The following is a 53,840-nucleotide window of genomic DNA, read 5'->3' as shown; positions in this document are numbered from 1 at the left end:
ACCACTCAACTCAATCATGTACCTGGCAGCAGCCGCCGTGAAACTACTGACTCCAGGAATTATCTCGCAGGGTATTCCGTTGCGTAGGGCCTCCCTACAAATCTCAACACCCCTACCAAATACCACCGGGTCACCATTCTTGAGGAAGACCACGTTAAGACCTTTCCGCGCTAGCCTTATTGCCTCGGCCACGTACTCCCTATGCGCATCGCCCCTTACATGGCCCATGAAGACCCTCCTGGCGTTGGGTGCGTATCTGTTTATGACCCCCTCATTGACTAATGATCCGTAAAATACAACGTCAGCTTTACTTAATACCTTAATTGCCTTTATAGTTATTAAGTCAGGGTCCCAGGGACCTACACCAACCACGTAAATTGGGATAATGATCACCCATTACCTGGACTAATGAGATATGGTGATTAAATAATGGTTATTACACATGGCATGTAAAACCTTCACCCCGAAATATCATCAATCCCTAACTCCTTAATTACATTTAATAAGACACACTTAGTATTATGAACGGATATCCTCATTCCTGCGCATAATTTCCCACAAAGCCTGCACGTGTAGATATATGCAGTGCCGCCAAGGCTTAGATTAACCACAAATTTTTCATTACCAATTAGGATTGAGGATTTCGTGATTATGCCGCCATCAATGATCAACCTACTAATTAAGTAATGCATGGCTGTATTAATCACATCATTAAACAATTCATGGTCATTAATTAGGAGCTTTAGTTGATCCTTATGTTCAAGTATTGATGCCATAATGGCCTTAGGATCGTCTATCATCCTCATGATCTCATTATCAATGCTTATCAATATGGGTAATACACGTACTATGCTTACAATCCTTTGGCAGCAGTAATTCCTCAATCGCCATTTCTGGCATAATTTATTAATGATGATATTCCTATCGTCAATACAATTAAGGGTCAGACACGTTAGTAATCCCTTAACTGTTGATACATATGCGCATCTCTCATTACTAGTTCCATAAATACTCAGTGGTTTTATTAACCCATATTGAACCATTCTCTTGGCCTTCTTATACACTGTTGAGATTGCGAATTTCGTATTCTTGGAAATTTTATATAATGTTATTGGTTCATTATAAATAATATAAACCAGTAATTCCTTAATTGCATCGTCAATAGCCATCTCAGCCAGGAGACCTTGCCGTAATAATTGAATGCCTTTATCATAGCCATGGTCGATCAGGGACTTATTCATTGACATGGTATTTCATCAACTATGTATATATTCAGCTGAATAAATACGATTCTATTAGTGCATAAGATGCATTAAAATAATAGCCTTATAAGTAAGGGAGATTTATTAACGCCTTAAGGACCTTTCCTAACGCTTAATACGCACGTCATCACGTCTACAGTTACATTAACGTTATCGCCATATGAGTTATTAACCTCGATTAGGTAAATCCCTGGGTCGAACCTTTGGGACCACACGACATTACTTACATCGAAGTAGCCAAGGAGTATTACATCCTCTGCGTAATACGCATTATCGCTTATAGGTTCACCAACCCTCCTTATTATCAGGGTTACATTACCCAACTGTGTCGATATCGTAATTAGTGAAATACCTATGAAGTCTCTGGGTACCATTATTGGGCAGTAAATCGATTCGTGCCTACGTAATTGAAACCCAGTCAATCTGCATGAACTGAATGTTGATAGAAAATGCCTAACATCCTCCATACCCAGTGCTGTTAGTGAGACCTCAGAAAGAATTTGAGCCATTAACCTGGCAACCTCCCTAACCTGACTTAGCGTATATGCCTTCTCCTCAACTCGTTTATGCACATCCTCACCTTATCGATTTGTTCATCAGTAATGCTAATGCCCTGTCTCTTAAGCTCCTCCCTTAATGCCCTAATAACCTCCTCCTCGTAGTTACGGAACATAATCAAGACCTAAATGAAAAAGGGAAACCATATCAATAATTTTTACGGAAAATAAACACCCTCACTTCTCCTCAGGCAATGCAGGCGGCGGCAAATACTCCTCCTCCTTAGCGGCTAACTCCTTAATCCTGCTTAGCCTATTAGGCTTCAGCAATTCCTCAAAGACCTCCCTACCAACACTCCTCAACTGGGCAATAACCTCGAATAACTCCCTCTTAAAGACCACTGGAGTCTCCTCAATGAAACCCCTGGCATCAATCCTAGCCTCGGGAACTCCTTAAGGATCCTCTGGGCAATGTCATCGGGAACGTCAAGCTCGATTACCTTCAGGTAACCACCATATAGATCCTTAATCAACTTCTCTAGTGGTGTTCCTTTATTCTCTCAAGCCTTGATTTGTCCAGTATTACGGATATCTTGTAGGGCATACCCATCACCTCCTCAACGGCACCTCCATCGGTGGTACATCAACCTCAAGCTCCCTCTCTTTTAACTCTAGGTACTTCCTATTAACGAATGGATAACCATAGACCCTCCACCACTTAACAATCACCCTATAAACCTCGGGCCTAAAGATTATTGGCGGCGGTTCAATACCCTCCGCAATCAAGCCCCTAATGAAACTACCACTAAACCTCTGGGCTATGTCAGTGTGGGCGCACGTGTCGCTGTAGGCAATTTCACCGCACTTCGGGCAGTACCAGAACTCCTTGATATTCACAGGCCTTATCTTAAGCCCTTATCCAGGTCGTAGGGCGGTGCATTGAGGCCGAAGCTCGGTATTCCCTTTTCCCAGAGTATTTGTGTTGCGTATGGGTCGTAGTAGTCGCCGACGGCTGCATGATCCCTACCGAACATGTGGTGCGTACAGCCCATGTTCTGCCTAATGATGCCGTGGAGCAACGACTCAAGTGGATTACCATACCTCATGTCCCAAAGCGTGAAGGTTACCATGTGCCTCTTCGGGCTTATGTAACCATACTTATTGAGCGCCTCATGACCCTCGAGTATTGCCTCATCGACGAAGTCGCCAAGTCTCTTAGCACCAATTATAGCATTAACTAGTATTCCATGGCATGGCTCAATATCCCCGAGGTAAGCCGCGTTCTTCATTAGGTGTTCATGCCCGGTGTGCGGTACATTCCTGGTCTGGTGAGCAATCACGGTCCTCCAGCCCCTCCTCTGTATCTCCTCACGGGACTTAGCCGGTGGGTACCAGAATCTATTGTACGGCTCCTTGAATACTGGCTCATTGATCACATACACTTTACCAGCCAGCGCGATACCGGTCATACTCCTGTATATTAACCAGCCTGGGTGCTTCTCATCAAACTTCTTCCTAACAACCTCAGGATTCCTATCAGGAGTCCCAAATGTCCTATCAGCCAAGTCCTTCGTCGAACCTCCAAACCTCCTCAACATCGAGCACCGCAAATGGCTGACCCTTAAGCCTGAGCAATAACCTATCACCCTCCTTAATACCAAGCTTCTTAAGGTCGTCCTCGGCAATATCGAATATTATTGGAAATGGGAATAACCAACCATCGAGTAATCTCCTCTCCCTAAGTACGTTCTCAACCTCATTCCTAGTCATGAACCTGTCCAGCGGGCTGAAGAAGCCGTAAGCGATGGACATGATCTCCCTATAAACATTCCTAATGGGCAGACCACTCACTGGATCCCTAGTCGCCCTTATATCGTACGGTATCGCTCCAGCGGCCATGTTAACTGCCTTATCCCTATCCTTAATCACCGCATCCACGAGTTTACCGCCATGGGGTGGTGGCGTGTAGACCTTGAGACTCATGCCCATCACCTCACGGGAACTCTATTATGTGGATCACGGGTACCTTCCATAACTCCCACTGCCCAGTCCTTGCATCATACCTCGAGTTAACGAACGCATGCCAATTATCATCATCCAGCGCCGGGTAGTCCGCCCTGACGTAGTAGCCAGGCCACCTGGTCTCCTTCCTAAACAGCATGTGCCTTACCACGGCCTCCGCAGTCAATATCCTATGCCAAAGCTCCCAAATCCTCATTAACTCATGCCAGTCTTGAGCAGCAGCATACCTTATGAAGTCCTCCTTAAGAAATTGCAGTAGTTCTAAGCCCCTATTGAGCATGACTTCGTTGGTCATGTAATAATTGGACCAACCACCTGCGCATTCATCCATTATCTTCTGAAGCCTAAACAGGCCTTGTTTCCAATACATCTTGGTCGGGTCTACCGGGTGCATGTAGCTCGGGCCCGTAACCACGTTGTACTTACCCTTCTCCCAACGCTCCAGTGGCTCCATTATCTTAGCTATTAACGAGTCAACCTGTGTCTTATCAACCTCCACCTTCTCATCACTATGATCCATTATGTATAGTACGGCTGATTTACCTGCTAACCTACCTTCGGTAAATGAACCACTGCTAAACTTATGTGGGTTAGCGCCGCATGCATCACCAGCGCAGAACAAACCGTCGAGTGTTGTCATCCTATTGTAGCCCCAGTAGTACTGGTATCTTCTATCATCAGGTAAGCCCTCGATCTTCTTAGGTGCTAAATCATCAGGGCCGCTGGCCCACGCACCGCACTCAGTGGCATGGCTGCCCATTACGTAGGGCTCCGTAGTAATTACTTCGTAAGGTCTCTCTGACGGCTCATGATTCTGCCCAGCCCATATGACCACCTGGCTTATTGTCATGTCCAGGAAGTCCTCATAGGCTATTGCCTCACTCTCCGTGCCTTCTTAACTGTCTCGTCAGTCCTCATTAGGCTTGGGCCACGGCCAGCTATCCACTCAAGGCGTTGGGCAAAGACCCTAAGTGTTGTTGGTGTTATTGGTAAATCGACATAGTTACCCTTACCGCCGTATAACTTCCTAATCTCATCAATGTGTGGCTTCCAGAAGTCCTGCCCGTAGGCATTGCTAATCCTCGTCTTTAATAATAGCTGATAAGCACCCACTGGTCCATAGCCATCCTTGAACCTGGGGACTACGAACCTTGCCTCCATCATTGTCATGACCGCCCCAGCCTCAATCAGCATACCGTATGAGGAGGCCGAGGACCATGGTGGGTACCAACTCCTGCCAAGCCCCTCACCCTGCGACCTCGGCCTATAGATTTGTGAACCACCTCCAGCAGCAAGTATTGTCGCCTTTGCCCTAAATACATAGAAGGTGCCATCATTCACGTTGAAACCTATGGCACCAACAACCCTGTTAGGATTGCTCGGGCTCTTCAGTAAGTGGGTCACCATTACCCTATTGAATATATTCTCGTCACCAAGGGCCTTTCTAGCCGCCTCAGCCACTATCGGCTTGTAAGACTCCCCATGAATCATTATCTGCCACTTACCCTCCCTCACGTAGCATCCAGTCTTAGGCTCGGGCCATATCGGTAAGCCCCATTCATCGAATAGGTGGACTGTTGAGTCAACGTGTCTCGCGTAATCGTAGACGAGGTCCTCCCTAACAATGCCCATTAAGTCGCCCCTAACGTACTTCACGTAGTCCTCCACGGTATTCTCCTTGCACTTGAGCCCCAGGTACGTGTTTATTGCCGAAAGCCCCATCGCCACCGCGCCGCTCCTATTAATGTTGGCCTTCTCGGCGAGCACAATCCTGCAGTTCCTGCACCAATACCTCGTCTCCCACGCAGCTCCACTACCAGCCATTCCACCGCCGATAATTAGGATGTCCGCGTCTACGTACCTAACCCTCACCATGCTCTCACCCCCTCACCTCGGCCTTAACCACCTCAGGAACTTTCATCCTGGGCAGCTCAACACCTAGCTTATTACCGCCAAGCTGCTCATGCTCGCAGGATAGGTACGGCGTCCTCAGGAACTCCTTTGGTGGCTCTGGGTACTCTGTTGGTGGCTTTATTGAGCCCCAGGGCGTCGTCCTTATTGGGAATACGAAGTACTTAACCGTGCCATTCCTATACCTAATCGTCCAGTAAACCCTGTTCGTCTTCTCATCCCTATAAACCTCAACCGCACCACCCATTGGTGTGAAGTCCATGTAACCCCTGATCTGAACGGCGCCCTGTGGGCAGTGCTTAACGCAATTGTAGCACTCCCAGCAGGATTCTGGCTCTGCATTATACGCCTTCCTGCCGAATATTCCTGATTTCGTGAACCTCATTATGTGGCTTGGGCATATGTTGACGCAGTCCCCACAACCCGTGCACTTAGCTGGGATTACGTAGGAGGGCATGCCCACCACCTCAGGCGCTCACCTTACTTGAATGACTCGGGTGATGAGAATGCAGTGCTTTCTCCGCCAACTCACCGCTCCACGGTCCAAGCAGCCTAGGCTCCACGCCCTTCCACGTCCTATACCTATCATAGAGCTGCCATATGTACATGTATATTGCATGGCCAAACTTAGTCCAGGGCATTGTGGCGAACATCATCGCCACGAGGAATATGTGCATGCTAAATGCCGTGGCTAATGCATAGTAATTAGTGGGTATCGTCAACTCAACACCCATTACGGCAAACCCACTTAGTGACACGAAGAATGCCGTCCAGAGGAAGAAGTCAGTGACGGCAGGTTCACCTATAGGCCTAGTCCCCTGCCACCTGGCAATCATCATTAGTACAAATCCAATTATTATCAATACTCCACCAACGGCGCCAGTACCAATGACGGCATACGGACCCATGGTCCAAGCTTACCACCCGGTATAAAAGCCACGAGACCAGGTACGTCACTCGTAACCCACTCATCATAGATAAAGCCTAATACCGTCGATATGGCCGCAAACACGAAACCCCACCAAACCAGTGCATGGGCCACAGCCTTAATCCTAGGCTTACTGAGGTATGATGACTGCGTGTGACATGAAGTCATTGGAGCACCATAGAATGGGTATAAAAACGCCGTGATCAAGCCAGCGATAAAGGCGCCAGCCGAGCTCCAACTCCTCGTTGGCCCCTTTATCGGCAGTACCGTACTTAGATTTGAAAGGGCAAGCACGCCTCTACTTATCTCAACCGCGAAGCCTATCACCATCTCTATGACCAGGGCTATGGCGCCATATATTATCCACACATGCGGTATTGGTAGGTACAGCTCAATCATCAACCAACATATTACCTTAGTTAAAAAAATCATTTATTCCACATGGATTGTGAAAGCTTGCATGATAGCATATAAATTATAATATATAATAATGAATACAGTTAAATATAATATTAATTCTTAAATCATACTCACAATTAATTATATAATACTTAAATTTCCCCCAACAAATATTAATATTTTTCGAAATATAACAATTAATTTCAATCATTTTACTAGATTTGAAATATCTCTACTCAATTCATTAATTAACCGACAGCGATTGTCGCATGATGAATACGTTAATGCGCAGTTCTTTTCGCATAGTCTACATAGGTAAATGTACAGCATCTTACTATCTTTATAATACCCCACCAGGAATGAGCTATTACCGAGTATTATGTCTGGTCTTTTAATATTTGATGTGTTACTTATTATGCTGTTTACCAGGTAGTATATTGATACGTTCTTTACGTTGGTTATCGTTATCTCATCAATAAGCTTATTACCTATTGTTGAGTCATTAACTAATGCGCTTAGTGTTGTTATCATTAGTGTATCTATGTTTTCAATTAACCTTAAGCTCTCACCCTTAACCACGTATGGTAATATCATTAGTATTGATACTAACTTATGGTTATCATAGTTCCTAAGATTCCACTTAATCCTAAGTTTGCTTAGTACGATATTATCATCAAGACACCTATAGGCTAGGCACGCCAGCAATCCCTTTACCGTAACATCATACACATGCTTCCCGTTCAACCTGTCATTAGACTCCTTAGCCAGTATCAGGTTGTTTTTAACCATGTACTTGGCCTTCTTATAAATCGATGAGATACTGTATGGAGTCTCCCTGGAAACCCTGTACAGCGTGACTGGCCCCCTCATGATTATGTAGGCGAGCATGCTATTCATTACATCATCATAATCAACACTCACAAGCCTTCGAAGCTCCTGTCTCAGGCTTTCTGGAATTAAGTCCTCATCGCTGGAGATTGGTTCGCCATATTTCATTGAATGCCTATGTATATTCACTTGCTATAAAACCGATTGCTTAGTGCAAAAAAATGCACCGATGTTGGTAAAATGTAAATGATAATTTTCCCATGGAAAAATGTTAATTAATATTTAAATGAATTCAGACAACTAGTGCCCTATAGACGAGATCCATAAGCCCTGAATACTTAATCTCCTTACCATACATCTTATTGAGATATGGAACAACGTGGCTAAGCTGCGCCTTGCATATTGAGCAGGGCCTAACGATCCATTGCGCGTTCTTCTTAAGTGCTTCCTCATACCAAAGTCTCGAATATTGCGTAACTAATGGCACTACCTCATCGGTTAAGTTTCCTCCCTGACCTCCACAACACCAGGTCCATGATCTATTATGATCAGGGTCAACCCACTTCTTGACAACGTGACTTAGTATAAACCTTGGTTCCTCAGTTAAGTCTCCTCCCCTTGCATATTGGCATGGATCCTGGTACATATAGACTATATCGCCATTAGCCTCGGGGTTCAGCTTAATCTTTCCCTCCCTAATTGCCTGAGCAACAAGGTGGTGTATATGCACAAGTTCTATTCCATATTCTTTAAGTCTTGGTAGCGTATAATTCTTATGGGCTCTCCATGCATGCCCACACTCACCAGCAATTACTAGCTTTACGCCTAACTCTCTGGCAACATTAACATACTTTTCCGCTAACCCCTGTAAATGCTTAGGATGCAGGAACAACCCAAAGTTAGCTACCTCCGCGGCCTTTGTGCTCAGTGTATAGTCTATACCAGCGGCGTACAGGAATAGTAAATAGCCCTTAAGGGTTTCCATATTCATGAAGTAATCGGCTGATGATGGTAACAGTAAGGCGTAGGCTGGTTCGTCAATCTTAACCTTAAGTTCGACTCCCTTTTCCTGCTTTATCTCCTTAACTACGAAGTCGATTATGGACTTAACAGCACCTGGAGTTAAATTCATGTTATTACCACTCTTCCAATGAGCATCCACCGTTAACGCCGTGAACCTAGATGCCATACCTATCTCATAAAGTATTGCCCTAACGACCCTAGTCACGTCGGTCTGCTCAACACCAAATGGGCAGGCATAGCCGCACCTCCTACATATTAAGCAAAGCCAATAATACGTATACACCTTCTTTATATAATTCATGTCAATCTTCTTAACGGCACCAACGGCCTTACCAAACAACTTACCGCTGACCTTATCTGCCTTAATTATGGCCCTTATTAACTCAGCACGTCCAACCGGTGAGTTATAAGGATCACCTGTCGTTATATATGTTGGGCAAGCATTCATGCATTGACCACAATGAACACATACTTCCACCGCCATCCTAACATTCTTGTTATTATTATATTCCTCAAGCAGTCTTTTCCTAAAATATTCAATTTTCTCTTCATCGGTAATTGCCGTTTGCTTAAACTTAATGGCCTCATGAAGCCTCGAAATCAGCTTTTCGTCAGCCATGTAGTGCATGAAGTTTGATGCATCACCCCATTTGAATGGTCTTTCCTTAAATACCTTATCGTATGCCATGACCAATCACCTCACTTTGGGTACCCTTACCTTTATTGCCGGTCTTGCTATTGTTGGCATGAAGAGGAATGAGAATGGATGCATCATCTTACTCCATGGGAAGTATGCAATGAATATCATGGCAAGTAACGCATGCACCTGAAGTATTGGATAGCTCATTATTGGCTCAACATTTGGGTGAAGCGTGACCAAGGACCACATCCATTTACTGATTACGTCGACATAGGCTGGATTATACGGTGTTATACCAAGTGTTTGGTAGAGACCAAAAATCATTATTGCCAATAATATCGCTAATGCGAAGTAATCATCGAGGAAACTGAACATGCGTAACGGTATATACACCCTGTACTCATTCATAACTTTCACCGTTACTGTTCTTCCAGTTATTCTCCTTATGGTTAGGATAAGCAAGCCTAATAGTGCTACCGTACCTGCTGTACCACCTACGTATAACGCAATTACGTGATGAAGGCTTGGCGTTAATCCAAACCACTCTTCTAAGTACGTACCTGGAATTATTATGCCGAGATGCCCTATTAATGCAATCCAAATCCCCCAGTGAAATAGGAAGGAGCCTATGAACAATGACTGATCCTTATCTCTACCGGGCAATGTGTAAAAGATGAATATTCGCTTAAGAACCTCTATTGTGGTTGAGCCCCAGCCATCTCTATAGAGACAGACGTTGGCGTTGTAGAGTCCTACTAATCCTTTAGCTGATACCCATGTAGCCATCCTATAAATTATACCCACTAAGAATATTATCACCACGGCGTATGGAATATATCCGTAAAGAATAAGGTAGAGCTCGTTCATTGATCATATCGTTCTAGGAATAATAAAAAAACATTATTTCACGTGGTATGGATAAAATGAAATAAAAAGCATGATGTCGTTTAATATAATAATGAGTAATGATGAAAATGAAGGTGAGGAAGTACTCGAAATAATAGGCAGAGCTAAAGAAGCGGGTTTTATTGAGGAAATCAGTATCTCCGACGCAATTGAGGATATTGCAAAATCAACGGGTGAGGAAGTCAATATAATATTGTATATACAGGGCAGTGCACCCATATTAATAAATGCAGCTAAAGAGGAAGGTTACGTATCCCTTGCTCTACTCGACTTAGGTCTCGTAATAAATATTAATCTTGAGGAATACTCTGCCGTTGCACAATCTTTTACGGATCTTGAGGAAATAACTACGAGAATAGGTTATGAGCTTTATGGAGATAGGTCAATTGCGCCATTTTTATTTCCACTTAAGCTAAATGTAAAGGATAAGAGGGCAACCGTTATTTGTGGAATAAAGGCGGTAATTACTGAGAACTTATTTAATGAGAATTTCATAGAGGGTTTGATAGATGATTTAGAACTTAAATATCCTGAATATCTTGCAAACATTTTAAATAATATTGAGGTTACCAGGAAAGAAGGATAGAGCCCTTAGCAATTTCAAAGAGATCCTTTGGTTCAGCGATAATTACGCCATCTATAAGGTCTTCCTTTTTAACATTGAAGCCCTCCATGGCAACCTTACATGCCATAATCTTAACATTACTTTTTACGGCTTCTCTGATCATATTTCTCGTGACCTCGCTCAACTTTTCAAACACGCTCTTTTTAGCTACCAATACTGAGTGGAGGGCTAAATATATGAAAACATCATAACCTAAGGATGACGCAATTAATGAGAGCCTTAATACTGCCTGAATACGATCCTCCTCTGAAGGAGACATTGTTGTGAAGAAAATAATTCTATCCTTCTTCTCACTCATTAATAAATACAATACCCATTCCATTTTTACTCTTATTTCACATATATCGTGAAATAACCTACTCCTTTTTAATTAGGAAGTCAAGGTAAGGCTCCTTTAAATCAACCATCGCATTAACCACGAGTTCCGCTAAGCCGCCATAATGAATATTATAAAACTTTGTTGCGTTATAATGCATTAATAAATCCCTCAACTCCCCCTTACAGTTAGAGCAAGGTGCGCACACGTATTTAGGTATCTTCGGATCTATGACGTCCCTAAACGCCTCAAGTATTTGCTTGAACTTCATCCTTGATGCCACCTTCACCCTCCACTCGGTGAAGTTCATTGAAGTCATGATGGCGAACCCACTACCACCGCCGCAGCAGTAATTATATACGCCATGCGGCTCCATCTCCCTAAATAGTGGGGCAATTCTTCTAAGGATCTCCCTCTGCGGCTGAACTATTCCTGCTAATCTAACTATGTTGCATGGGTCATGTAGTGTAACTGGGAAATTATTCTTACTAGGGTCAAGGTTTAGCTTATTACTTAATACAATATCCCTTAGCAACGGAAGAACGCTCTCCCTTGGTATCCTGTACTCGCCCTGAAGAATTCTATCCGCGACAACAATAAGTGCCTTGGTAGCATGGCCACACTCCCCAATGACTATTTTCTTAACATCTAATTTTCGAGCAACCTCAACATGTCTAAGAGCTATTCTGGCAAGTTGAACGTCATCATACCAAACACCGTAATTAACCGCGTCATAACCAACTAACTCACTACTTAATGTCCAGCTTATACCTGCCTCCTCAAATATTATGGCATATGCTGCTGGGTTTTCAGGCCATGATAAGTATTCACCAGCGTTATGAATAAGGAGTATATCAGCACCTTTCTCATCAACTGGGATCTTAATTCTCTTACCCGTTTTCTCGTATATCAGGTCTTCCATGTACTTAACCATGTTAAGAAATGCCTTAGGATTCATGCCTGTTGAGGAGCCGGCCTTTAATTGAAGCATTGTACCTCTTTCATGAAGTGGTTTCGGTGCTATTCCTAATTCCTGGGCAAAGAGTTTCCTTATTTCATGGGCTATTAAACCATTATCTATGCCAAGTGGGCAGACTTGAACACACCTTCTACATAGTGTGCATCTATATGCCAGTTCTCCTAACCTCAGTATTGTGTAAATGTTTAACTCAATATCGGCTCCAGGCTTTTTAGCTATATACTTATTATAGAGCCTTCTAAGTATCTCGGACCTGTACGTTGGTCTGTATATTTCCTTCCTACCACTAGCTATGTATATTGGGCATGCCTCAGCACAGTTTTGACACTTGGCGCAATATTCAAGGGCTAGTAAAAGTGGTTGTAAGAAGGTCCAGTTATCGCTTTTAGATGTTAATTTCCTTAATCCCTCGAGGAATTTTTCAATTAACTTACCTTCCTCATCCTTATTCTTTGGCTTCCACGGTATGTCTATCGCAATATAACCATCAAGTTCAGTAACGTAACTCTTACTCCACTCCGGTTTCGGCTCTGTCATTGGAGGTTCCATGCCTGGTTTATCGTATGGAGGAGGCAAAGGCATTAGGTCTGTAAGGCTTAGCTTAACCAATTGACCACCGAGTTTACTAATGTCCTTGATCCTAATTATAGTATGTTTATCACCCATTCATCATCACCCTGATGCATTGTTAATCCAGGTATCGCCAGACTTAATATGGGGATCACTCCAGAACAGCTTTAGTTTAAGAAGCTCCTGTATTTTTCCATCTAATTGTCCCATGTTTGGTTCATCATCCCAAAGCACCTTATGGTAAGTGAAGTACTTACCGATGAAGTGCGTAATTTTTGAGAAGGGTATGTAGGCAATAATAATCTGAACTATAGCAAGGTGTACTATGGTTATTACGTTTAGGTATGGTGGTGGTAATAATGGATTAATTAAGCTACTCATGAATTCCCTAGCTAAGTTAAAACTTGGATCAAAAAACCATGCTAATAGACCACTCATTAACGCAAGTAGTACGAGAATTAAATTGAAATAATCAGGTATTGTTGTATAATCCCTCAGCACAGGACTAACTAATCTCCTAACCAATAACCCTAAGCCTCCTACTATGGCGAGAACGTCGCCCACTATACCAATTATTATAGTAACGTAATATACGAATATGGCCCAGGGGTTCATAGATGGTATGGGTATGCCTATGTACGTGGTCGTAATTGCGCCCAGGAATATTAAAATAAACCAAATTAATATTAAGTATATACCCAAGTGGAATGAGTATGAGAGCAACCATAGTCTCTTATTGCTTCTATATATCCTCACTATAAAGAGCATTTCCTTGAACATCTCTTTAAGCTCCCCAAATACTGAGACCAAACGTCCCTTAAGCCACCAATTAACCTCCTCAAGATAACTACCACCATACTCAGCCTTAAGTACCTCATGAGGAACTGGATAGAGCTCCCACCTTAGGTGTAGAGGCATTGAGGACCACTTCCACCATTTATATGCGATACCAATTACGAAAATTATAAACGAAATATACGATGTATATTTAAATACTAATGCATAGATCATACGGTCCTGTTACTTCATTAAATTTATTTATCCTTTATTTCACATGTTTCAAGTAATATACGTGCCACGTGTAATAAGCCTTTTCAAAACAATAACTGAATTGCCTATGATAAGGCATGAGCGTAGAAACCTCCCCAAAATCGAGTGACCTAGAACGTGGCATGAAAATGCTTGAGTACCTCGAGAGAGGGCCCTGGCCCAGCTACGTAACTGAACTTAAGAAGACGAAGTACCCAATCGAGGCTTATGCCGAGGGCTTGGCTAGAAAGTACACGCCCTGGCTTAGTGGGTCCTTTAGGGTTAGGTACGTGTTTAGTGGCATATTGGCTAGGAGGAGTAGGGATGGTAAGTTCGTGGAGATTCACTTCAGGACATACGCACCTGCCGGCAGGTTTTACTCAACAAGCTACTTAAGGAAGGTCGTCGAGGTCGCCAAGAGGTATGGAATTGGCTTAGTAGAACTTGGTGGTAATACAGGTGCATTAGTCATGAACATGATTGCTGAGAAGGCTGATGAAGCCGTTGACGCTATTAGAACAATAATGGGTAGTGACGTTGGTGGTTCCGGTGATACATTTAGGGAGTTCTACGCATGCCCTGGGCCAGCCCTTTGTGAGTTTGCATTATATGATACATTACATGCTATGGACTATGTTAGGTCACATCCAGCGGTTTATAGGTACCTCAATACGCAGATGTTCCCATATAAGATAAAGTTTAAGTTTAGTGGATGCCCGATGGACTGCGCCACGGCTAACTCAAGGTCTGACTTCGCATTAATTGGTACCTGGGTTGGGCCGCCCGAGGTTGATCAGGGATTGTTTAGGAAGATGGTTGAGGAGGGCAAGATAAACCCGAAGGAGATTGTTGATTCATGTCCATCAAAGGCAATTACCTGGGATGAGGAGAGGAAGGAGTTGAGAATAGATGGCTCCAAGTGCCTTAAGGCCATGAATTGCATTAGGAAGGCATTCCCAGCAATAAAACCTGGTAGGAATAGGAAAATCGCGCTCCTTGTGGGTGCTCATGCTCAGGGTCACTTTGGTCCTAAGCTTGCCAGGGCTGTGGCTCTCCTGGACTCGATTGAGGAGGTCATACCATTTGCGGTAGAGCTAATTAATAAGTATATGGAGCTAGCACCACGTAGGCATAGAATTGGCGATATGATAATTAGGAGGGGGTTCAAGGTCATTAGCGAAGTTGCTGATAAGACCCTGCCCAATAAGCCGAAGGGTATGCCGTCTACGCACCTAAGGGTTTCCATTGGTGCTGTTTTGACAGATGATGAGAGGAAACTGTATGAGGATTGGTCAAAGCAGTTGGTGAATGAGTATTTTGGGAGTAGTTCAGGTACGAGGTGATGGGCATGAGCCTAACCGTAACCCCCGAACCTAGGGACAGGATGAACAAGAGATTGCCAATACCATTCTCCACCCAACTACCTGAGATAATTAGGAATAACTATGGTAAGTGGATTGATAGGAGGCTCCATGGTAATGGAATTATTGAACACATATCAGAGACTGGTGATAAGGTGTTCACCGTGAAGGTTGGTTTACCGCCAAACAGCAGGGTGAGCATCGATACGCTTGAGAAGTTTATAGAAATTGCTGATAAGTATGGTCTCGGTGTTGTTAGGGCTACTAGGGGTATGAACCTAGAATTCATAACGGACAGCCTTGATAAGGCGCTGAAGATTAAGGAGGAAGTTGAGAAGTTGGGCTTCCCAGTGGGTGGTTGGGGCGCATCGCTATGGCACATAACATCATGTACCGCTTATTTAACCTGCACAACGGCTGTTGTTGATGCACCCTCAATAACGCAGGTACTTTACAATCACTTAAAGCCATTCTTTACAGGTGAGGAGAAGCTACCGGCCAAGCTAATGATCTTCGTGGCCGGCTGTCCCAACGTATGTGGTGGTACATTAGCAGGTGACATAGTTATTGTTGGTCATTACGGCCAAGCACCAAGGCCCGACCCAGAGAGAATAAAGTTCTGCCTACCAACCAGCGCTGAGGCCCTTAAGAAGGCAGTGCCTGACGTGGCCGCGGTATGCCCAGTCGGTGCCATTAAGGTATTTGGTAAGCCAGATGGTTCAGTGGGTATTGAGGTTGATGAGAGGAAGTGTATAGCATGTAGTAGGTGTAAGAACGTGTGCGACTACTTTGATTGGGACCCATCAAAGATTGGCGTGGCCATATTCGTGGGTGGTAAGACGAGTAATACAGGCACAGGTCCGAGACTGCCCTATAAGGTCATTCCATGGTTACCCGTTAACCCGCCTGAGTATAGGGAGATAGTTGCCGCTGTTAGGAAGATTATTGACATATGGAGGAGGGAGGCTAACCCTGGTGAGAGACTTGGTGACTTCATTGATAGGATCAGCATTGATGAGTTCATGAATAAGTTGGGTGCGCCGAGGACTAGGCATAATAGGTGTGAGGAGATTTCCTGGAACTTTGGCGTTAGGCAGTTTGTAACGTATATGTAAGTTTAATGATGCTGTTCTTTAAAATAATTAAAAATTATCTTATATTTTACGAAAATAATTTAATGAAACGACCAATATGATAAGCATAATTTTAGCACCGCCAGAGGTTGAGTATATTAAATATTTAAGGGAGATAGCGTATCATTATGATGTTTTCATCGCTGAAGTCCCTAATATTGAGGGTGTTAGGCGATATTTAAGGGGTGAGATTGATTTTAATCAATTGCTTTTTGAAATTGAGTACTTTGATGCCGATTATTCTAGGGAGTTTTATAAGATGTTAAGGGATTTGGTTAGCAATGGTATTAATGTAATACCTATTGACCCTTATAGCTTAATTGGTATGAATATTAGAGTTAAAGCGCTACTTAATGAATTGAATTATGAATCACTGAGTAATGAGGAGAGGTATGTAGCCTTTATGGAGTTAAAAATAGCCGAGGCATACAGGGGTTATAACTCGGCATTACTAAGGGGTGACTTCGAGAATGCCGTGAAGTACATATTGAGGTATGCGAGACTTGATGCGGAGAGAATTAAGTTTAGGTCTGAATTAAGGGCTAGGGAGATAGTTAGGTTATTACATGATTTGGGTATGTCCTGCGACGTGTTGGTACATGCGGATCATTATAATGAGGTCCTCGTGAAGTACCTAAGTGCAAAGTTGACATGTACGCCTAGCGTCATAAGGCTTAATGACGTGGTGAGTAGGAGATTAGGGTTGAGACCATGGGCATCCAGGGGTTAGGCTGACTAATAATTACGTGTATGGAACAACCATGAGTGGAGATGAGGAGTACTTACTCGCATCCCGGGCACTGGTTTATACGATGGTTAAGGCAAGGATTTTTAGGAGGATTAATAGGACGTTGCTTGGTGATAAGGCTGTATTGATAGATAATTCAATAAGGAGGTTTGTTTATAAAATGAATGTTAATGAGACTAGGGATATTTTTAGGAGGTTAACGATGCCGAGGGGTATGTTTAGGATTAAGGTGTGAGGACATGGGCTTATCACGATAATTTACACATGCCACGTGAAATAACCCTTTTTATAATACGCCACGTTGATTATGCCGGTGGTAATATGCCGGTCACGTGTCCAGGGGAGTATGAGGTGAATGGGAAGAAGGTAATACTTGATGAGGATTGCTTCCTACAAAACCCGGAGGTTTGGGATGAGAAGGTTGCCGAGTGGATGGCCAAGAACCTAGAGGGTATTCAGCAAATGACGGAGAGACATTGGAAGGTAGTTAGGTACCTAAGGCAGTACTGGGAGACCTACGGCGTATGCCCACCAATAAAGATGCTCCTAAAGGAGACCGGGGAAACACTCGAGGGTATATACGAATTATTCCCAGACGGGCCAGCCCACGGAGCATGCAAGGTAGCAGGGGCGCCAAAGCCAACCGGATGTGTATAATCAAATTATAATTAAACAAAATTAAATTAAAAATAATTATGACCTCACAAACTCACTGAATAACTTATTAACCAACGATAGGACCTTCTCGGCATCACTAAGCGCCCTCTCGGCATCTATCCTAGTATACAACTCCTCAGGCGGCACACCACTCTCCTCATCACCATACATCGAGAACTCCCTCTCCTTCCTCAAGCTCCTCGATATTGACGCCAACTCGTCAATATACTCCTGAAACCACGCAGGGAATTTACTCCGCTCCCTCCTAAGGACTGGACCAACATCATGCCACCGAGGCGGCTCAACGCCGACTATCCTTAATGCCGCCTTAAGCAGCAATTCAACAGCCTCCTGACACTGCCGAACCACATACGGGTAATTACCACTATTCAACGCCTCCCTAGCATGCTTCAATCTCTCCACAGCTTAATTCATATGCGACCTGCCATATCGAGATTATCCAATCTCAATCACCTCCCCAAACCTATAATCCCTCTTCAAGACCCAATACCAAGCCCTGTCACTAACCCAAACCCTCGTTGCGCCAAGCTCCCTCAACCTATTAATCAACCTCGTGAGCACTCCCTCGAAGAACGAATCCTTATCGTAAACGATTACGGCATCCTCAGTCATGTCCAGGTAAATTGGTGAGAACATCCTCGCCTCATCCCTCGTCTTTATTAACGGCGATAACGCAATGGCGTAACCCCTCTCCATCAACTCGTCAAGCAGTGGCTGGATCTCATCCTCAGCTCTCTCAAACAACCTAATCCTCTCGGAGATGGGCCTCGGCAATTCCTCAAAGACCACGAGCATGTCTATGTCACTATCCATTCGCGGATTACCCCTTGCAACACTACCATAGATGACCAGCGAGACCAGGTTATCGCCATACAACCTAATCAGTGCATCCAGTAACTTCTGGATCACGGTCCTGTAAGGCTCCTTGATTAGGCCCAAATCCTTCCTAAACATGTCGAGTTAAACCCTAGTTAAAAATAGGGATTGAGGATTTAACCTTAACGCGTCGATGACGGGCATCACAAGGATTTGTAGACCTCCCTGCCCCTATCAGTCATGTGTATTATCGTTGAGTAACCAACTATCTCAAGCCTAACCAGGCCAAGATCCTCAAGCCTATACAGTAAGTCCATGACGTCATTAATGCTGAAACCAGCAATCCTAAACCGCTCAGAGACCTCCTCAAGCTTAACACTATCCTGACCCTTCTTATCACAGGCATCACCAATAATCCTCAAGACCGTCCTCTCCCTATCACCCAACTCCACAGACATTACCTTACTTACTACATAACTTATTAATAAGGATTTTTATATTTAGACCAATTTAATCAAATACATATATTTAATATTAAATATTGCTGAATTAATACGATAAATCAGAACAAGAACCAACTTATTAGGACTTCGGCATAACCCTTTTAAGTCCCGTAGAGTCATACCCGTGACCACCAATGCCATTGAGTAGGGATACTAGGTACATCAAGTCGATAGGTGGTAGTGTCTCCGTAATTGGGATGGGTACCTGGGGCATGGGAGGCGGCTTTTGGACACCGGACTACTCAAATGACGAGGGATGGATCAAGGCATTGAGGAGGGGCATTGAATTGGGCATGACATTAATAGATACTGCCGAGATGTATGGCGGGGGTCATGCTGAGGAACTTGTGAGCAGGGCAATAAAGGGCTTCCCGAGAGAAGAGCTCTTTATTGTTACCAAGGTTTGGCCCAACCATGCACGTTATGACGACGTGATTAAGTCCGCCAGGGCCAGTAGGGAGAGACTTGGTACGTACATAGACCTCTACCTACTCCATTGGCCGGCTCCCGACGTGCCCATCTGCGAGACTATGAAGGCTTTTGAGAAGTTGATTGATGATGGTGTGGTTAGGTTCGTGGGCTTGAGCAACTTTGATGTTGATGGAATTGAGAGGGCTCGCCAGTGCTTCAGTAAGTATGACATTGCCGCGGTCGAGAATAGGTACAGCCTACTTCACAGTTGATGAGGTGTCGGTGATACCCTACGCGCAGAGGAATGGTATGCTCTACCTGGCATACACACCCCTCGAGAAGGGTGAATTCGCAAATAATGAGTTCCTGAGGGGCATTGGTAATAAGTATGGTAAGACCGCTATACAAGTCGTGCTTAATTGGTACATCGGCATTGATAACCTGGTTCCAATACCCAAGGCTGGCAGGATTGAGCATGTTGAGGAGAATGCGGGTGCCATGGGCTGGAGGTTGAGTAAGGAGGATTGGAATGCGATTAGTAATCACTTCCGCAGGGTTTAGCAATGCCGAGGGCTTCAGTAATTAGTAGGTACATGGGGGTAGCATCGCTGGCGCTGTTGACCATAGGCTTAATACTGCTGGTATTGCCATCAAATCAGGGCACGCTCATCACCTACACATGCATAAATGGTGAGTTAAGGGGCAATACAACCTGCGTATTTCCCCAGGCAGTTAAAATCAATAATTACGTAATTGGTAATGCACTGATATCAATAAATAACGGACAACCCGAGAGGTTGATTAATGGCTCAATAACGGCGAGTAAAATCACGTTAATATCAGTAATGAGGTACATTAAGGTTATTAACGAGACGCAGGTCACTTTTAACATTTACAATCCAGTGAGTAAGTGGGTTAACATCACATTGCCAGGTTCATGCACCCTCACGATAAACGCCACGATAATTGGTAGTGGGTATGTGTCGATTACAGTATTGAGTAATGGGAGAGTAATCGACTATACGCCATACACATATTCACTATTCATAACAACGCAGGCTAGTGATGGATTGGACATATTTATTAGGCCGGCGGTTACGTTGTCCTGTCCCTGTATACATACGATAGTTAACGTAGTGATTAACGGCACATGCATTAAACATGGTAATGCATTCGTTAAATCAATCGCCTATATTAAGGGTGGCAATACGGTTGGTAATCCTTACAAGTCGTATGCGCTAATATTTCTATTACTTTCCTTAATTTTACTTGCGGTTTCGTTGGTTCCGAGGATTAATTAATAACCTATGGGGCATAAAGCATTTATAATTTTACCTAACCAGCAAAAGTTGATGCCCAATATCAATGAGATAATTCAGGAGGAGAGCAAGAAAATAGTGAATAAGTATCTTGAGCAAATAAATGAGAGGATAAACAGGGCTAAGGAGGAGCTTCTGAGGAAGGTTGATGAGATAAGGAACATTAAATAACAGGTCCGTAGAGCTTGACCACGAAGTCCCTAGGCACGCCCTCAAGAAATGCATTCAGCAATGCAATGACTAGGTCGCTCTCGACAAACTTAAAGTGAACGGCAGCCAGGGCGGCGCCTGGTGAGAATTCCGTGAATAACGATATCATGGAGTTCTCAAGATCCCTAGCAAACCTGTAACTAAACGGGCCAAGGTACTGAACTAACAGCCTTAGGTCTGAAGAACCTGCAACCTTGATTAACTGATCTACCGATGTAAAGACCGAGGCTACTTCCTCAAGCATCCTCGTGGGTGACTCGCCGTATATCTTTACGGCAGTATTAAATACGGCGCCTGAACGTATTGCTAACTCATTAACCAATTCCTGCGATATGCCCCATAGCTTACCCCTCAATATTACATTAAGGTTGTAGAACTCTACGAGATCCTTAATGAACCTATTAACTGAATAATCAACCTTCGCAAAATGTGTTAAATATTCTATAAAGGCTTTATCGATGAGAGTGTCGAGGAGCATGATGCCGTACTGAGGATACTGCTTACTAACCTTTAGGAAACTATCAAGTGCTGGGCCCGCCGGGTGTTGAATTTCTATTAGCTTATTACGTAGATCCTCAATGTCCCTAACGCTCATGATTGCCGCCAGCACATGCCTTCTACCTAGTTCTTCCTCCACGGTAACATTAACCAGGTTCTCCATGGATCCACCACCCTCTAATCCCCTCGTTAATGACTTTGCAATTACCTTAACATTCTCAAGCTCAAACCTCATCAGGTATGACTTAAGCACTGTTGATGCTGGGGACGGTACTGATGATGCCAATGAACTTATCGACTTAATAATGTGAGACTTAATCTCATTAGTTACCTGGGCCTCATCAACGATCTTACCCAACCTCTCAAGAATTTCGCCATACTCAGTACCTTTTAATACATTTACGGCATCCTCAAGTGTCTGGGCTAGTATTAACGCATTCAATTTATCCCTGCTTAAGTACCTAGCCCTTAACCCCCTAACCCTAGGACCAAGCGCCGTGAGCTTAACTACGTAATTACTAGACATCCCGCCTACTCACCAATCAACGCCTTAACAACCTCATCAACAGTTTTATCAATTGCACCATTCACCCTCTTCTTAAATTCCTCAAGTTCCTTACGCAGTTGCTCTGAGTACTTGCTCACCTCAATCTCAATCTCCCTAGACCTACCCTCCCTATACTCATTGATAATCCTCTTTATGTATTCCTCAACCTCACCCTGAACCTTAACCTTAACCTCATTTATCAACTTGGCAATCTCAGCATCACTACCATCCCTTAACTTGTATATCTCATCAACCTTACTATCAACCTTCCTGAGAATATCATAAAGTCGTTCTAGGGACACGATAGGGTAGTATGATTGAGACTTAAAAATATTATTGCACCATTAATGATGGTGTTGCGATTTAAGCAATCACTGTAATGATAAAATATGGCAAATACCTTAAAAGCATCCATGAGGATCATGCCATGTGGATACTAGGGATATCGTGAGGGCTTTCAGGCTTGTGAGCATTGTGTTATACGTAATTATCATAGTCATAACGATAATCCTGGGTGGTGTGGCGTTATACCTCGCCATTAGGGATATCGCGTCTTTGGCTCCATTCACCTCGGTATCTGACGTGAAAATACTCGGCGCGTTATCTGCTGTGTTTCTCGTGGTCATAGCGCTGGAGTTCGTGGACATGTTCCTTGAATACATTAGGACGGGCACTGTCGTGGTTGATTTAGTGCTTGCCGTGGTGCTTACGGCGATTTCGAGGGAGTTACTCCTTTACATAGCTTCGCCAGGCGCCTCCTTTAGTTATGGCGTGTTGTTGGTCGCCAGTATATTGGTCCTTGCGTTGGCGTATTGGTTGGTTAGTAGGGCGAAGATTACGTCACATGTTGGTTAGCTCGAGCCTCCTCGGCATTTCGGGTAGTAAATTCCTAATGCTGTAGAGCGTCTCATACTCATTTATGCCAAGTCTCTTCATTATATTGATTATAGCGCCCTCAAGCACGTCCCTATTAACGCCGTGTATCATGAAGTAGCAGTTATAGGGCCATGAGCCCAGGGTTATTTCCCTGAGCACCACGTGGGTCGTCTCCTCCATTAATGCGGCTCTCTCGCATATTTCGGGCGTTGCCTTAAATACGACCATGGCATTCTCCCTAAACCCAATCTTATCTGAGTCCAGGGTTGCGTAGAAGTCCCTTATCACGCCCGTCCTCATTAAATTGCTAATTAAGTCCCTCAACCATCAACATCAACGCCGGCTAGGTTGGCGATTTCATTGAAGGGCTCCTTCTCAATGCCTATGGACCTCAACCTCCTGAAGAACTCCATTGGGAGCCCCGTGGATTCTATGGACGGCACATTAAGTGGCAGTATTGCCGCCTTCGTGCGCGACACGCCACTCACTAGGTCGAACTTAACATCTATTTTATAGGTCCTAAGTGCGGTTAGGGCCACGAAATCACCAATGCCAAACCTGGATAGGGTATTGGAGACCTTCGCCACGAGCTCCTCCTTACTCCTGGCCTTGGTTACGAACCACACGTTGTACCTTGGGTGATCCCTAACGAAGTTATGCGAGACCTGTGGGTCGGAATTCACGGCCCTAGCAACCTCATCGATTAATTCATTTGGCACGTTAGCCCCAATCAATGCGGAGACTAGGCCCCTGGACCTGTAATTCACGAGGGCGCCAATTCTCTTGATAACGCCGTTATTCACCAGATTCCTCGTCTCACTTATCACCCAATCCTCATCCTCATCAAGTCTCTTGGCTATGTCTAGGAAGGGCCTTTTAGTTATTGGGAAGTTGTACTGAAGCTCCATTAACAATGCCCTTACTTTACCATTAAGCTCCACAGGGCATGCCTCAGTACCAAATTTAAAAAAGTGATTTGCGTTTGCGCTCCGGTGAATAACTGTTATATAGGGTTTAATTAAAATGCGCATTGTATGGAGGAGTATGATTCACGCATCATAAAGGCCCTCGTTGATTTAGTAAGTAAGAGTAAGGGTAAGAGGGTTACGATTAAGGCTAGGTCATTACTGAAGTTCGCAGGTCTCAACGATAAGCACTCAGACATACTAAAGACGGCTAAGGTCCTCGGTAAGCTTGCCAGTGATGGTTATGTCAGGGTTGAGAGCACGAAACCAATTAAGACCAGGTCTAGGGTCCTTAGGTACATAATTACCGAGAGTATGGAGCTGTGGAGGTTGGCTAAGGAGAACCCAGACAATGCGGTTAACATATTGCTGAAGAGGTTAAGGGATTTAAGTAATTACGGTGAAGTGCAGGCCTAGGCGTGAATGGCGGGCGAAGCCCATACGAGGAAAGAAGTAGAGATCGTTAAGGGGCATAGGCTTGACCATCAATTATACAATTACCTCCTACAATACTTCTCAGAAAGCGAGTTAGAAAGCATTTTCGAGAGTATTAGGAGACCGCCTAGTAGGTACTACGTCAGGGTCAACACCCTTAAGATAAGCCCTGAGGATTTAATGAGGACATTACGTGACAGGTCCATAGACGTTTACCCCGATGAACATTTACCCGAGGCGCTGTGGTTCCCGGTTAAGGGACCCAATAAGGTACCATCGGCGCGTAAGTACGTACTCGCCGACAAAAAGGCCTCCGAGAGCGTTTACGTGGGTGCCAACCTATACGTGCCCGGCGTAATAAAGATGGATGGGGAGGTAAGGAAGGGTGATGAGGTTAACGTCATAGCCCCCAACGGTGAGGTTGTGGCATTTGGGATAGCCGAGGTCGGTAGTGATGATATTAAGAATGTTAGGCGAGGTATTGCTGTTAGGACCATAGTCAGTGTCTACGGAATGCCCAAGGTTAGGGAGATGAGGGAATACGAGATGGGCCTATTCTATGATCAAAGCCTACCGGCCCAGTGGGTTGGCCGCGTAATTGATCCAAAGCCCAACGAGGTTATTGTTGACATGAACGCGGCGCCGGGTGGTAAGACGAGCCACATGATACAGTTAAGCGGTGGTAAGGCTATTGTTCACGCGTTTGATAGGAGTGAGGGCAAGGTTAATGAGTTAATCGAGGCCCTGAGTAGGCTCAGCATGGACAGCTTTATAGGGTTGAGGTTAGGGATACTAGGTACCTGGACATTGATAGGCCCGACCTCGTTGGTTCCACGGATAAGGTCCTAATCGACCCACCCTGCACAGACGTGGGCGTTAGGCCTAGGCTCTTTGACGTGAAGACCATGGACCTGGTGAGGGCTATGTCGAATTACCAGAGACAATTCATCAGGGTTGCGTGGAGACTGCTGAAGCCTGGTGGCGTACTGGTATACTCAACATGCACAATACCACCGCTCGAGAATGAGGATAACATAGACTATGCTGAGAGTCTGGGCTTTGAGGTTGTTGATATAAGCATACCCAACGCATCTGGTGGGTTAATCGATAAGTATGGGGACTCAGTCGTTAGGTTTTACCCGCACATACACGACACACCAGGCTTCTTCATAGCCAAGCTCAGGAAGCCCTCTTGAAGGCATCAATAAGCATTGGCTTTAGCAGGTTCACCAAGTCCCTGACGCCGACCCTTATCAGCGTGTTCCTGGAACCACCACCGCACAGCACATAATCATTCTCCAGTACCGATGGATCCATGATAACTCTATGCGATAGGACCCTCTCACTAAGTGGCGTCACCGCACCAACATCGACGCCCAGGACCTGCCTAACCTCTTTGGCCCTAGCCATGGTCACCGGCTTACCCAATGCCCTGGACAACCTATCAAAGTCAATGATGTTATCACCCCTAACAACCGCCACAACATACTCATCACCAGCCCTAAGCAATAACGTCTTAACTATCCTACTCATCGGCTCACCACTCTCCCTAGACGCGGCCTCAACAGTTTCAACCCCACGGTTAAACTCAAGCACGTCAACAATTAAGCCCATGATGGTCTCCTTACGTGTCCTAACCACGATACTTAATTAGCGAGTTATCTTTAATATTTTAATATGAGTGGTTACGTACTCACATCAGTAATTATGTCCGTGGACATAGTCACTAGGGAGTTCAGGGAATTCTTTAATGAGAAACCTGCCTTGGTAGCCTCAGCACCTGGTAGGCTGGACTTCCTAAATACGCACCAGGACTATAAAGGATTGCCCGTCGTGGCTGTGGGCATTAACCTGAGGACCTACATAGCCATTTCCAAGTCGCAGTACGAGTTCGTAGTGGCGTCGGGTAATTTAAGGGATGAAGGTGTAAAGTACATCGACAGGTTCTCATTAAGTGATTTGAAATTGATTGGTGGTAAGTGGTTCGGTGACTACGTTAGGGCTCTCGTGATGGCATTCATGAGACATGGCTATTCAGTTAGTCCTTTTAAGGCGTGGATACGTAGTAACGTGCCAATAGCATCGGGACTCGGGAGTAGCGGCACATTGCTTGTGGCGTTGGCCTCGGCAATTAACGCTATTAATGGGTTTAACCTTGATAGGAAGCTATTGCCGAGATTGCCTATGAGACTGAGCATGATGTTATGGGTATACCCTGTGGTAGGCTTGATCAGTATGCGGCCGCCTTCGGCGATATAGTCGTTATTGAGACTAAGCTCCATACAACGTTGAGGTTCTACCACGCCTTAACGGGGTGTTCCTGATCGTGGATACGGGCATTAGGCATAGTACTGCGGATATACACCCAAGGCGTCAGCAGGAGATTGATGATGGTCTCCGTGAATTACTTAGTATGAGCATACCGGGGAGTTTAAGGGGTAAGCTTGGTGCCATTACTGGGAGGTTCGTTGGGATGAGGTGAGTGAGGATGAGATACGTCAATTCCTCGATGGACTTAATGAGATATCGAGAAGGAGGATATTGTACACGTTGAGGCTAATGAGAGTACGAGGTTGGCATTGAGGGTTATTAAGGGGGAGGCCGTTGATATTAAGGACTTAGTTAGGGTACTTGGTCTGAGTAATGCTGAGGTGGATAGTTTGATCTCTCGTTATGATTGGAGGGAGGCGTTAATTGGTAAGGTCATGACATATCAACATAGGTTGCTCAGTGAGTATTATGATGTTAGCCTACCCGTGATAGATGAGCTCGTTAACTTCCTAGTGGGTGAGGGTGCCTATGGAGCTAAGCTATCCGGGGCTGGCTTGGGTGGCTCGGTTATTGCGCTCATTAGGGATGAGACCATGGCTAAGGAAATATTGAGCAAGGTTTTGAGTAGGGGGTTGGCTCCGAGGGGTTGGGTCGTTAGCATAGACGGTGGGGTGATGGTGCATGGTCAATAAGCCCGTTATGGAGCTTAGGTGGGACCCGACGCTCAGGGAGTGGGTCCTGGTGTCCAACATTAGGCGCTTTAGGCCGTGGCAGCCAAGTAATTACTGCCCATTCTGCCCTGGCAATCCGGAGACTGGTTATGGGTGGAGAGCCTTAATACTCGAGAATAGGTACCCAATGCTCATGGAAGATCCACCAGAACCAAGTAATCATTGGTTCTATAGAACGGGCAGATCGGTGGTAGGTGCTACGTGGTTGTTGAAACCCCTGAGCACAACATTGATGACATTAGTGATTTACCCACTGATCAAATTGAGTACGTATTAAACCTAATAATTGATAAGGTGAGGGAGGAGTCAGGTAAGGACTACGCGCATTACTTCCTCTGGTTTAGGAATAAGGGTAGGGAGATTGGGGTTTCGTTGACTCATCCGCATAGTCAAGTATATGTTTTGCCGTTCACGCCAAGTAGGGTTGAGAGGGAGCTCGAGAGCTCAAGGGAATACTTCAATAATCATGGTAGGTGCCTATTCTGCGATATATTAAACGCAGAGCTTAAGGATAGCGTAAGGCTGATTTACAGCAATGACTACTGGGTCTCATTCATGCCCTTCTATTCACATTGGCCCTTTGAGGTTCACATATACCCGAGGAGACACGTTCAATTAATCACTGAATTAACTAGGGATGAAGTTAGGGGCTTGGCTGAAACCCTTAAGGTGTCGCTGTGTGGTTTAACGCATGTGTTTAGTAAGTCCATGCCTTACGTACTGGTGCTTCATCAGGCGCCGTTGAAGGGTTATTACCCGTATTATCACCTGCATATTGAGGTTTACGGGATACTGAGAGATGAGGATAAAGTTAAGTACGCAGCCGGTATGGAGACGGGCGGCGGTAATTTCACGTATGACTCAGTGCCTGAGGAGAATGCCCAGAGGATCAGGGATTCGGTCATTAGGAATTGTACTCATAATAATAGGTAAATTAGCTGCGTTAGGTTTTTAATGAATTCCATTTCTTACGGTTCGATGAGCAGCGCATTTAAGATATCAGTCACGAAGATGGACTTTGGAGTTAGTGAGGAGTTAACTGGTAAGGTATATGATACGATAATAATTGGCGGAGGACCGGCGGGCATGTCAGCGGCCATTTATGCAGCTAGGTATGGCATGAGCACGATAATAATTACTGAGGAAGTTGGTGGGCAGGTTGCCAAGGCTGGTTGGGTTGAGAATTACCTCGGTTACACAAGGATAATGGGTCCTGACTTAGTTAGTAAGTTTGAGGAGCACGTTAAGTACTACAACGTGCCAATAATCATCGATTCCGTGGAGAACGTGGAACGTGATGGGGATCTATTTAAGGTCTACACGATGAACGGTGACGAGTATACTGCGAGGACCGTGATACTCACGGTGGGTGAGAAGAAGAGGAAGCTCAACGTGCCCGGTGAGGACACATACAATGGTAGAGGCGTTAGTTATTGTGCACCTTGTGATGCACCCCTGTTTAAGGGTAAGGTCGTCGCGGTGGTTGGTGGTGGCGACTCAGCGGCGTCAGCCGCGTTGTTACTGACTGAGTATGCTAGTAAGGTTTACTTAATACATAGGAGGAATCAATTAAGGGCTCAGAAGTACTACCAGGACTTGCTGCTCAAGAATCCTAAGATAGAGATTATCTGGAACACGGTGGTTAAGGAGTTGCAGGGTGATAAACTGCTGAGGAAGGCAATACTGCAGAGGGTTGACACGAGGGAGACCTTCGAGTTACTACTCGATGGATTGTTCGTGGAGATAGGCGCAGAACCGCCGGTTGATTTATTTAAGAGGATTGGGCTTGAGCTATCGCAGGATGGCTACATAAAGGTCAACAACCTAATGGAGACGAGCATACCCGGCATCTACGCAGCCGGTGACTGTGTCGACTTAACGCCAAGGGACTTCAGGCAGATAGTCGTGGCCGCTGGGCAGGGAGCGCTCGCAACGTATTCAGCCTATAATTACATCATTAAGAAGTACGGATTTAACAGACACTGACTCGAAAAGAAAGTTTATTTATTGAATTTATTAATGTCTTATTTTTGAATGATTGATAGACGTAGTGAGGAAGAGGAGGAGGGCGTGGCTACACTCGAGGAGTTACCCTTGTCTGCCAGGCTTGTCCTTAATTACCTCGAGTTCGAGCATTTAATAAATAATAAGACCTACGTCACGTTTAAGGAGATCATTGATGGGACAGGTCTTGGGACTAGGACCGCTAGAAATGCCATTAACTTACTGCGTAAAAAGGGATTGATAGAGGCCTACTTAGATGTTAAGGAGAGGAGGAGGTACATGTATAGGCTTAACTTCAGGAACCTCACGCAGGATAGGATTGATGTTACGCCTGGGCTTTACATAGTTGATGTTGGGCTTGGCACAATACCAAGCATGACCTTCAGGATTTATAGGGTGCTAAGGGGTACCGCAGTGGCGTTTTATACAGATAGTGTCCCAACGAGCTACTTAGAATTTACTAAGTGTACCTGTGCAATGCAGAGACTTGTTAATTATGAGCCGCAGGGCTTTGCAGAGATTGTGTATACCGTGACAAATCACGGAGGCTCTGTGGCGCTGGTCATGGATGCACTGCTGGATCCCCAGGTTGTGAAGCCCTACGTAGATGCCGTGTATGAATCCAGTGACTATAGTCACATAATGGTTTATAGAGTGATCGGTGTTTCGCCAATTCAGGTAGCCCTTGAATTATTACTAATGGGTAGGGAGGATAAGGTTTCATATAAGAGGGAGGATATCATAATTCGTATAATGACGACAAAGGAGAGACTTCAATTAAGGGATTACATTAAGGCGTACATCCTAACAATGACCAATGAAGGATTAACACTTAGGGAGTATGATCAGGGCAGCGATTTTGACGGACTTAAGGCATACATAATATATTCAAAGGCATAGTAGCTACTTAATTTCACTTTCAGCTAATTGCTTACCAAGGTACTTGGCAGCCAGTAGTAGGAATCTTAATCCCCTCCTGGCATCATTATCTCTTAGTATCTCGTTCAGCGTCTCAATAACAGACTTACCATCGACAGAGACCTCCCTAGCGGCGTTCAGGGAGGCTACATAGGCACAGCACCTAATGCGGGCCATGAACTCAAGTAACGTGCCTAAGTTTGTCAGTAGGTACATGGTATTCTCATTGATAAGCGTATGAACCAACTCACTTATTACCTCAGGATCGCCGAGCATATCCCTCAGCGTATCTAATAACCCTACATTACCCATTGCGCCTATCAAGTCAAGCACCTTCTCAAGCCCCTCCCTAACCTGTGGTTCCGTGAGTTTCGCAATTATAGACAGTACTTTATCGTAATCATTAAGTAATCTAATGACGTTTGTGGTCAGTAAATTCTTGGCCAGATCCTCAATAACCTCATTACTCAATAAGTCATTTAGTGAGTCAAGTATACCAAGCTCGTCTAACCTCCTCACCATCCTTAGGAATTTAATTAATGGCTCAATATACTCAGGCGTTAACACCTCGAGAAGCTTGCTCTCAAGTTCTAGCTGACTCTCGGTCATGAGGATCACCTATATAGGTAACGTAGCTTCGCGGGCTCCGTGGCCTCGAAGTAAGCCTCGAATATCGGATCCCAAAGCTCTGGGTATAGTATCATGTCCCAGTAGGTTGCTGCGAAGGCCACCTTAAATAAGTGGTTAACTCTATTTATCGGGTACTTAATCGTTGGGTTATTATAATCGCTTATTACGAATGTGCCGAGACCATAACCAACATCGAAGGGACAGTTAGTACGGCCTGTGTTACGGGCATCCTCACCCTGAAGAATCCTGCAACCACGCCGGCTTGTAGATGCGCCGTAACGCCTGTCTTAGCCACAGGGAGTGCTGATGCATCGCCAATCACGAATGCATCATCAAAGCCCTTAACTCTATTTGTGAACTTATCCGCCTGGACAAACCTATCACTGTCCAATACATCCTCGGGCATATACTTGATGTCAACACCTACGTGTGGCGGTATGACTATCGCTGCGTCGAACTTGAGCTCCTCACCCTCCATTGAGTAGGCAACCCTCTTCTCAGGGTCTATGTGGTCCAGCGTATAGAAGGTTATGTATTCAATATCCCTTTCCTTAAGTAACGGCTCTATTAACTCATTCATAGGTTCAGCAGGGTATGGCCTTGGGTAGAAGGTTGCGAAAACGATCCTCACCCTATCCCTCAAGCCCCTCCTCCTGAAGAATTCCTCAGCAAGGAACGTACCCTCCAACGGACTTGGCGGGCACCTATACGCACCTGGTGCCAGTATTATCGCGAGTGTGCCCTCCTTCATATTATTTAGTGTCTGCCAAACCTTCCAGGCATTCTCCTCCGTACTGTGGTAATTACCAAACATCTCAGTGACCTTATCGAGACCTGGAACCCTTGAGTAATCCACGGTAGCTCCCGTGGCTATTACAACATAGTCATATGTGAGTCTCCTCCCATTTTCAAGCTCCACGTACCTATCCTGCAGATTAATGAACCTAACGCCGGACTGAATGAAATTGACCCAGGGCTTAAGTAATGAACGTATCTCACGCTTAATGGGCTTCCTGGAGCCCCTGAAGGCTATGTAGAGTAACCAGGGCCAGAAGTAGTTGTAGGGTTGCTTGTCTATTACCATGACCTCAAACTCATCCCTGGGAAGCCTATTAGCAAGCATTGCGCCACCTGTACCACCACCGATAATAACAACCCTCCTTTTAACCGTGGACATACTCATCACCTCGATTACTTCTTAGCCGTTACCTTAATCACAGCAACTATTTTATCCGACTCCCTCCTAAGCTCGAGAAGTTGGTTACCAGTCCTCTGGATCCACGCCTTAATGTCAGGCTCGAACCCAGTCCGTGGCCCAAACCTCAATTAAGTCACCATTCTTCGCATTCCTATAAGCCTTAACAACCTCCGTGATCGGTCCTGGGCAGGCAATACCCCTCGCATCAACGAGAATCTTATTGCCCTGACTCATAGTCACCACCTCATATGAAGAGTACCTGCCCACCCTTGGCCATTTCGAGGAATGTTGTTACGCCAACTATGTCATCAACGAGTGATGGGTCGAAGTCCTCCTTCTTAAGGCCCGCCGCCGAAGCCATCATCGAGCACACATAGACCTTGGCACCCATCTTCTTAGCCTCCCTAAGCATGTCAAGCCAGGTCGGCGCCTTTATCCTCGCCATACCCTCCTGAAGCCTCGGCACAAACTGCTCAAACTCCTTAGGCCAAACAGGCGGTGTCGGGTTCTTCAGCAACTTAAACATTGCCCAGCCAGTGAAGAAGATGTTCACCTCATAACCAAGAGCCGCAGCTGCCTGCGAAATCACACCCACCGGTATTAACTTGTCCTCCGTACCCGAGAACACGATCATACTTATCTTATCCCTACCCGAACTCATACTAAGGCATGATGACATTCAAATGAATAAAAATAATAGAATTAAGTGCATTTTATGCACCTGAAAAATAATCTTATAAAATAAGGCGATAGACTAAAAAAAGAATATAAACACAAACAAAACAATACAAATGAATTCATGGATCAACAACGCCCATGCTTCGCAACCTATCGTGGAGATTCTTAATGATGCCAAGGACCATGGCGTAACCCCGTGACTCAACAATGCCCCTCACACGCACAACGTCTATTGCACCATACTCATGAACCACCAAATTCCTAAATCTAACAACCCTCCTCAACAACTCGGCATCACCCTGAGTAATCAACCCAGACCTACCCAACTCATCTATGCAATGAATCGGCGTCTCCGCGGATATGCCCATCAATGCACAGGTGTGTAGTAAATAATCTATCATTGCCTGAGCATGGACCTGCAGCACATGCAACACGGCATATAGGTCGACCAGGTCATTCCAATTAATGCCCCTACTCCTCAATTTATCAAGCAACTCAGTATGTGATGCAATTATTTCCAGGAGCCTATTGTGAAGCACTCCTCATCACCCTATCCACTAGGGTCTCGGTGTAGTTCAACTTAATGCGTGAGAGCATGAAGTCGTAGCAAACGTCGATGGTTCTGACGAGCAACTCTCTACCGGTCTCATTCTGGTATATGATCCTGCCATGCTTAAGAGCCTCCCATATGAGGAAGCAATTGGCTTTGGACGGGTCACTAACGGCGTAGATATCCGCTGTCAAGCCAACCCTCCCCTCAACAATGCTGGCAATCCTCAATACCGCATCATCAACATTAGTATCACCGCTAATAAACACCACGAGATCCACATCATTGGGCCTCCTACTCCATAGGACCGACCCATGGACAATGACTAGGTCAACTCCGAGGCCTGCCCAATCCACGCCCCTAAGCTTCTCAACCACGTCCATACATCTATACCTCACCAAGGCATACTTATTAAGGTGCCTAACAATAATCACTGTGCAGGATGGGTGAGGGCGCGGTACCGCAGATTAAGGATTTACAGAACTACGTTAATTTTAGACTCGAGGAAGCAATAGTCGAGCTGAACCTAGCCCTGGAACTCCTGGAAAGGGGCTACAGCAGGAATGCGTCCCAAAAGGCCTTCATGGCGTGGAAGGCAATAGTCAGCGCCCTAGTCGCCATTAACCTGGACAGGATACCCAGGAACGAGGAGGAGAGGGGGTGGTACAGGAAGATTGGCTTTCTAGCACCAACAACTGGCCTGAATAGAATCGCCAGGAGACTTGAGGAGCTCGGTTATAGGGAGGCCGTGGGCATCAACTCCCTAGCCCTGAAACTACATAGGTACGCCTACAATGGCTTTACAAAGACGCCAGCGATTACTACGATAGGAGGGATGCCATAGAGGACCTGGTGGTACTAGTTAAGAAACTAGCACAATTAATAGCCGAATTGGGCAGGGAGAAAGAAGCCGATGAAATCATGAAGAGGCTGGGGAGCATAACCACGCAACACGCATAGTCATTAATAATTACTACAAGGAATGTCCTAACATGGTAGGAAATCACGAATGCGCGATTTAATGAAAACTCACGTAACTGCCCAACGAGAAATGTTAAAAAGGCTGTGAGAAGTCTAAAGGTTGAGAATGAGGCCAGGACTTAGGTGGTTAATTGCGATGGCCTTGGCGATAGTCATCATTGTTTTAACCACCGTACTAATGATGAGTAATAATAATGAGGTGATTATGAGTAATAATGCGTTAACGCCCATAGGCATCAACGTACCAATCTACGTAGTCGGCTCACCAATGCTGGTGCAGAAACTCACTGCCCTAGGCATCAACCAATCACTGATCAAGTTAACAACCACGGAACAACTCCCAGAACTACCCAACGACAGCCTCGTCATTATTGACTGGTCGGTAATCGGCCCTGGCATAATCATTAATGAGGCAATACCACCTACGTAAACACGAACTCAACAGATTTCAAACTAATTGAAGAATTGATTAGGCGCGGCGACTTCATAATCATTCACGGCAACACAAGCGAAGTACCCATAATCGAGTACACATTAGCCTTTGCATGGTCGAGGGCGTATAACGTAAGCACAGTGCTGACGCCAGGGTACGTAGGTAACCTAGACTACGTAATCGCCTATGGAAACGCAAAAGCCCTACTCATTGGCCCACACTCATTAGAATCAGCTAAAAATGGCAAGCAATATATGGGTATCAATAATCAGGAAGCAAGCAATTACCGATCCAGACGATTTATGCGCTTCTTTCTTAGTAAACACAAATCAACCAATTAATTTCAACGGCACGTACGTAATCATTTATGGCCCACGATCTTACAGCGACTCGCTTGGTAGTGCTACAATTGATTTCTGCATAATATGGAATGGGCTGATCTATAGGAATTTAAATGGTTACTCAGTGGGTTATGCCCAGGTCTACAACTTCATTATGTACGCGCCAAACTCCAGCACCTACATTAAGTACATTGAGCTCTTCCAGGACGCCTACGCATCATACATGGCCCATGAGTACGGGTTAGGCAAAATCAACGCCTCACAATTACCTGGGGATATCGATCGGGCGGTGATCGAGGTTGGCAATTACAGTTTGGGCTACTGGACGATTAATTATTACGCGCCATACCCAATGCATTGCACGACAACGGAAAAGTACAGGGTCACCCTAACCCTAGGCTACACAGGCCAGGCACCAACCGCCTCCTCCAATTACTACTGCACGCAAACCACAATAACGGTTCACCTAACACCCAGCAAACCAACACCAATAGGCCAAGCCACCAACATAACCTGGACCCTCACACTGGGGCCATGGATAGGCAGACAAGCGAATGCCTACGGAACCATGGCCGAAGGCTACACATACATGGGCCCACCAACAACCCACAACCATCAATGTACATAATACCAGTCGGCGCATCAATCACCGCCTACAAACCATACGGATGCACGTACCACCTACTCGGCTTCATACCAATACCCGGCATACTAATCGAACACATAGCCTACGACATCAACTGGCACATCCTCATAAACCCCAACGGAACAATGAACCCCCAAAGCCACGGCACGTACATACCGCCGCCAGGCATAAGCAAAAACTGGAGAGAGACCCAAAGCCCATACACAGGACTCCAGGAATTCTACCACACAACACAATGCCAACCAATATGGTGGCTATGGTGGTAAAAACAAACAAACAACCAAGAACTGGAGCCCCGGCCGGGATTCGAACCCGGGAAGTACTCGGTCTCCGCATCCTTGGGAAACTGAATGCTGCAGCCGAGCCCCTTCGACCGCTCGGGCACCGGGGCATGTTTTATTTACTTCCAAGGATTTTTAAGTCTTTTTTTATTATTCCCTGACCTTATTGCTGTTTATCTTGTGAGAGTTTTTGTATGGCCTTCATTATCTTTCTTCTCCTTTTCTCATTATTACCTGCCCTTTCCATCATTTCATGTAGCTTCTTAAGTGTTGGCTGTCTAAGCCACTCATTCCTTAATATTGTCTCATGATATATTATTAGCCTATAACCACCGTTATTTGGTCTTACTCCGTAATCTAAATCCTCCTTCAAGCCGAGACTTTCAAGAAAGACCTTGGCTTTATTAATTTCCTCCTCATTACGTCTATTTAGCCTGAGCGTTACGTAGCCTCGATCATTGATACTTACGGAGAGACCGATATCGCCTATCTTAATTAGTGAAATACCCCGTTTATGACTTTGCCCTAGTTCCATGTTGGCCATTTGCTTTAGCCTGATCCATTTATCGGCATTGAGTGCGTCAAGTAGTGTTTTGATTATTGGTGGTACGGTGTTAATAACCATTCTCGCTAGTTTAATGGCGTTACTACCTCTAATCCTTACCTGGGTCTCGCCCTTTGCGGAGTCGCCTGTCCTAAGGTTGATGCCGAAGCTTTTTTAAGGCGTTGAATACGGCTTCCCAATCATCGCATTCCTTAGGATTGAGTGATAACCTGATTATTGGCTTGATGCGGTTTTTATCTCGTAGGAAGGTTACGTCGCCATCGCCGAGTATTGCCGTAAACATGAAGTTGAAAAGTGCGGTTTCATCAAATGTTTTAACTACGTTGAGAGGTTCCGTCTTTAATGAGGAGTAGTTATACGCATTCAAGTACCATTTGATTGTTACGCTATTTTTGTTGATGTCAATGCCGTTTATGTTGACGTAGATTTCCCCTGGGTACAGTAACATCCATACTACGGCCTGCCATAGGTGTGCGGTAATCATTACGGGTCTACCATATGCATCAACCCCTTCGTCTGTTTTTGCGAATCCCATTTGTTCGGGTGTTAGGACTTTTCTTTCGAATTGTTTGTATTCTTCTTCGTTGTTCATTATTTCTTTGAATATGTTGGGTATTTCCGTGGTCGTGCCTTTTATGCCTTTTATTCTTATTTGTGTTGTTATGCCTTTGTTGTTGTTTCTTATTTTGTTTGCTGTTAGTGTTGTGTGGTTTTTGTATATGTGTACTGTGAGTGTCTTGGTCGTCCTTGACACTATTGCCTCGGTTTTCCCAGTGGTCACGCCGTCTATTAGTTCCTTTATTTCCCGACTTATCGTGCCTTCCCAGTACTGGCTTAGGTTGCTTATTATGTTCCTTAGTGTTGGCTTTATCACCCTATCCATGGCCTCGATTATCAGCCTGGGTACTCGCCATCGCCCTTAAGCCTGTTTATTGAGCCCTCGATACTCCCTGCGTACTCGCTTAGCCATTCCGTGCCCTGTATCTTCCATTTCTCGAGCCTCGACAGGGCCTCCGCCAATACCTCAATGGCTTCCCTCCTAATCTCTTCATCTGTTATTGGTTCACCGGCGACGCATTCCCTGCCCTGCAAGCACCTGCCCTGTGGAGCCTTAGGTTGTTGGGTACTTCAATGGCCATTGCGTATCCATATGTTTTTCTTAACCGTTTGGTTAATAAGTTACTTTCGGTGTTGGGGTTGAATTATTGTTGTCGGCCAAGGCTGAACTCATCACTTGTCAGGGCGGGGTTTTCGTCATTTAAATGATTTAGCGTTGCCCCTCTTTAATTCCTTACTTTATCTTGTTTATTAATTCGTTCCTGACCTCCTTGCCTAGTTTCATGAGTATTCCCCATGCAGCTAGTACGCCGGTTGCTGCGGCTACGTTTATTCCCCTGGATAGGCCCGCCCCGTCGCCTGCGGCGAATATTCCGTCCACGGTGGTTTCCATGAACTTGTTGACCACGGCCCTCATGCTGTAGTACTTGATTTCTGGCGCATAGAGTAGTGTGTACTTTGAGGCTAGTCCGGGTATTACGTTATCCACCCTGTTCAGGAACTCCATTAGGTTGTCTAGGACCCTGTGCGGTAGCGCCATACCGATGTCGCCGGGTGTCACGAACTTCAGGGTTGGCTCAATCACGTTCCTCCTAATCCTATCCCACGTAGACCTCCTACCATCCTCAAGATCACCAAGTCTCTGTATTATTGCTTACCGCCGCCAAGCTTCGTGGCTAGCCTCGCGATTGACTTACCGTACTCTATCGTGTCCTCCATTGGGTCAGTCAGCCTTATTGATGTTAGTAGTGCGAAGTTCGTGTTCCCACTCTTCATCTCCACATAGGTCTCCCCGTTGACGCCCACGGTGCCGTCGTCGTACCTCTCCATGACTACGAAGCCGCCTGGGTTCACGCAGAATGTCCTAACCTTATCGTCGTGGCTCTTCGTGTACATTATGATCTTTGGGTCCATGTATAGGTTCGTCACTGGGTCCATCACGTACTTGGGAACCTCAACCCTAACGCCAACATCGAGTGGGTTAGGCATTAACTCAATGCCCAGTCTCCTAGCCTCATCCCTAAACCACTCAGCCCCAGCACGCCCAGGCGCTATTAGAACCGTCCTTGCCTCAATAACACCCCTCCTAGTCCTTAGCAAGAAATACCCATTACTCTTCTCAACACGCTCAACGGCCGTCCCTATCACGAACTTGACACCTGCCTCAGTGAGATATGAGGCGAAGTTCTCAATGACCCTCGTGGACCCATCAGTGCCAATGTGCCTCTGCCTAATCGGCACAAGCTGCGCACCAACCCTCGCCAGGGCCCTCTGGTACTCCTCGAAGGTCGGTCCCTTCGGCTCGAATACCCTGTCCTGCGGTGCACCGAACTTTAGGAATACCCTATCAATGTAATCAATGAGGAGGTTTGCCGCGTCCCAGCTATTGAGGAGTTCCTGCAAATCACCACCAATGTCTGGCCTAAGGTTAATAATGCCGCTACTGAAGAGACCTGCTCCACCAATTCCGTGGGTTATGTGGCAGGGTACGCAGACGCACTTACCAATCTTAGCCAGTGGACAGTGTCTCTGCCTGGGCATGTAGCCCTTATCAATGAGTACAACGCTGACGTCCCTCGCATTCTCCGCAATTTCATAAGCCGCGAATAGGCCGGCAGGACCCCCGCCGATTATTGCGACGTCATATATCATGGGCTCATCACCTCACGACGCAGGTCGATCATGTCCATTGAGTCCTCCCCAGTGCCTATCAACGTGATTGGTACCCTCAACTCCTCCCCAATGTTCTCAACCCACCTCCTAGCCTCAACAGGTAGGTCACTCCACCTCCTCTTACCACGGGCTCCTGGGAATAACGCGTCGAACTTTGTAATGGCTATTTGAGTCGGTCTGTTAAGCATGACGGCCCTCTTGGCAAGGTCCATGTTAAACGGCGCCGCGCGCCTTGGCCTACCAGTCACAGTACCCCTCTCAGCCCAACCCCTCGCAATGACCTCCTCCATGCTTAACTCGCCAGGCAACTCGCCAGCCCCAACCCTGGTGACGTAGGCCTTAAATACGAGTATGATGTCAGTGACGAGCCTCGGGCTAACACCAACCTCGCTAATTATCCCAGCCACCGTCGTATCCCTGGACGTCACGAATGGGTACGTGCCGTGGTACAGGCTTAGGAATGTTCCCTGGGTACCCTCAATAACCACGTTACCACCCTGTCCAACTCCTCATTAACCTCCCTACTAACGTCAGTTATCAAGCCCCTAAGCTCTGGGAATTCCTTGGCTGTCTTAAGGACTCTGAGGACCCTATCAACCATCGCCGCACCAACGCCCTGCCCGGTCGAGCCAATGACCTTCATTAAGTACTCATTGCTCCTCTCACTCTCCACATGCCTATCCTCAATCACGCCAGCCCTCTCATCAACCCAAACCCTACCCCTACTGCCCGTCTCCTCAATCTCCCTAAATAACACGTCAATTTTCAGCAAGGCGCCTGGCGCAATCATTAGCTTAGTCGATTCATTGATGAAGCACGATGGTAATATCCTAAGCTTCCAGGTCCTACCATTGTAATTGACCGTATGTCCAGCGTTTATGGAACCAGTCCTAACGCAGATGCTCGGCTTATCAACAAGGCCTAGATAAGACACTACCTTGCCCTTACCCTCATCGCCAAACCAACCGCCAACAACGACGGTTAATGGCACTTTTTAATTAATGGTACTAACACTTATTTAAATATTACTTCAACATGTACATGTATTATATACCATGATTATTAAATTAAGTTTTTAAATAATGATGTGATTAGGTGCTGTGGACTTCATATCACCGCTTGATGACAGGTACTACGGGGAGTTGAGGGATTATGCGGCGGCCGTTTCCGAAAAAGCATTCGTGAGGTATAGGTTTAGGGTTGAGGTCCTGTACCTCGACTTCCTAGTTAATACGCTGGGTAGGGTCGGCATCATTAAGCCGTTAACTGAGGAGGAGAGGAGTAGATTGCTCTCGTTATTGTTTAGCGATGATGATTATGGGAGATTCAAGGAGATCGAGGGTAGGCTGGGTCATGATGTTAAGGCAATTGAGTACCTAATCAGGGAGAAGCTTGCTAATGTTGACCTAGGCAGGATAGCCCACTTGGCACACCTCGGCTTAACTTCGGAGGACGTGAATAACCTGGCCCTTGGAATACTCGTTAGGGTCGCCGTGTATAACTACCTAATGCCCGAATTAACCGCGTTACTAGGCACGATGATCCCCCTAATGGAGAGGTACGCAGGCCTGCCAATGCTTGGTAGGACCCATGGACAACCAGCCACGCCGACGACTCTTGGCAAGGAGCTTGCCTACCACGCCTGTAGACTGGCCCACTGGCTGAGTGTGATTGCCGACATTAAGTTGCAGGGTAAGGTATCAGGGCCACGGGGTCGATGGCGAGCTTCCCAATGATTAGTGGGGATGTTGATTGGCCGCAGGAATTAAGTAAATTCGTTAGGGGGCTCGGGTTTGAACCCGCACTAATCACAACACAGATACTGCCCCCGGACTCAATGGCCCAATTATTAACCTCCATTGGACTAATGTCGCAAGCCCTCATTAACCTTGCCCAGGATCTATGGATATACAACATGCTCGGTTACGTGCACATCCACGGTAAGCCAATAGGCTCATCCACAATGCCGCACAAGGTAAACCCAGTGGACCTGGAGAATGCCGAGGGCAATCTTAAGCTTGGTTCATCAATTCTCATGGAGATCAGTAGGCACATCCAAGTGAGTAGGCTTCAGAGGGATTTGAGTGATTCAACTATTAAGAGGAATATTGGGCTTGGGATTGGTCACGTGATCCTTGGGGTGAGGAGATTGAATGAGGTATTGAGCAGTATTGATGTTGATGAGGGTGCCATAAGTAGGGATTTGAATGAGCATTGGGAGGTACTCAGTGAGGCTGTCCAGGTTAGGCTTAGGGCTTTGGGTATGCCTGATGCCTATGAGAAGGCTCTGGCACTATTCAGAGGGTCCAGGATGAGTGTGGGAGATTACGAGAAGGCACTGGGTGAGTTGGGCGTTAATGATGAGGTCTTACGTGGATTAAGCCCAGGTAAGTACATTGGTTACGCCAAGGAATTGACGATTAACTGCATAAGTCATTGCAGGTACGTGTTAGAGGTTGTGAAGTCCAGGATTAATTACGAGGCCAGCACAATGAGGTCCCTCGGATTTCTGGGTCAGTAATACGGGTGCCGTAACCAATTAAAATAACTCATCAGTAATTAAGGCATGCGGTAATAACAATTACGTGCAGAGTAGTAAGTACGAATTAAGGAGGGGGTTGGCGGGTGTTGATGTGAAGGATTTGAGTATGGCGTTCACGAGTGGTGGACGCATGTATAGGTTAATGATTAGGAGGGGTGATGATTGCCTAAGGCTGGTCCTGATAAGCGAGGATTATGAGTTGATTGAGAGTGGGTGCATGGATCACGTGGGATTAGGCACAATAATGAAGTTCTTAAGGAACGCATTACGGCATTAGGCAAACCACCTCATTATTAATGCTAGGACGAAGCCTATGGCTACGGCGATTATTATTGATGGAAGTGTCTCAACAGCCCTCCTCAACCTAACCCAAAACCTCCTAACGGCACTGGGCCTCCTGTAAATAATGAATTCAATACTCAACGAGCTAAAGCCACCCCTGACGTAGTAAGCCCTAACCACGCCAATAAAGCCCGAGTCTCTTAAGTCCTCCGCGAGCCTAATCAAGGCCTTACTAGGCACTGATAAGCATAATAATTAACTAATTAATATAAGTTATTTAAATTAGTGAGCGTATTGCCAGGCATTGACCAAAGACCCTTAACGGGAAGCCTTATAGTGTTTGCCTTTTTTACCTCTAGTATTTCTCAGTGGCCGAATATTAAGAAACGCTATAGTAAGCTCTGAGGATATGATTGGTAAAAGGGGATAATACAGAAACACTTAAATGGTAGATATGATATTTAGTTACTAGATATACTATGATTGAGGAGACGAAGATAACCAGGAATTATCAAATAACAATACCTGCATCCATTAGGAGGAAACTTGGATTAAAGATTGGAGACGTACTTATCGTTAGGCTTGAGGGGGATAAAATAATCCTTGAACCAAAGAGACAGAGCATTACGGAAATAAGGATGAGGTTGGGGAGGACTATAGATTGGAGGTACGTCGAGGAAACAATAAGGGAAGCAATTAATGAGGGATAACATGAGCTCCGTAATTGATACTAACGTCATTGTGGCTATAATTTTTGAGGATGATGCAAACCATGATAAGGCAGTTAAGCTTTGGGAAACCTTAAATGAAGCTTACATACCGATGATCGCGATCGTGGAACTAGGCTACTTCCTTATTAAGCATAAGATTAACCTTAGCATTATTGGTAGGATCTTACAAGACCCCAAGATTAAGGTTGTTGAGAATACCTTACAGGATATTTACTTCACTATTAACCATAAAGATAGTATTAAGCATTATGATGATTTTAACGACTTAATGATATTAAGCACGGCAATAAGATTAGGGTTACCATTAGTTACGTTTGATGAGGAATTACTAAACCTATACAATAGGCTTAAGACCGACGCTCAATGAACATTAGTTATATATAATTCATATTTTATGAACCCTCAATAATAAGAAGTAAGGCGATCAGGAAGTAATGAATGCGAATAATCGAATATAATTAGCTCTCATGACTTTTTAAATGTTTTAATTAATTGCCTAAGAAGATTTACGCAGTGTTCCTTGATTGATTTAGGGCCTTGAGGATGCCATAGCGGGTAGTCTTAGGTTAAGCTATTTAAATTGGTGCGAGAAGATGCAACGTTGTATTGATATTTTAAGGGTAACACCCTGAATATAATTCTGCGACATTAATTTAGGCGTGATGAGATGGGAAACACGGTATTTTAATACCGCATATGTAAAAATGTAATTACTTACTATAATCCTTAACCACCCTGCCAAAGTCGAGAACGTAGTCAAAGGTCCCATAAACACACCTTATAATCCTCCTCGGACCCAGCCTATACAGTGGATCAATATCGCTCCTATTATTGAATACCAAGGTGCATGGGCCCGTCCAAACACTCTTCGGCGTCAACCTATGCCTATACCTATCAACCAACTGAATCAGGGGTTCAGCACCGTCGCCGGCCGGTGGAATGACCTTAAGGGCAAGCCTAGTGATTGGTAACGGCTCAATCTTGGCAGGCTCCTCAGGCCTAATCACCGCAGTGACAAGCCTCAAGCCCTCAGGCCTCTCGAGGAATCCGTAGACCAGGTCGAAGCTCCTCCTTATATCGAGGACCGCGAACTTCTTCGGCACACCCCAAATCTCCCTACCAGCGGCGAGCCCAACGTCACTATTCACGTAGTTATATGCCGTGTAGTACTTCTCCCGACCATCAAGGAGCACCTTGATGTCCACGGCAAACTCATTATAAGGACCAACGTACTGAAGGGAAACTTAAAGAACGTAATTATAGCCTCGGTAGGCACGGGCACCTCCAGATCCTCAGGAACGACCTCAGCAGCACCCTCAGGATCAGTCTCAAAGAATACCTGAAGAACCTCGGCATCAGGGAAGTACTGAGGAAGCCCTGCAAAGAGGGGTGTATTGCCGGGCATTGACCAAAGATTCCTAACGGAGAGTCTACCCCTAATCCTATCCCCACTCATTAACACCATAATTCACATAGAGACTTATTAATACTTGCACCCACTAATTCTAAAATCATGAAAAATGCCTATAGTAACTTTCGCACGCCATTGTCATTATAAAGTAATACTTAAGCACATTCATTCATGTTAATTTTATAGCAGTGATGACTACTAAGAATGTCCAGACGGTACTTGAGATTAAGGGACGAGGTATTACAGAGGTTAGGATTAGGATTGGGAAGACGATAGATTGGAGATACGTTGAGAGGACTATAAGGGAGGTGATCAATGGAGGTTAACGTTAGCCTTAATGTTGATGCTATCGTGATCATTTTGGGATTTATGAATCATGATAAGGTAAAATACTTTGAAGACTTTGGATGAGACCATGAATTAATGGCTACAACTTAACATGAGGTGAGTTACCTTACACACTCCGTAGTACTTATTAATGTATGCAGGAGAATTCATGTTGTGTCCCTTGATTGGTTTAGGGCTTTGAGAGATGTTATTGTGGGTAGTCTTAGGGATTCTTGGCTTCCATTTCCAGTGGATAAGTCGATCTGTACTAAGTGGAGGGAGGGACTATCATTTGATAGTGATAGTGGCACCATATTGTACACGTCATGCCTATACCAATTGGCTCCGGTGATTGAGAGGGCTGTGGCTGAGCTTGAGAGGTTTGGCGTTACCAAGGGTGGTGCCTTGGCTAGGTTGACGGCTATTGGTGCCAGGTTCCTTGGTAGGGCGTTGCTTAGGCCCAGTGATGAGGATGTTGATAGGGCGAATAGGATCATTAGGAATATCTACGGCATGCTTAGGGCGTTGGGCGTTAGGTTTGGGGTCCTTGATAACGAGCCGTATAGTGGAGCCCTGCTTTATGAGTTGGGCTTCGTTAATGAGTTCGCTGATTACGCAAGGAGCGTTTACAAGGTCCTTAGGGATAATAACGTGAGCGAAATAATAACCATAGACCCACACACCCAATACACACTCGAGAAGCTCTACCCAAGGTACGTGCCTGAATTCAACATTAAGGTTAGGAGTTACCTGGACTACCTGGATTCTAATAAAGTTAAGGTTAGGCTTAGTGAGTTCACAATACACGACTCATGCCTATACGCAAGATACCTAAACAAGTACGACCTGATCAGGGGCTTGCTCAGGGGTAAGGCTGACATTAAGGAGGACCCAGTAATAACTGGTAGGGACACATCACACTGCTGTGGTGGGCCCATTGAGTCGACGTACCCTGAAATAGCCGGTAGGGTTGCGAGTAATAGGGTTAGGGAGTTGGTTAGGCTCTCCAGGAACATAGTCACCCAATGCCCAATATGCTACGTAAACCTGAGAAGGGGCATCAAACTCAGTGTTGTTGAGGCTAACCTATTCGACATTGCCGAGGTAATCGAGGTGGGCGGATCATGATGAGCGTTAAGGAGATCCACGAGGAGGTTAAAAAAATGTATGTATTGCGGGTTCTGCGAGTTTGCCTGCCCAACATTTAATGCCCTTCGTAGTAGGTCTTATGGGCCTAGGGGTAGGGTTAACCTGATCAAGACATTGATTGAGGATGGTTTTGGGCAGGGTAGGGATGTGAAGATCGATGCTGGCGTCATTAATTCAATAATGACCTGCCTACACTGCGCCGCCTGTGACACGCAGTGCCCGGCTGGCATTAAGATTGCGGATGCGATACATAGTTTCAAGGCAATTATCCTGCAGGCAATGCTTAAGTAGTGGTGATTCATAATGAGCGCCATGTCCCAGAGGCAGGGTGATGTAGTTAGGGAGCTTGAGGCCGTGTTTAAGGATAGGCTATTCACCGAACCGCACATACTGGCCCTGTATAGTCATGATGCGTCCTCTGAGGTCGGCGTTAGGCCCATGGCCGTTGTCCAGCCGGTAAATGTTGATGAGGTTGTTAGGGTCGTTAAGTTGGCCATTGATTACGGCTTCAAGATAGTGCCGGTCGGCTCATCAACAAGCCTATCAGGCAATGCAACGCCTAAGCTGGAGAACACGGTAATAGTCTCCATGGAGAGGATGAACTCGATAATTGAGGTCTCTGACATCGACTGGTATGCTAGGGTTCAACCGGGCATTAAGGTTGATGAGTTGAACCTGGAGTTGATGGGCTACGGGCTCCAGTGGCCTGTGGATCCGGCATCTTCGAGGACGGCTACGGTTGGTGGCGTGATTAGCAACGGCGGTGGTGGGATGCGCGGTGCTAAGTACGGCCCAGCGTCGCACTGGGTCCTTGGTCTTGAGGCTGTGATTGGTACTGGTGATGTTATTAGGGTTGGTTGTAGGACTGTTAAGTGCCGTGAGGGTTACAACCTTGTCCAGGTCTTCATCGGTTCCGAGGGCACCCTGGCATTGTGACCGAGGCAACACTGAGGCTTGCACCACTGCCCGAATCATTCGTGGGCTTGATGGCTAGGTTTGGGGATGCGGATTCCTTGGTCAACGCGGTGATTAGGGTTAGGAGGGATAAGTTATGGCCCATGGTTACGGAATTCATCGACGACATAACAGCTCAGATACTAAACCTGGAACCCGGCTACTACCTGTGGATTGGTGTTGATACTTACAGCGGCAGTGAGCAGCAAATCCTCAATAAGCTTAGTAGTGATATTTCAATGAGTGGTGGTGAAATCATTAATAGGGCGTCCACGTGGCAGGAATTCTCGAAGATACTCGAGCCAAGGAGGATGCTTTACTCGGCAACGCTTAAGGCAGCGTTTAATGATTATGGAACAGACGTGTTTGTTGCCTTCGAGGACATTGCAGTACCAATGAGCAAACTACCCAAGGCTGTGAGGGAAATCCAGGAATTGGGCAGGAAGTATAATGTTAGGATGAACCTGGGCGGTCACATAGGCGATGGTAACCTACACCCAGCGGTTTGGGCTAAGCGTTCAGATAGTGATGAGATGGGTAGGGTCATGAGGTTCTTCGAGGATGTTGGTAGGCTCGCCATTAGGCTTAATGGGACTGTGAGTGCGGAGCACGGCATTGGAACCCAGAAGAAGGGATTACTGAGGGAGGCGATTGGTAGTAGGAATGGTAGTAATAGCGATATAGTAATTGGGTTAATGAGAAGTATTAAGAAGATCTTCGACATATGGGATATTTAACCCGGGTAAAATCTTTGACTAATCAAGTGACGGAGTACTTAAAAGGGGAATACTTAAACCCAGAAATTCAATGCTGGGCAAGGTCTTGGGGTATTTACGCTCATGGGCTGTGATTGTTAGGGCTTGGTCAATGCCCATGACCATAGCCTCGATAACCCTCGCCGCGGCCTATGCCCATTACCTCGGCTATAGAATCAACGTTGCCTCATTTGCCCTGGCCCTAATTGGGGCCTTACTGCTCCACATAAGTGTTAACGTAATTAATGACTACTACGACACGCTCTATGGCGTTGACACACCGGATGTACTGAGGCATAGGCCTCACGCAATACTCATGGGGATCACCAACACTAAGTCCATGCTGAGCATAGGCCTGGCACTATTAATCACAGGATCACTAATGGGAATTTACCTAACCCTCACCGTGAGTCCCCTAATCCTCATCATAGGCGCCATAGGCGTATTCCTAGTCTATGAATACACGGGACCACCACTAAAACTCAAGTATAAAGGCCTCGGCGAATTATCGGTATTCCTGGCCTGGGGCCCATTAATGGCGTTTGGCTCCATACTGGCCTCGACAGGAATCATTAATTACATGGTTGCCATGGTCTCAATACCGGTGGCCCTACTCGTGGTTGCCACATTATACGCAAATAACGTTAGGGACATTGAGAGGGACAGGGGTAAGGGTGCGTATACGTTGGCCGTGATGCTTGGTCGAAATGCCAAGTGGCTCTACGTGGCATTACTGCCGGGGACGTACATGGTACAGGCAATACTTATCTTACTCAATTTATTACCGATCCATACGGTAATCACCATGGTGTTGACGCCATTAATGGCTCGAATGCTCAGGAGGGCCGTTGACAGTTCGTTCGAGCACCTCGATGAAGCAACCTCACTATACTCACTGGCTTACGCCACATTACTTATCGTGGGGTTAATGATCAAGCTTTGATTTAAATAAAAATGAAGAGGACTTATTGATTAGCGCTTGATGGCTTTACGGATAGTATCTTAACGATATCGCCAGGCCCAATGCCATACAACTCCCTAACACTCCTCAGTATTGTGAACTGCCTAGAGTCTGTGTGCTTAGACCTCAACAACCTAACACCCCTCAACTCAATTACAAAGCCCTTATACTCAAGCTCAATATCGACAAACCTCAGATGCGTAATGCCCAAAGCTCGGATCAAGCTTGCGGGCAGTAAGACCTGGTTATTTATATATACCCTAACCACGAAGGGTAACGTAGTTACATTAAACCTCTCCAACCTCCTACGTATAGTCACACCAGCGGCCATGTTTACCACCAATCAGTTCCTCAACACTACCACACTTAAACAATACCCCATGAAACCAACGTGAAACCGAATTAAGGAGGCACCAACATATACGGTGGTAAATAAAGGTTTCACGAAAGAAAAAAAGAACAGAAAGAGATTTAAAAATAGAATTGAACACAAAGTAAATGCCGAGCAAAGCAATAGGCATGGGCATGTGCCCAAGATGCGGAAGGCCAGGAACGGTGGTAATAAAGGCAGGAAACTACGTATACATTAAGCACGGAAACACCTGGCATTACATAGGAACGATAGACAAAGTAAACTTAAATAAAATACTAATAAAAAAACGAGAAGAAAGAAGAAGTTATTAACTATAAAGAAAGTAGATACTTGATAGCGAAAAACAGTAAAAGAATAAGCATTATGCTTATATTATTAATTTTAGCAGTTTTTTTCTTTATTGACATTATTAATGATATTTTATCACTCTAATTATGATAAAGGTAATGATATTAAAGAATATATTTATAATAAAAATTATTTACATGTTTATACAAATATAAGTAATACAGTAACATTAATTGACTGTCATATAATTAACGTAGGAAATAATGTATACCAGGTAATATGTGGCAATATTACATATAATGCTTACCAAAACAATGTTTCAATAAAGTATATAAATAATTTAAATATGCTAAAGAATAATACTACAAATTCATAGATTTAAAATGGTAAAAATGCGATATTATTTATCCTGTTATAATAAAGACATAGATAGTTGCGGTCACAGTATACGGACTCACATTATAAACCAATGCATACCAGGATCCCGCGCCAGGAGTGAATATAACAAATGCTGAGCCTCCACTAACTATTGTACCGTAACCTGACCATGTATTTGCATTTATCACGCTAATAAGTAAATTAGCTGATGATGGAGACCATGAAACATAAACAGCTATTTGTTGCCCCGAGCTAAGTGTATATGGTCCTATTAATACGCCTGTGTTGGGTGGTAGTGTTGGGTCTATTCTGTGGGTTGGTGGTATTACTTTTAGTTTGAGTGTTGTTACTTCCTTGATTATTGTTACGCCTGGTGTGTCTGGTTTTATCTTTGTTACTTGCATTGCCATTGTTGTTCCTGCCATTAGTGCTACTACGAGTAGTAACGCAGGTAGTATTAGTGTTAGGGCTTTCCTCGTCATAGGTATAATGTTTAATTTGATGTTTAAAAAATATTGTCTCTATAATACTTTTTGTATATTTTGTGCTTTATTTCTATTTCATTATTTCAATTCATAAAGATAATTCTTTAGAAATAGAAAATTAGGAGCGGAATGGAAATAATAAGTTGAAAGGAGGATTCGTCAGCACTCGGCAAACTCGTCACTGCTCAAGCAGGCGAGGTCCCTACTCATCACCTGGGAGTTAGTGGTTAATTAACACCTTATAAGCCTTGAGTTTCTATGTTAATTACCTATATTATTTGTATAAATATTTATTAATCCGTTGTAGTAAATATGATATAATTTTACGTATATAGTTAATAATACATGGTCTATGCAATATTATGTAATAATGCTTATTAATTAGCTAATTTAGTTAATCTCTTGGTGATTATATGAGGGCGATAGATCTTGTTAAGAGGAGACCGTTGGTTACTACTGAGGATAGACCGTTCATAGAGGCTGTGGATTTGATGGCTAAGGAGAACACCGGCTCTGTTGTTGTGGTTGAGGATTTGAACAGTATGAAGTTGCGTGGTATAATCACTGAGCGTGACGTGATTAGGGCCCTCGCAAGTAGGGTTCCCCTTGATACGCCTGTTGGTAAGGTTGGTACTATGGGTCCTAGGGTTGTTAGGGCTAGTTGATGACTCAATTGGTACCGTGGCTTCGTTGATGGTTAATTACAGGGTTAGGCATGTGATCGTGGTTGATAATGAGGATAGGGTTGTTGGTGTAATCTCGATCAGGGACCTACTTGGTGACCTTGAGGCTGTTAGGGAGGTTGCGAAGCTTGATCGTTACCCAAAGGTTAGAGAGTGATCTTCAACATTCTGTAGATGAGTGATGAGACCACCATTAAAATTCCAATAAACACCCAGCCAAGTGCTCCGAAGTACTGCACTGCATAGCCAAGCACTACGCCTATTATTGAGCCTATTATTGATGATACTGTGAATAGGTAGCCTGTTGATTGGGCTATTAGTATTGGACTTACGAGTTCATGCACGAGATACAGCGTTAGGAGTAGTATTAACGTGAATATGAAGCCCATGATAACTAGGATGAATAACTGGGCCTTGGCAAGTCCCATGGGCATTATCATGCACCCAGCGCCATTGTTAGGTAGAATAGTAATTTGCGTCTCTCAACCTTCAACGAATGCCTAAACCTATAAAGTAGTGGTGTTAGGGCTAGTGGTGCCGTCAGCTCAATAATGCCTAGGTAATTACCCACGTTCATGGTCAGCGGGAGTAGGCTTAGGTACACTCCCAAGGTGCCGAGAAGGCTATGGACACCATTAACACGTCTGGGTTATTCATAACAGCCATTATTGAGACGCTCTTTATTATCACGGCATCCTTCATCGTGAATAATACGAGGATCGCGAGAACCAGGGATGCAATGCCCAGGTATAGTACGGTGCCCTGTGTAATACCCATCATTGCCAGTGATGAGGTGAGCATTAACATCGTTATTGATGATAGGTAGGCCACCTGAACCCACCTTGTCAAGCCCCTAATACTCCACCAACCAAGTATTAGCAATAGCGATGGCATTAGGTACAGCCCAAGCCCCATACCAGCCAGGAACCTGAGGAGGAGTGCCGTGTGGTAGCTACTGGTTGTTGAGAAGATTAGTGATAACCCATTGAGTAGCAAGCCAAGGAACATGGATACCCTATTACCAACCCTACTGAGTAGGAACGTGGCTGGTAACTGTGTTACTGCGAAGCCTATCATCGCCGTGGCCATGGGTACGACATAATACACGGTGCTAAGCACGACTCTCTTAATGGCCATGATGCCAAACATTATGGTTGACAAACCCAGCCAATTAATCATGATTAGTGACAAGCCAGCTATGCTAACGCCAAGCACGTAATAGGCCCTCCTAATCACTAGGGTGTCCAGTTCCTCGATGGGCCTATTATTAAATCCCACAGGGAATCTTCATTAAAGCCCCTTATCAAGGTTTCTGAAGCTGCTTAGGACCAGGCACACCGCGAGTAGGTGGTTCGCAGTACTGAGGAGTATCAGGGTAATTGACGTAAATCCAATGAGCCCTTAAATTCGGCATTACCATTAATTGCTGTGGACCCTAGGCTTAGGGAAGCCTACTCGAGGTGCGTTAGGGAGATTGCCCGCGGTGTGCTCTCTGACTTGGTTAATGGCCTTTATGATTACTTATTGATTGACCTGGCGAGCATTACTTATGGCCTCAAGGACCTTAGGTCCTTCCCCGCTAATGTTAGGTTCGCCATCGACTACGGCTATTTAAAGCCGAGGTCGTCTTCGTCATTAATTACTCAAGGCCCGAGTGCAAAGCCGTGGTCAGGTCTAGGGCTAAATGGCTTGGGCCCTGCTCGGCCACATGCTCATTAAGTATGGTTCAGCCCAACCTCAGATTAATGGACATGCTTGCAGAGATGGTTAAGCACTGCCACCATCCATGGCTTTACCCAGTAATCACGGCATTAATTAAAGTAATCCATTAAACCGGTACTTAACCATTGGCCAGATCCAGACCACTTAATACGTATGGAGAGTAAGGATCCCAGATGAGGCTTAACAAAATGCCATACCCATGGTTACGAAATGTTGAGGAAATACATTGCGCAATAAAGGCTATGCGTAATTCCCTTGCTATGTGAGCGTGGGATCATGTAGGAATTAATCATTGAGGAAGTGAGGGGCGATTTTAATTTTGAAATAACGTCATAGGATTGAATTAAGTATGGGATCAACCTACCCTAGTATTGGAATATATGGACAATGTTCGTAATAGTAAAATCCATTGCTTGAGCTCCAGCTCCAGCCCGAGGTACCTGGTGGTACTATGTATGCTCCGAAGCTGTATGGGTTCATTGCGCCGTTCGAGTTAACCCAAACATCCCAATTAATGTCATAGACGATGTACTCAGGACAGTCACTCTCAACAGCTACCAAGGAACCAGCCGGTATCGTATAAGCCGATGGCTGCGGATTATAGGCAGAACCCATGTATGTAACGCCCCAACTCATGGTTCCGAAGGTGGCCTCAGCACTGGCTGCCTGCGAGGTTGTTGGTTCGAAGACCCAAGTCCTATTAATCACAGTATCTAATGGTGCCCCTGTGCTTGCACCAGTCACGGTATCCGTATACTGAGGACAACTGTAAGTCGTGCCAACAGAAGTGGATGGCGTTACGCCTTCATAGGATATAGCTATACCGACTTGGTACGACTGCGATACGGTGCAAACATTATTTAGTGGCCCATAACCACCAAGATCCGTCCAGTAACCTGGCTCATAACCCCCACCGCTACCCGCTATGTACTGGACGTCACCAGGTAATTGCGACGTCTGGCCAGTCTCATACTCATAAACCATGTATGAAGCCAGGGCATCCTGGAATGTCTCAAGATACTCGATCTGCGTGCCGGAATTAGGCTCCGGCGTATAATCAATGAAGTTAAAGAGCTGAGCCGAACCGGCAGAGTAACCATTAATGTTGGGATTAATATTCTCAGACCATGAGGTGCAAAAGTCAACCGTGAACGTGCCAAGGGAATCGCTGTAGTGCTGTGGGCCATAAACTATTATGTACGCATTATTGACCTGGGTAGGTTGTTGATACGGTATGCTATAGTTTGTCGCTAATTCCAGGCATACGTCTTCTCCTGTTGGGTCTGGTGTTGAGATTTTCATTATTATTGGTGTCCAGTACTTGCTTGCTATGTTTAGTGCGTCGTTTAGGGAATGCGGTCCTATTACTAGTACGTGGTTGTTTCCGTAGGCGATTACGTAATCAAG

73 protein-coding genes, 1 tRNA gene and 9 pseudogenes (1 of these 83 running past the window's edge) are annotated in these 53,840 nt (G+C 45.3%); 39 read left to right on the top strand and 44 right to left on the bottom strand.

Features of this window, described 5'->3' with window-relative positions; translation table 11 throughout:
* The 13 genes and pseudogenes from JCM14467_RS09195 to JCM14467_RS09145 all read right to left on the bottom strand — a co-directional run.
* Positions 1-393, bottom strand: partial view of an SAM-dependent methyltransferase gene (locus tag JCM14467_RS09195; protein WP_054849899.1) — the 5' portion only. Its footprint begins 261 nt before the window's first position; the window shows 393 of its 654 coding nt (coding positions 1-393); the start codon lies at positions 391-393; its stop codon lies off the left edge, out of view.
* A 65-nt stretch (positions 394-458) separates the two neighbouring features.
* The gene (locus JCM14467_RS09190; protein WP_252901250.1) at positions 459-1,247 is read right to left on the bottom strand and encodes a hypothetical protein; all 789 of its coding nucleotides are present in this window, start codon (positions 1,245-1,247) and stop codon (positions 459-461) included.
* Between the two features lie 107 nt (positions 1,248-1,354).
* Positions 1,355-1,834 (bottom strand): hypothetical protein, encoded by a 480-nt coding sequence (locus JCM14467_RS09185; RefSeq protein WP_252901249.1) that lies wholly within the window; start codon positions 1,832-1,834, stop codon positions 1,355-1,357.
* Positions 1,798-1,941: a hypothetical protein gene (locus JCM14467_RS17550; protein WP_252901248.1), complete on the bottom strand. Its 144-nt coding sequence runs from the start codon at positions 1,939-1,941 to the stop codon at positions 1,798-1,800. The genes JCM14467_RS09185 and JCM14467_RS17550 overlap by 37 nt, the downstream gene beginning before the upstream one ends.
* Positions 1,942-1,996: 55 nt before the next feature.
* Positions 1,997-2,292: pseudogene (locus JCM14467_RS20465) on the bottom strand (DUF6955 family protein).
* Between the two features lie 76 nt (positions 2,293-2,368).
* A pseudogene (gene sat, locus JCM14467_RS09175) lies at positions 2,369-3,742 on the bottom strand (sulfate adenylyltransferase).
* A gap of 10 nt (positions 3,743-3,752) precedes the next feature.
* Positions 3,753-5,656: pseudogene (gene aprA, locus JCM14467_RS09170) on the bottom strand (adenylyl-sulfate reductase subunit alpha).
* A 4-nt stretch (positions 5,657-5,660) separates the two neighbouring features.
* On the bottom strand, positions 5,661-6,149 hold the full coding sequence (gene aprB, locus JCM14467_RS09165) for an adenylyl-sulfate reductase subunit beta (RefSeq protein WP_054849954.1): 489 nt from the start codon (positions 6,147-6,149) through the stop codon (positions 5,661-5,663).
* Positions 6,150-6,159: 10 nt separating this feature from the next.
* Positions 6,160-6,600: a hypothetical protein gene (locus JCM14467_RS17535; RefSeq protein WP_252901245.1), complete on the bottom strand. Its 441-nt coding sequence runs from the start codon at positions 6,598-6,600 to the stop codon at positions 6,160-6,162.
* Positions 6,552-7,019, bottom strand: coding sequence for a hypothetical protein (locus JCM14467_RS17530; RefSeq protein WP_252901244.1), 468 nt, complete (start codon positions 7,017-7,019; stop codon positions 6,552-6,554). Before JCM14467_RS17530 ends, JCM14467_RS17535 begins: the two co-directional genes overlap by 49 nt.
* Positions 7,020-7,226: 207 nt before the next feature.
* Positions 7,227-8,015: a hypothetical protein gene (locus tag JCM14467_RS09155; protein WP_054849898.1), complete on the bottom strand. Its 789-nt coding sequence runs from the start codon at positions 8,013-8,015 to the stop codon at positions 7,227-7,229.
* Between the two features lie 124 nt (positions 8,016-8,139).
* Positions 8,140-9,558 (bottom strand): (Fe-S)-binding protein, encoded by a 1,419-nt coding sequence (locus JCM14467_RS09150; protein WP_252901287.1) that lies wholly within the window; start codon positions 9,556-9,558, stop codon positions 8,140-8,142.
* A gap of 6 nt (positions 9,559-9,564) precedes the next feature.
* Positions 9,565-10,377: a respiratory nitrate reductase subunit gamma gene (locus JCM14467_RS09145; protein WP_054849897.1), complete on the bottom strand. Its 813-nt coding sequence runs from the start codon at positions 10,375-10,377 to the stop codon at positions 9,565-9,567.
* Between the two features lie 91 nt (positions 10,378-10,468).
* Here JCM14467_RS09145 and JCM14467_RS09140 point away from each other — a divergent pair, with 91 nt between their 5' ends.
* The gene (locus tag JCM14467_RS09140) at positions 10,469-11,002 is read left to right on the top strand and encodes a hypothetical protein (protein WP_252901243.1); all 534 of its coding nucleotides are present in this window, start codon (positions 10,469-10,471) and stop codon (positions 11,000-11,002) included.
* Here JCM14467_RS09140 and JCM14467_RS09135 read toward each other — a convergent pair.
* From JCM14467_RS09135 to JCM14467_RS09125, 3 genes are read right to left on the bottom strand one after another with little or no spacing between them, the layout of a single operon-like run.
* Positions 10,983-11,339, bottom strand: a complete 357-nt coding sequence (locus JCM14467_RS09135) for a DsrE family protein (protein ID WP_054849896.1) — start codon at positions 11,337-11,339, stop codon at positions 10,983-10,985. The two genes, JCM14467_RS09140 and JCM14467_RS09135, sit on opposite strands and share 20 nt — an antisense overlap.
* A gap of 58 nt (positions 11,340-11,397) precedes the next feature.
* The gene (locus JCM14467_RS09130) at positions 11,398-13,002 is read right to left on the bottom strand and encodes a (Fe-S)-binding protein (protein ID WP_054849895.1); all 1,605 of its coding nucleotides are present in this window, start codon (positions 13,000-13,002) and stop codon (positions 11,398-11,400) included.
* Between the two features lie 6 nt (positions 13,003-13,008).
* A complete protein-coding gene (locus tag JCM14467_RS09125; RefSeq protein WP_252901242.1) occupies positions 13,009-13,824 on the bottom strand; it encodes a respiratory nitrate reductase subunit gamma in 816 nt (271 codons plus the stop codon).
* Between the two features lie 254 nt (positions 13,825-14,078).
* Between JCM14467_RS09125 and JCM14467_RS09120 the strand changes: the two genes are divergently transcribed.
* The 5 genes from JCM14467_RS09120 (at position 14,079) to JCM14467_RS09100 (ending at position 17,834) form a co-directional block, all read left to right on the top strand.
* The gene (locus JCM14467_RS09120; protein WP_252901241.1) at positions 14,079-15,278 is read left to right on the top strand and encodes a sulfite reductase, dissimilatory-type subunit alpha; all 1,200 of its coding nucleotides are present in this window, start codon (positions 14,079-14,081) and stop codon (positions 15,276-15,278) included.
* A complete protein-coding gene (dsrB, locus tag JCM14467_RS09115; protein ID WP_054849892.1) occupies positions 15,278-16,411 on the top strand; it encodes a dissimilatory-type sulfite reductase subunit beta in 1,134 nt (377 codons plus the stop codon). The genes JCM14467_RS09120 and dsrB overlap by 1 nt, the downstream gene beginning before the upstream one ends.
* Positions 16,412-16,487: 76 nt before the next feature.
* Positions 16,488-17,159 carry a hypothetical protein gene (locus tag JCM14467_RS09110; RefSeq protein ID WP_054849891.1) on the top strand — a complete coding sequence of 224 codons (672 nt, stop codon included), beginning with the start codon at positions 16,488-16,490 and terminating at the stop codon, positions 17,157-17,159.
* 31 nt (positions 17,160-17,190) lie between these two features.
* On the top strand, positions 17,191-17,412 hold the full coding sequence (locus JCM14467_RS09105; protein ID WP_054849890.1) for a hypothetical protein: 222 nt from the start codon (positions 17,191-17,193) through the stop codon (positions 17,410-17,412).
* Positions 17,413-17,498: 86 nt separating this feature from the next.
* Positions 17,499-17,834: a TusE/DsrC/DsvC family sulfur relay protein gene (locus tag JCM14467_RS09100; protein ID WP_054849951.1), complete on the top strand. Its 336-nt coding sequence runs from the start codon at positions 17,499-17,501 to the stop codon at positions 17,832-17,834.
* 36 nt (positions 17,835-17,870) lie between these two features.
* Here the strand turns inward: JCM14467_RS09100 and JCM14467_RS09095 are convergent, their stop codons facing one another.
* From JCM14467_RS09095 to JCM14467_RS09085, 3 genes are all read right to left on the bottom strand, one after another.
* Entirely contained in the window at positions 17,871-18,257 is a 387-nt protein-coding gene (locus JCM14467_RS09095) for a HEPN domain-containing protein (protein ID WP_252901240.1), read from the bottom strand.
* 33 nt (positions 18,258-18,290) lie between these two features.
* On the bottom strand, positions 18,291-18,809 hold the full coding sequence (locus JCM14467_RS09090; RefSeq protein WP_054849889.1) for a nucleotidyltransferase domain-containing protein: 519 nt from the start codon (positions 18,807-18,809) through the stop codon (positions 18,291-18,293).
* Between the two features lie 65 nt (positions 18,810-18,874).
* A complete protein-coding gene (locus JCM14467_RS09085; RefSeq protein WP_054849888.1) occupies positions 18,875-19,129 on the bottom strand; it encodes a hypothetical protein in 255 nt (84 codons plus the stop codon).
* A gap of 179 nt (positions 19,130-19,308) precedes the next feature.
* On the opposite strand from JCM14467_RS09085, the pseudogene JCM14467_RS09080 reads away from it, so the two are divergent.
* From JCM14467_RS09080 to JCM14467_RS17525, 3 genes and pseudogenes are all read left to right on the top strand, one after another.
* Positions 19,309-20,146, top strand: a pseudogene (locus JCM14467_RS09080) (aldo/keto reductase).
* Between the two features lie 2 nt (positions 20,147-20,148).
* Positions 20,149-20,886 carry a hypothetical protein gene (locus JCM14467_RS09075; protein WP_054849887.1) on the top strand — a complete coding sequence of 246 codons (738 nt, stop codon included), beginning with the start codon at positions 20,149-20,151 and terminating at the stop codon, positions 20,884-20,886.
* Between the two features lie 51 nt (positions 20,887-20,937).
* Positions 20,938-21,075, top strand: coding sequence for a hypothetical protein (locus tag JCM14467_RS17525; RefSeq protein WP_252901239.1), 138 nt, complete (start codon positions 20,938-20,940; stop codon positions 21,073-21,075).
* On the opposite strand, the gene JCM14467_RS09070 is transcribed toward JCM14467_RS17525, so the two are convergent.
* On the bottom strand, positions 21,068-22,138 hold the full coding sequence (locus tag JCM14467_RS09070) for a V-type ATPase subunit (protein WP_054849886.1): 1,071 nt from the start codon (positions 22,136-22,138) through the stop codon (positions 21,068-21,070). The two genes, JCM14467_RS17525 and JCM14467_RS09070, sit on opposite strands and share 8 nt — an antisense overlap.
* Before the next feature lie 5 nt (positions 22,139-22,143).
* Positions 22,144-22,461, bottom strand: a complete 318-nt coding sequence (locus tag JCM14467_RS09065) for a hypothetical protein (RefSeq protein WP_054849885.1) — start codon at positions 22,459-22,461, stop codon at positions 22,144-22,146.
* Between the two features lie 127 nt (positions 22,462-22,588).
* Between JCM14467_RS09065 and JCM14467_RS09060 the strand changes: the two genes are divergently transcribed.
* A complete protein-coding gene (locus tag JCM14467_RS09060) occupies positions 22,589-23,014 on the top strand; it encodes a phosphate-starvation-inducible PsiE family protein (RefSeq protein WP_054849884.1) in 426 nt (141 codons plus the stop codon).
* Here JCM14467_RS09060 and JCM14467_RS20070 read toward each other — a convergent pair.
* Both JCM14467_RS20070 and JCM14467_RS20065 read right to left on the bottom strand, forming a co-directional pair.
* Positions 23,000-23,335, bottom strand: a complete 336-nt coding sequence (locus tag JCM14467_RS20070) for a hypothetical protein (RefSeq protein ID WP_342765511.1) — start codon at positions 23,333-23,335, stop codon at positions 23,000-23,002. The genes JCM14467_RS09060 and JCM14467_RS20070 overlap by 15 nt on opposite strands.
* Positions 23,336-23,355: 20 nt before the next feature.
* Positions 23,356-23,976 carry an Lrp/AsnC family transcriptional regulator gene (locus JCM14467_RS20065; protein WP_342765510.1) on the bottom strand — a complete coding sequence of 207 codons (621 nt, stop codon included), beginning with the start codon at positions 23,974-23,976 and terminating at the stop codon, positions 23,356-23,358.
* Between the two features lie 93 nt (positions 23,977-24,069).
* Between JCM14467_RS20065 and JCM14467_RS09050 the strand changes: the two genes are divergently transcribed.
* From JCM14467_RS09050 to JCM14467_RS17520, 3 genes are read left to right on the top strand one after another with little or no spacing between them, the layout of a single operon-like run.
* A complete protein-coding gene (locus tag JCM14467_RS09050; protein WP_054849883.1) occupies positions 24,070-24,417 on the top strand; it encodes a hypothetical protein in 348 nt (115 codons plus the stop codon).
* 6 nt (positions 24,418-24,423) lie between these two features.
* Positions 24,424-25,284 carry a PUA domain-containing protein gene (locus tag JCM14467_RS09045; protein ID WP_252901238.1) on the top strand — a complete coding sequence of 287 codons (861 nt, stop codon included), beginning with the start codon at positions 24,424-24,426 and terminating at the stop codon, positions 25,282-25,284.
* On the top strand, positions 25,236-25,631 hold the full coding sequence (locus tag JCM14467_RS17520; protein ID WP_342765514.1) for a hypothetical protein: 396 nt from the start codon (positions 25,236-25,238) through the stop codon (positions 25,629-25,631). Before JCM14467_RS09045 ends, JCM14467_RS17520 begins: the two co-directional genes overlap by 49 nt.
* On the opposite strand, the gene JCM14467_RS09040 is transcribed toward JCM14467_RS17520, so the two are convergent.
* Positions 25,615-26,076, bottom strand: coding sequence for an aminoacyl-tRNA deacylase (locus JCM14467_RS09040; RefSeq protein WP_054849882.1), 462 nt, complete (start codon positions 26,074-26,076; stop codon positions 25,615-25,617). The genes JCM14467_RS17520 and JCM14467_RS09040 overlap by 17 nt on opposite strands.
* 36 nt (positions 26,077-26,112) lie before the next feature.
* On the opposite strand from JCM14467_RS09040, the gene JCM14467_RS20460 reads away from it, so the two are divergent.
* The 7 genes from JCM14467_RS20460 to JCM14467_RS09020 all read left to right on the top strand — a co-directional run bounded on the left by JCM14467_RS20460 (position 26,113) and on the right by JCM14467_RS09020 (position 30,341).
* Positions 26,113-26,694: a galactokinase family protein gene (locus JCM14467_RS20460; RefSeq protein WP_252901237.1), complete on the top strand. Its 582-nt coding sequence runs from the start codon at positions 26,113-26,115 to the stop codon at positions 26,692-26,694.
* 55 nt (positions 26,695-26,749) lie between these two features.
* Complete coding sequence (locus JCM14467_RS20455) at positions 26,750-26,917, top strand: hypothetical protein (protein WP_252901236.1); 168 nt, start codon at positions 26,750-26,752, stop codon at positions 26,915-26,917.
* Between the two features lie 91 nt (positions 26,918-27,008).
* On the top strand, positions 27,009-27,398 hold the full coding sequence (locus JCM14467_RS20450) for a hypothetical protein (RefSeq protein ID WP_252901235.1): 390 nt from the start codon (positions 27,009-27,011) through the stop codon (positions 27,396-27,398).
* Positions 27,388-27,714, top strand: coding sequence for a hypothetical protein (locus JCM14467_RS20055; RefSeq protein ID WP_342765509.1), 327 nt, complete (start codon positions 27,388-27,390; stop codon positions 27,712-27,714). Before JCM14467_RS20450 ends, JCM14467_RS20055 begins: the two co-directional genes overlap by 11 nt.
* A complete protein-coding gene (gene galT / locus JCM14467_RS09030) occupies positions 27,639-28,370 on the top strand; it encodes a galactose-1-phosphate uridylyltransferase (protein WP_342765508.1) in 732 nt (243 codons plus the stop codon). Before JCM14467_RS20055 ends, galT begins: the two co-directional genes overlap by 76 nt.
* A gap of 45 nt (positions 28,371-28,415) precedes the next feature.
* Complete coding sequence (gene trxB / locus JCM14467_RS09025) at positions 28,416-29,423, top strand: thioredoxin-disulfide reductase (protein ID WP_054849881.1); 1,008 nt, start codon at positions 28,416-28,418, stop codon at positions 29,421-29,423.
* A 48-nt stretch (positions 29,424-29,471) separates the two neighbouring features.
* Positions 29,472-30,341, top strand: coding sequence for a hypothetical protein (locus tag JCM14467_RS09020; protein ID WP_054849880.1), 870 nt, complete (start codon positions 29,472-29,474; stop codon positions 30,339-30,341).
* Between the two features lie 3 nt (positions 30,342-30,344).
* On the opposite strand, the gene JCM14467_RS09015 is transcribed toward JCM14467_RS09020, so the two are convergent.
* The 6 genes and pseudogenes from JCM14467_RS09015 to JCM14467_RS08990 form a co-directional block, all read right to left on the bottom strand.
* Positions 30,345-30,968, bottom strand: coding sequence for a DUF1641 domain-containing protein (locus JCM14467_RS09015; protein ID WP_054849950.1), 624 nt, complete (start codon positions 30,966-30,968; stop codon positions 30,345-30,347).
* A gap of 184 nt (positions 30,969-31,152) precedes the next feature.
* Positions 31,153-32,166: an NAD(P)/FAD-dependent oxidoreductase gene (locus tag JCM14467_RS09010; protein WP_252901234.1), complete on the bottom strand. Its 1,014-nt coding sequence runs from the start codon at positions 32,164-32,166 to the stop codon at positions 31,153-31,155.
* 14 nt (positions 32,167-32,180) lie between these two features.
* A pseudogene (locus JCM14467_RS20050) lies at positions 32,181-32,421 on the bottom strand (sulfurtransferase TusA family protein).
* Positions 32,422-32,431: 10 nt separating this feature from the next.
* Complete coding sequence (locus JCM14467_RS09000; protein ID WP_054849949.1) at positions 32,432-32,848, bottom strand: DsrE/DsrF/DrsH-like family protein; 417 nt, start codon at positions 32,846-32,848, stop codon at positions 32,432-32,434.
* Between the two features lie 136 nt (positions 32,849-32,984).
* Positions 32,985-33,404 carry a DUF86 domain-containing protein gene (locus JCM14467_RS08995; protein WP_054849879.1) on the bottom strand — a complete coding sequence of 140 codons (420 nt, stop codon included), beginning with the start codon at positions 33,402-33,404 and terminating at the stop codon, positions 32,985-32,987.
* Positions 33,391-33,813 carry a hypothetical protein gene (locus JCM14467_RS08990; RefSeq protein ID WP_252901232.1) on the bottom strand — a complete coding sequence of 141 codons (423 nt, stop codon included), beginning with the start codon at positions 33,811-33,813 and terminating at the stop codon, positions 33,391-33,393. The genes JCM14467_RS08995 and JCM14467_RS08990 overlap by 14 nt, the downstream gene beginning before the upstream one ends.
* 44 nt (positions 33,814-33,857) lie before the next feature.
* Here JCM14467_RS08990 and JCM14467_RS08985 point away from each other — a divergent pair, with 44 nt between their 5' ends.
* The 4 genes from JCM14467_RS08985 to JCM14467_RS08970 all read left to right on the top strand — a co-directional run bounded on the left by JCM14467_RS08985 (position 33,858) and on the right by JCM14467_RS08970 (position 36,082).
* On the top strand, positions 33,858-34,259 hold the full coding sequence (locus tag JCM14467_RS08985; protein ID WP_252901231.1) for a PaREP1 family protein: 402 nt from the start codon (positions 33,858-33,860) through the stop codon (positions 34,257-34,259).
* Positions 34,260-34,496: 237 nt separating this feature from the next.
* Complete coding sequence (locus JCM14467_RS08980; RefSeq protein WP_252901230.1) at positions 34,497-34,826, top strand: hypothetical protein; 330 nt, start codon at positions 34,497-34,499, stop codon at positions 34,824-34,826.
* A gap of 243 nt (positions 34,827-35,069) precedes the next feature.
* Positions 35,070-35,798: a hypothetical protein gene (locus tag JCM14467_RS08975; protein ID WP_054849876.1), complete on the top strand. Its 729-nt coding sequence runs from the start codon at positions 35,070-35,072 to the stop codon at positions 35,796-35,798.
* On the top strand, positions 35,789-36,082 hold the full coding sequence (locus JCM14467_RS08970) for a hypothetical protein (protein WP_054849875.1): 294 nt from the start codon (positions 35,789-35,791) through the stop codon (positions 36,080-36,082). The genes JCM14467_RS08975 and JCM14467_RS08970 overlap by 10 nt, the downstream gene beginning before the upstream one ends.
* Positions 36,083-36,104: 22 nt before the next feature.
* On the opposite strand, the gene JCM14467_RS08965 is transcribed toward JCM14467_RS08970, so the two are convergent.
* The 6 genes and pseudogenes from JCM14467_RS08965 to JCM14467_RS08940 all read right to left on the bottom strand — a co-directional run bounded on the left by JCM14467_RS08965 (position 36,105) and on the right by JCM14467_RS08940 (position 40,383).
* Positions 36,105-36,207 (bottom strand) — tRNA-Cys (locus JCM14467_RS08965).
* Positions 36,208-36,260: 53 nt separating this feature from the next.
* Positions 36,261-36,722, bottom strand: coding sequence for a hypothetical protein (locus tag JCM14467_RS08960; protein ID WP_054849874.1), 462 nt, complete (start codon positions 36,720-36,722; stop codon positions 36,261-36,263).
* A gap of 70 nt (positions 36,723-36,792) precedes the next feature.
* Positions 36,793-37,545: a hypothetical protein gene (locus tag JCM14467_RS08955; protein WP_054849873.1), complete on the bottom strand. Its 753-nt coding sequence runs from the start codon at positions 37,543-37,545 to the stop codon at positions 36,793-36,795.
* A gap of 11 nt (positions 37,546-37,556) precedes the next feature.
* A complete protein-coding gene (locus JCM14467_RS08950) occupies positions 37,557-37,754 on the bottom strand; it encodes a hypothetical protein (protein ID WP_054849872.1) in 198 nt (65 codons plus the stop codon).
* Positions 37,755-37,953: 199 nt separating this feature from the next.
* A pseudogene (locus JCM14467_RS08945) lies at positions 37,954-39,371 on the bottom strand (NAD(P)/FAD-dependent oxidoreductase).
* Positions 39,368-40,383, bottom strand: a pseudogene (locus tag JCM14467_RS08940) (adenylosuccinate synthetase). Before JCM14467_RS08940 ends, JCM14467_RS08945 begins: the two co-directional pseudogenes overlap by 4 nt.
* A gap of 109 nt (positions 40,384-40,492) precedes the next feature.
* On the opposite strand from JCM14467_RS08940, the gene JCM14467_RS17495 reads away from it, so the two are divergent.
* The 3 genes from JCM14467_RS17495 to JCM14467_RS08930 all read left to right on the top strand — a co-directional run bounded on the left by JCM14467_RS17495 (position 40,493) and on the right by JCM14467_RS08930 (position 42,211).
* Positions 40,493-41,128: a lyase family protein gene (locus JCM14467_RS17495; protein ID WP_252901229.1), complete on the top strand. Its 636-nt coding sequence runs from the start codon at positions 40,493-40,495 to the stop codon at positions 41,126-41,128.
* On the top strand, positions 41,110-41,913 hold the full coding sequence (locus JCM14467_RS17490) for a lyase family protein (protein WP_252901228.1): 804 nt from the start codon (positions 41,110-41,112) through the stop codon (positions 41,911-41,913). The genes JCM14467_RS17495 and JCM14467_RS17490 overlap by 19 nt, the downstream gene beginning before the upstream one ends.
* A 64-nt stretch (positions 41,914-41,977) precedes the next feature.
* Positions 41,978-42,211 (top strand): hypothetical protein, encoded by a 234-nt coding sequence (locus JCM14467_RS08930; RefSeq protein WP_054849871.1) that lies wholly within the window; start codon positions 41,978-41,980, stop codon positions 42,209-42,211.
* Here the strand turns inward: JCM14467_RS08930 and JCM14467_RS08925 are convergent.
* A complete protein-coding gene (locus JCM14467_RS08925) occupies positions 42,208-42,456 on the bottom strand; it encodes a hypothetical protein (protein WP_054849870.1) in 249 nt (82 codons plus the stop codon). The genes JCM14467_RS08930 and JCM14467_RS08925 overlap by 4 nt on opposite strands.
* Positions 42,457-42,695: 239 nt before the next feature.
* Here JCM14467_RS08925 and JCM14467_RS08920 point away from each other — a divergent pair, with 239 nt between their 5' ends.
* Positions 42,696-42,926: an AbrB/MazE/SpoVT family DNA-binding domain-containing protein gene (locus JCM14467_RS08920; RefSeq protein ID WP_054849869.1), complete on the top strand. Its 231-nt coding sequence runs from the start codon at positions 42,696-42,698 to the stop codon at positions 42,924-42,926.
* Positions 42,916-43,314, top strand: a complete 399-nt coding sequence (locus JCM14467_RS08915) for a PIN domain-containing protein (RefSeq protein WP_252901227.1) — start codon at positions 42,916-42,918, stop codon at positions 43,312-43,314. The genes JCM14467_RS08920 and JCM14467_RS08915 overlap by 11 nt, the downstream gene beginning before the upstream one ends.
* 343 nt (positions 43,315-43,657) lie before the next feature.
* On the opposite strand, the pseudogene JCM14467_RS08910 reads toward JCM14467_RS08915, so the two are convergent.
* Positions 43,658-44,352 (bottom strand): annotated as a pseudogene (locus JCM14467_RS08910) (acetoacetate decarboxylase family protein).
* A 194-nt stretch (positions 44,353-44,546) separates the two neighbouring features.
* Between JCM14467_RS08910 and JCM14467_RS17480 the strand changes: the two are divergent.
* The 6 genes from JCM14467_RS17480 to JCM14467_RS08890 all read left to right on the top strand — a co-directional run bounded on the left by JCM14467_RS17480 (position 44,547) and on the right by JCM14467_RS08890 (position 48,486).
* The gene (locus JCM14467_RS17480) at positions 44,547-44,684 is read left to right on the top strand and encodes a hypothetical protein (protein WP_252901224.1); all 138 of its coding nucleotides are present in this window, start codon (positions 44,547-44,549) and stop codon (positions 44,682-44,684) included.
* A gap of 175 nt (positions 44,685-44,859) precedes the next feature.
* Complete coding sequence (locus JCM14467_RS08905; protein ID WP_054849867.1) at positions 44,860-45,813, top strand: (Fe-S)-binding protein; 954 nt, start codon at positions 44,860-44,862, stop codon at positions 45,811-45,813.
* A 39-nt stretch (positions 45,814-45,852) separates the two neighbouring features.
* Positions 45,853-46,125: a 4Fe-4S dicluster domain-containing protein gene (locus tag JCM14467_RS08900; protein ID WP_054849866.1), complete on the top strand. Its 273-nt coding sequence runs from the start codon at positions 45,853-45,855 to the stop codon at positions 46,123-46,125.
* Between the two features lie 21 nt (positions 46,126-46,146).
* A complete protein-coding gene (locus JCM14467_RS17475; RefSeq protein ID WP_252901223.1) occupies positions 46,147-46,770 on the top strand; it encodes an FAD-binding oxidoreductase in 624 nt (207 codons plus the stop codon).
* Positions 46,767-47,525: an FAD-linked oxidase C-terminal domain-containing protein gene (locus JCM14467_RS17470; RefSeq protein WP_252901222.1), complete on the top strand. Its 759-nt coding sequence runs from the start codon at positions 46,767-46,769 to the stop codon at positions 47,523-47,525. Before JCM14467_RS17475 ends, JCM14467_RS17470 begins: the two co-directional genes overlap by 4 nt.
* A 70-nt stretch (positions 47,526-47,595) precedes the next feature.
* Positions 47,596-48,486, top strand: coding sequence for a prenyltransferase (locus JCM14467_RS08890; protein WP_054849865.1), 891 nt, complete (start codon positions 47,596-47,598; stop codon positions 48,484-48,486).
* A 22-nt stretch (positions 48,487-48,508) separates the two neighbouring features.
* Here the strand turns inward: JCM14467_RS08890 and JCM14467_RS08885 are convergent, their stop codons facing one another.
* On the bottom strand, positions 48,509-48,835 hold the full coding sequence (locus JCM14467_RS08885) for a hypothetical protein (RefSeq protein WP_054849948.1): 327 nt from the start codon (positions 48,833-48,835) through the stop codon (positions 48,509-48,511).
* Positions 48,836-49,002: 167 nt separating this feature from the next.
* Here JCM14467_RS08885 and JCM14467_RS17465 point away from each other — a divergent pair, with 167 nt between their 5' ends.
* Positions 49,003-49,188 (top strand): hypothetical protein, encoded by a 186-nt coding sequence (locus tag JCM14467_RS17465; RefSeq protein WP_252901220.1) that lies wholly within the window; start codon positions 49,003-49,005, stop codon positions 49,186-49,188.
* Between the two features lie 381 nt (positions 49,189-49,569).
* On the opposite strand, the gene JCM14467_RS08880 is transcribed toward JCM14467_RS17465, so the two are convergent.
* Complete coding sequence (locus JCM14467_RS08880; protein ID WP_054849864.1) at positions 49,570-50,025, bottom strand: hypothetical protein; 456 nt, start codon at positions 50,023-50,025, stop codon at positions 49,570-49,572.
* A gap of 416 nt (positions 50,026-50,441) precedes the next feature.
* On the opposite strand from JCM14467_RS08880, the gene JCM14467_RS08875 reads away from it, so the two are divergent.
* Positions 50,442-50,693, top strand: a complete 252-nt coding sequence (locus JCM14467_RS08875) for a CBS domain-containing protein (RefSeq protein ID WP_054849863.1) — start codon at positions 50,442-50,444, stop codon at positions 50,691-50,693.
* On the top strand, positions 50,677-50,868 hold the full coding sequence (locus JCM14467_RS08870) for a CBS domain-containing protein (protein WP_054849862.1): 192 nt from the start codon (positions 50,677-50,679) through the stop codon (positions 50,866-50,868). Before JCM14467_RS08875 ends, JCM14467_RS08870 begins: the two co-directional genes overlap by 17 nt.
* Here JCM14467_RS08870 and JCM14467_RS17460 read toward each other — a convergent pair.
* Genes JCM14467_RS17460 through JCM14467_RS17450 form a run of 3 tightly spaced genes read right to left on the bottom strand, consistent with a single transcriptional unit; the run spans position 50,858 to position 51,989 of the window.
* Positions 50,858-51,145, bottom strand: coding sequence for a hypothetical protein (locus JCM14467_RS17460; RefSeq protein WP_252901219.1), 288 nt, complete (start codon positions 51,143-51,145; stop codon positions 50,858-50,860). The genes JCM14467_RS08870 and JCM14467_RS17460 overlap by 11 nt on opposite strands.
* A gap of 2 nt (positions 51,146-51,147) precedes the next feature.
* Positions 51,148-51,321: a hypothetical protein gene (locus JCM14467_RS17455; protein ID WP_252901218.1), complete on the bottom strand. Its 174-nt coding sequence runs from the start codon at positions 51,319-51,321 to the stop codon at positions 51,148-51,150.
* Positions 51,306-51,989 carry a hypothetical protein gene (locus JCM14467_RS17450; protein WP_252901217.1) on the bottom strand — a complete coding sequence of 228 codons (684 nt, stop codon included), beginning with the start codon at positions 51,987-51,989 and terminating at the stop codon, positions 51,306-51,308. The genes JCM14467_RS17455 and JCM14467_RS17450 overlap by 16 nt, the downstream gene beginning before the upstream one ends.
* A 150-nt stretch (positions 51,990-52,139) precedes the next feature.
* On the opposite strand from JCM14467_RS17450, the gene JCM14467_RS08860 reads away from it, so the two are divergent.
* Positions 52,140-52,430, top strand: coding sequence for a hypothetical protein (locus tag JCM14467_RS08860; protein WP_054849861.1), 291 nt, complete (start codon positions 52,140-52,142; stop codon positions 52,428-52,430).
* Between the two features lie 363 nt (positions 52,431-52,793).
* Here the strand turns inward: JCM14467_RS08860 and JCM14467_RS08855 are convergent.
* Positions 52,794-53,840, bottom strand: a pseudogene (locus tag JCM14467_RS08855) (hypothetical protein); the annotation flags it as partial.

The organism is Vulcanisaeta sp. JCM 14467 (genome assembly GCF_001316245.1).
Lineage (GTDB): Archaea > Thermoproteota > Thermoprotei > Thermoproteales > Thermocladiaceae > Vulcanisaeta.
Note: the sequence above shows the minus strand (reverse complement) of the source record. Positions and strands in the feature narration are given on the sequence as shown.

Excerpts from the sequence above, each read along its gene's own strand:
- JCM14467_RS08885 (WP_054849948.1), bottom strand. The coding sequence starts at position 48,835 with ATGGCCGCTGGTGTGACTATACGTAGGAGGTTGGAGAGGTTTAATGTA.
- JCM14467_RS09125 (WP_252901242.1), bottom strand. The coding sequence starts at position 13,824 with ATGCCTCTACACCTAAGGTGGGAGCTCTATCCAGTTCCTCATGAGGTA.
- JCM14467_RS09075 (WP_054849887.1), top strand. The coding sequence starts at position 20,149 with ATGCCGAGGGCTTCAGTAATTAGTAGGTACATGGGGGTAGCATCGCTG.
- JCM14467_RS17460 (WP_252901219.1), bottom strand. The coding sequence starts at position 51,145 with ATGCCCATGGGACTTGCCAAGGCCCAGTTATTCATCCTAGTTATCATG.
- aprB (WP_054849954.1), bottom strand. The coding sequence starts at position 6,149 with ATGCCCTCCTACGTAATCCCAGCTAAGTGCACGGGTTGTGGGGACTGC.
- JCM14467_RS09045 (WP_252901238.1), top strand. The coding sequence starts at position 24,424 with ATGGCGGGCGAAGCCCATACGAGGAAAGAAGTAGAGATCGTTAAGGGG.
- JCM14467_RS09000 (WP_054849949.1), bottom strand. The coding sequence starts at position 32,848 with ATGAGTTCGGGTAGGGATAAGATAAGTATGATCGTGTTCTCGGGTACG.
- JCM14467_RS09010 (WP_252901234.1), bottom strand. The coding sequence starts at position 32,166 with ATGTCCACGGTTAAAAGGAGGGTTGTTATTATCGGTGGTGGTACAGGT.
- JCM14467_RS17465 (WP_252901220.1), top strand. The coding sequence starts at position 49,003 with ATGCCGAGCAAAGCAATAGGCATGGGCATGTGCCCAAGATGCGGAAGG.
- JCM14467_RS09070 (WP_054849886.1), bottom strand. The coding sequence starts at position 22,138 with ATGTCTAGTAATTACGTAGTTAAGCTCACGGCGCTTGGTCCTAGGGTT.
- JCM14467_RS20460 (WP_252901237.1), top strand. The coding sequence starts at position 26,113 with ATGAGTGGTTACGTACTCACATCAGTAATTATGTCCGTGGACATAGTC.
- JCM14467_RS09120 (WP_252901241.1), top strand. The coding sequence starts at position 14,079 with ATGAAAATGCTTGAGTACCTCGAGAGAGGGCCCTGGCCCAGCTACGTA.
- JCM14467_RS09020 (WP_054849880.1), top strand. The coding sequence starts at position 29,472 with ATGATTGATAGACGTAGTGAGGAAGAGGAGGAGGGCGTGGCTACACTC.
- JCM14467_RS17490 (WP_252901228.1), top strand. The coding sequence starts at position 41,110 with ATGGCGAGCTTCCCAATGATTAGTGGGGATGTTGATTGGCCGCAGGAA.
- JCM14467_RS08955 (WP_054849873.1), bottom strand. The coding sequence starts at position 37,545 with ATGGATAGGGTGATAAAGCCAACACTAAGGAACATAATAAGCAACCTA.
- JCM14467_RS09100 (WP_054849951.1), top strand. The coding sequence starts at position 17,499 with ATGCCGGTCACGTGTCCAGGGGAGTATGAGGTGAATGGGAAGAAGGTA.
- JCM14467_RS08900 (WP_054849866.1), top strand. The coding sequence starts at position 45,853 with ATGTATTGCGGGTTCTGCGAGTTTGCCTGCCCAACATTTAATGCCCTT.
- JCM14467_RS17535 (WP_252901245.1), bottom strand. The coding sequence starts at position 6,600 with ATGGGTCCGTATGCCGTCATTGGTACTGGCGCCGTTGGTGGAGTATTG.
- JCM14467_RS08970 (WP_054849875.1), top strand. The coding sequence starts at position 35,789 with ATGTACATAATACCAGTCGGCGCATCAATCACCGCCTACAAACCATAC.
- JCM14467_RS17475 (WP_252901223.1), top strand. The coding sequence starts at position 46,147 with ATGTCCCAGAGGCAGGGTGATGTAGTTAGGGAGCTTGAGGCCGTGTTT.
- JCM14467_RS09140 (WP_252901243.1), top strand. The coding sequence starts at position 10,469 with ATGAGTAATGATGAAAATGAAGGTGAGGAAGTACTCGAAATAATAGGC.
- dsrB (WP_054849892.1), top strand. The coding sequence starts at position 15,278 with ATGGGCATGAGCCTAACCGTAACCCCCGAACCTAGGGACAGGATGAAC.
- JCM14467_RS08890 (WP_054849865.1), top strand. The coding sequence starts at position 47,596 with ATGCTGGGCAAGGTCTTGGGGTATTTACGCTCATGGGCTGTGATTGTT.
- JCM14467_RS17525 (WP_252901239.1), top strand. The coding sequence starts at position 20,938 with ATGCCCAATATCAATGAGATAATTCAGGAGGAGAGCAAGAAAATAGTG.
- JCM14467_RS09110 (WP_054849891.1), top strand. The coding sequence starts at position 16,488 with ATGATAAGCATAATTTTAGCACCGCCAGAGGTTGAGTATATTAAATAT.
- JCM14467_RS09190 (WP_252901250.1), bottom strand. The coding sequence starts at position 1,247 with ATGTCAATGAATAAGTCCCTGATCGACCATGGCTATGATAAAGGCATT.
- JCM14467_RS17530 (WP_252901244.1), bottom strand. The coding sequence starts at position 7,019 with ATGATTGAGCTGTACCTACCAATACCGCATGTGTGGATAATATATGGC.
- JCM14467_RS08985 (WP_252901231.1), top strand. The coding sequence starts at position 33,858 with ATGGGTGAGGGCGCGGTACCGCAGATTAAGGATTTACAGAACTACGTT.
- JCM14467_RS09105 (WP_054849890.1), top strand. The coding sequence starts at position 17,191 with ATGAGTGGAGATGAGGAGTACTTACTCGCATCCCGGGCACTGGTTTAT.
- JCM14467_RS09135 (WP_054849896.1), bottom strand. The coding sequence starts at position 11,339 with ATGAGTGAGAAGAAGGATAGAATTATTTTCTTCACAACAATGTCTCCT.
- JCM14467_RS20055 (WP_342765509.1), top strand. The coding sequence starts at position 27,388 with ATGGTCAATAAGCCCGTTATGGAGCTTAGGTGGGACCCGACGCTCAGG.
- JCM14467_RS08915 (WP_252901227.1), top strand. The coding sequence starts at position 42,916 with ATGAGGGATAACATGAGCTCCGTAATTGATACTAACGTCATTGTGGCT.
- JCM14467_RS09150 (WP_252901287.1), bottom strand. The coding sequence starts at position 9,558 with ATGGCATACGATAAGGTATTTAAGGAAAGACCATTCAAATGGGGTGAT.
- JCM14467_RS09015 (WP_054849950.1), bottom strand. The coding sequence starts at position 30,968 with ATGACCGAGAGTCAGCTAGAACTTGAGAGCAAGCTTCTCGAGGTGTTA.
- JCM14467_RS09085 (WP_054849888.1), bottom strand. The coding sequence starts at position 19,129 with ATGTCTGTGGAGTTGGGTGATAGGGAGAGGACGGTCTTGAGGATTATT.
- trxB (WP_054849881.1), top strand. The coding sequence starts at position 28,416 with ATGAGCAGCGCATTTAAGATATCAGTCACGAAGATGGACTTTGGAGTT.
- JCM14467_RS08975 (WP_054849876.1), top strand. The coding sequence starts at position 35,070 with ATGGCAAGCAATATATGGGTATCAATAATCAGGAAGCAAGCAATTACC.
- JCM14467_RS09130 (WP_054849895.1), bottom strand. The coding sequence starts at position 13,002 with ATGGGTGATAAACATACTATAATTAGGATCAAGGACATTAGTAAACTC.
- JCM14467_RS08880 (WP_054849864.1), bottom strand. The coding sequence starts at position 50,025 with ATGACGAGGAAAGCCCTAACACTAATACTACCTGCGTTACTACTCGTA.
- JCM14467_RS09050 (WP_054849883.1), top strand. The coding sequence starts at position 24,070 with ATGGAGGAGTATGATTCACGCATCATAAAGGCCCTCGTTGATTTAGTA.
- JCM14467_RS09090 (WP_054849889.1), bottom strand. The coding sequence starts at position 18,809 with ATGTTTAGGAAGGATTTGGGCCTAATCAAGGAGCCTTACAGGACCGTG.
- JCM14467_RS09145 (WP_054849897.1), bottom strand. The coding sequence starts at position 10,377 with ATGAACGAGCTCTACCTTATTCTTTACGGATATATTCCATACGCCGTG.
- JCM14467_RS08920 (WP_054849869.1), top strand. The coding sequence starts at position 42,696 with ATGATTGAGGAGACGAAGATAACCAGGAATTATCAAATAACAATACCT.
- JCM14467_RS09155 (WP_054849898.1), bottom strand. The coding sequence starts at position 8,015 with ATGAAATATGGCGAACCAATCTCCAGCGATGAGGACTTAATTCCAGAA.
- JCM14467_RS08875 (WP_054849863.1), top strand. The coding sequence starts at position 50,442 with ATGAGGGCGATAGATCTTGTTAAGAGGAGACCGTTGGTTACTACTGAG.
- JCM14467_RS08960 (WP_054849874.1), bottom strand. The coding sequence starts at position 36,722 with ATGGTTATTAACACCGTACCACCAATAATCAAAACACTACTTGACGCA.
- JCM14467_RS20070 (WP_342765511.1), bottom strand. The coding sequence starts at position 23,335 with ATGAGGACGGGCGTGATAAGGGACTTCTACGCAACCCTGGACTCAGAT.